This window comes from Pseudomonas sp. NY15372, from assembly GCF_048068215.1.
GTDB classification, from domain to species: domain Bacteria; phylum Pseudomonadota; class Gammaproteobacteria; order Pseudomonadales; family Pseudomonadaceae; genus Aquipseudomonas; species Aquipseudomonas guariconensis_A.
In genome coordinates, this window is sequence record NZ_JBLUPY010000006.1 from 170,846 (window position 1) to 214,657 (window position 43,812).

The following is a 43,812-nucleotide window of genomic DNA, read 5'->3' on the forward strand; positions in this document are numbered from 1 at the left end:
AATGTTGTAGGTGACCTTCTGGGCCGACGGCAGCACCTGGCCGAAGAATTTCACCTCGCCCGAGCCCAGGGCGCGGCCACGGCCCGGCAGGCCCTGCCAGCCAAGGAAGAAGCCAACCAGCTGCCACATGGCATCCAGACCCAGGCAGCCCGGCATGACCGGATCGCCTTCGAAGTGGCAAGCGAAGAACCACAGGTCCGGATTGATATCCAGCTCGGCGACCAACTCACCCTTGCCATACTTGCCGCCTTCGGCGCTGATATGGGTGATGCGATCGACCATCAGCATGTTCGGGGCGGGCAGTTGCGCATTACCTGGGCCGAACAGCTCACCGCGACTGCAGCGCAGCAAATCTTCCCGAGTAAAGGCGTTTTGTTTGGTCATGCGAGCTCCTCAATAATCCCCGTGCGGCTGGGGCTGAATCTTCCCGGCCGGCCCGGCATGCGTTGAGTCCGGGGCGGCAGCCTACAAGTAGACTATTGCGTTGTGGTGAAAGTCACAGCGCACCTGGCAAAAGAAGTACAGGTGTGCACTGAAACGCTTATTTTCAGGGCCTGGGCAGGTCCTGTCTAGTGGCCAGGGCGCGAATTCCGATGCTTGCGTCGCTGGGGCGACCCCCTCCATGACACCGAATGAGTCTCGCCCAAGCCAACATTTCCCCTAGACTGACGCATTTGCGCGCTAATCGCCAGTGGCGGCTGTCCGGCCAGACAACCAGTGTTGCAGCACCTGCTGCAATTCCGTGCGTTTGAACGGCTTGCTCAGGTAGTCGTTCATGCCCGCTGCCAGGCACCGTTCGCGGTCGCCCTGCAGCGCGTTGGCGGTGAGGGCGATGATCGGCAGCTGTGCGGTATTCGGCAGCCGACGAATGCGCCGGGTGGCCTCGTAGCCGTCCATCATGGGCAGGCGGCAGTCCATCAGGACGGCGGCGAAAGGCTGCTGTGCCACCTGTTCGACGGCCTGGGCGCCATCGCTGGCGATGCTGACGTCGAAGCCCAGGCTGCGCAGCATGGCATCGATGACGCTCTGGTTGACCGGGTTGTCCTCCACCAGCAGGATGCGCCCGCCCTGCAGCGGTGCCTGGCGGTCCGCGCTGGTGCTGGGCGGCGCTGCCGCGGGCGAGGCCAGGGGCAGGGGGATTTCCAGGGTGAAGGTCGAGCCCAGGCCCTCGCGGCTCTCGCCGCGCAGTTGCCCGCCCATGCGTTCGGCCAGGGTGCGGGCGATCGCCAGGCCCAGACCAGTACCGCCATAGCGCCGGGAAATCGAGCTGTCGGCCTGCTGGAACGCTACGAACATCATTTCCAGGCGGTCGCTGTCGATACCGATGCCGGTGTCGCGCACCGCACAGGTGAACCATACCAGCTGCGGGTCGAGCATGTGCCAGCGGGCGTCCACTTCGACCTGGCCCTGTTCGGTGAACTTCAAGGCGTTGCCGATCAGGTTCAGCAGGATCTGGCGGATCCGGGTCGGGTCACCGCTGACCTGCAACTGGTCGATTCCCGGCAGCAACTGCAGGCGCAGGTCCAGCCCGCGTTGCTGAGCGCTGTGCTGGAACGACTGGACGCAATTGGCGACCAGCTCGCCGATGTTGAAGCCTATCTGCTCCAGCTCCACGGCGGTGCGCTCGATGCGCGAGAAGTCGAGGATGTCGTTGATCACCTTGAGCAGGTGGCCGGTGGACTCGCTGGCCACTGCGGTGTAGTCGGCTTGCTCGCTGGTCAGCTGGGTGGTCTCGAGCAGTTGCAGCATGCCCAGCACGCCATTCATGGGCGTGCGCAGTTCGTGGCTCATCATCGCCAGGAAATCCGACTTGGCCCGGTTGGCCTGCTCGGCCTCCTCGCGGGCCTGGGTCAGCTGGGCGATCGCTTGCTTCTGTTCGGCGCTGGCCTGGTCCAGGGCACTGGCCAGGTTATTGATATGGCGGGCCAGGTGGCCCAGCTCGCTGTCGTCGACCACCGGCAGGGGCACGTTGAACTCACCTTTCTGGATGGCCTTGACCGCATGCCCCATGTCGCTGATCGGCTTGGCCAGGCTCATGGCCAGGCGCCGCGCGAGGAGGAAGGTGAACAGCAGGGCGAACAAGGCCAGGATGCCGGCCTTGGTGACGATTTCCTGTTGGCGCTGGCTGAAGGCGTCGTCGGACATGCCGACGATGACGCGGCCCAGATAGTCGTCGCCGACGCTCGGCACGGGCGTGTTGCCTTCTTGCAGGAAGTCGTTGTCCAGGCGGATCTGCTGCAGGCGGATCGGCGCCTGGAACACTTCCACGCGCTGGGCTCGGTTGATGTTCTCGCTGTTCTGCTCGACGTACACCAGGATATGGTTGCGGCTGTCCTGCACCTCCAGGAAGCGTACGTGGGGAATGCTCAACGTAGCCCGCATGAGGCTCTCCAGCACCTCGTTGTTGCCGGAGATCACGCCGTATTCAGAGGCCGGCGCCAGCTGGTTGGCGATCAGTTGCCCGGTATGGTTGAGCTCCTGGCGTAAGTCCTGGATACGCACGAAGGTGAAGAAGCTGATCAACAGCAAGGTGAGCAGCAGGGCGGGGCCCAGGCTGATCATCTGTGTACGGGTATGGATGTCCCAGCTCCGGCGATTGCTCATGGCATGGGCTCTCCTTCGGCCAGTACCACGGCCGCGGCCTCGGCGTCGATCGGCTCCAGGCCCAGGGCGCGGGCTACCTGCTGATTGCCGGTCACCCCATAGTGCGCAGGGTAGTGGCTGCGCGGCCAGCTGGCCGGTGGGCGGTCGAGCAACTGGTCGAGCACGGCCAGCCAGTCGTCCTGGTCGCTGAAAGTGCTGGCCAGGGCGCCAGCGCGGACAAAGCCGGCGTTGGGGCCTACCAGCGCCATCTGCCGACCGTAGGTGCTGAGCAGGACATTCTTGGCGGTCTTGGAGTTGTACAGGTCTGGGTCGTCGATCCCCAGCAGTACGTCGCTGTTGCCGAGCAGGCGTTGCAAGGGCCTGCTGTCACGCGGGTCCGGCCAGTCCTGGGCGACGATCTCCAGGCCCAGCGGGCGGGCGGCCAGGCGCAGCTCATCGAGCAGGAAGCGGCTGTGTTCGCCATACAGCACGCCAACCCGCCGGGCTTGCGGCAGCAGGTAGCGAACCAGGCGCAGCTGGCGGGCAGGCGGCGGGTCGCTCCAGAGCAGGCACAGGTATGCCGGTCGTGACTTTCCCAGGCGTTGTTCGGCCTGTACACGACTGACCCGTAGGGCCAGGGCAGGCGGCCCTGCCGCCTCGCCCAGGCGCCATTCCAGAGCGGCGACATCGAGCAGCACCAGGCGCACGTCGGCCTTCAACTGCCCGGGCCGGGGCAGGTCAGCCACGGCCTTGAAGCGTACCTGGTCCTGGGGGCGATGGGCTTGCAGGGCGCTGACGAAGCTGCGGACGCCCGGTTGGTCACTGGCACCGACCAGCAGCACTTCGCTGGCCGATACCGTTCCCAGCGGCCAGAGGCATAACAGCAGCAGGCGCAGCAACAGGCGCATCAGAACTCGAGCTCCGCGCTGACACTCAGGCGGTGGCGGCTGTCATAGCGGTTCTGTTCGAGGGTGACCGGCTCGTCGTCAAGGCGTTGTTGCCACAGGGCTGCCAGTTCCAGGCTGGTGCCCTGGAAGCGAAAGCGCTTGGCCAGGCGCAGGTCCATGCGCTCGTAGCGATAGCCGTTGAGAGCATCGTCGCCGTAGTAGAAGAGGGCGCTGGACCAGCCTTCGCCCCAGTCACGCATCCAGCCGGCCGAGCCACTGTTGCGCGCGCTGAGGCGACGATCGTTGGGGTTGCTGGCCCAGGCATCGACGTAGGCGTAGGTCAGGCGCAAGCGGTCGTGCAGGGTGGGGCGCCAGTCCAGCTGGGCCTCGCTACCACTGAAGCGGGCCTTGTTGGCATTGCTGGCGATGTACTGGTTGTTGCGCAACGGCTCGCTGATCATTCCGGTGATCTCGTCGTAGAACAGCTTCACGTCCATGCTCAAGTCGATGTCGCTGAAGTTGCCGTTGTAGCCCAGCTCGCGCGAGCGCATGCGCTCCTGGTCGAGGTTGCCCGGGCCGCGGGTCTTGACGAAGTATTCGCCGCTCTTGAAGCCGTAGACATTGGAGCTAAGGTTGTCGACGGTGTAGCTCCAGTTGACGTTGTTCTCGAACATGTCCGGCGAGCGCACGGCCTCGGAGTACACCGCGCGCAACCCGTGGCGCGGCGTGATCAGATAGTTGACGGCCATGCGCGGCGTCAGCGAACTGCCGGAAAGTCGGGAATCCTCGAACATTAAACCGCCCTGGACGATCCAGTGTTCGTTCGCGCGCCACTCCAGCTGGCCGAACAGACGCCAGGTCTGGTCGTCCAGGCTACCGTTGAAATAAGTCTGCGAGTCGGCCCGGTCGTAACGGTAGTTCATGCCGCTGAGCAGACGAAGGTTGTCGCTCAGGCTCAGGGTGTCCTGGATCTCCAGGTCGAAGCGGCTCTCGCGGGTGCTTTGGTCGACGTCACCGCAGACGGTTTTATTGGCACCGTCATTGGCACCGTCAGCCCATTGTCGTTTAACTTCTGTAAGCAGGCCCTGAAGCACAGGATCGTTGGTCGACGGGAGGTGTTCTGGACTCCTTATGTTGCGTGCAACACCTTCGGCAAAATTCGGATCCAGCTGCCACAGACGGGTCATTTCCGGACTGAAAGCAAGCGCTGCATCACAGGCGCGCCAGACCTGCTTGCGTTCGAAGTGCTGCGCCGACGTCTGGACGTAGAAGCTGTGCTCGGGATTGAAGTCGATGTTCCAGCGTACGGATCCAGCGTAATCCTTGGCGCTTACGTCCGCGTCGTTACCTGGCGGTGCATCTATAAACACCGGCTGGTAGGTGTACGGCCGCTGGTTGCTGCCTTCCTTGGCCGCCAGCTGCCATTCCAAGGTCTGGTTCAGGGCCAGGTTGTGGCTGGCACTGAGGTTGAAGCGGTTCAGGCGGCGGCTGTCACGGTAGTCGTTGCCGAACTGGTCCGAATCGAAGCCGTCATCCTGCATGCCGGACAGCGACAGGCGCATGTCGCCGCCTTCCCAGCCAAAGCCCTGGCTTGCATAGAAATCGTTGATGCCATCCTGGCCACGGGTCACCTTCAGCCGGGTGCCATGGCTGTCGGCTGGGTTGCGGGTGAGGATGTTGACCACCGCCATCAAGGCGTTGGCGCCATAGCTGACCGTGTTGGGGCCGCGGAACACCTCGATACGCTCGATGTCCTCGATGGCCAGCGGAATGTCGCTCCAATCTACCGTGGCCAGGCCCGCGCGGTACACCGAGCGGCCATCGATCAGCACCTGCATGCGCCGGGCGTCGCTGACATTGCTGCCATGGTAGTTGACCGTCGGCTGGTTGCCGGCACCATAGCCGACCATCATGCCGGGCACCAGGCGCATCAGTTCCGGGATATCGCGCGCGCCGCTGGCGCGGATCAGCTCGGCGTCGAGCACCGTCATGCTGCCCGGTACGGCCGCCGGGGATTGTTTGAGACGGGTTGCGGTCAGAACCTGAGGCAAATCCTGGTTGTCGAGGAACATGTCGTCGGCCACGGCCGGGCCGCCCACGAGGGCAGTCAGCAACAACAGGCGCGGGAAGGGTGGCGTGCCAGGGAACACGGTACGGCCTTGTTTCGGGAATGAAACAGGCATGTTAACCGACCGTTTGGGTTTTGCCAGTGGTCTGTGTCCTCCATGTCTTGTTTGCGACAGCTCTGACACTGGCCCTGTCGCATACGCACCGTATAATGCCCCGGTCGCCACTTAACTTATTGGCTTTAACGGATTGGATATGACTGAACAGCAACCTGTTGCAGTTCTGGGAGGCGGCAGCTTCGGCACCGCCGTGGCGAACCTGCTGGCGGAGAACGGCGTGCCGGTGCGCCAATGGATGCGCGACCCGGAACAGGCCGAGGCCATGCGCGTCAATCGCGAGAATCCGCGCTATCTCAAGGGCATCCGCGTGCATGATGGGGTCGAGCCGGTCAATGACCTGCTGGCCACGCTGCAGGCCTGTGACCTGATCTTCGTCGCCCTGCCGTCCAGCGCCCTGCGCAGCGTGCTGGCGCCCCATGCCGAGCTGCTGCGCGGCAAGGGCCTGGTGAGCCTGACCAAGGGCATCGAGGCGCAAAGCTTCAAGCTGATGAGCCAGATCCTCGAGGAAATCGCCCCCCAGGCCCGTATCGGTGTGCTCTCGGGGCCGAACCTGGCACGTGAGATTGCCGAGCACGCCCTGACCGCCACTGTGGTAGCGAGCGAGGACGAAGCCCTCTGCCAGCAGGTGCAGGCCGTGCTGCACGGGCGCACCTTCCGTGTCTATGCCAGCGCCGACCGCTTCGGTGTAGAGCTGGGCGGGGCACTGAAGAACGTCTATGCGATCATCGCGGGCATGGCCGTGGCCCTGGGCATGGGCGAGAACACCAAGAGCATGTTGATCACCCGAGCGTTGGCCGAGATGACCCGTTTCGCCGTGAGCCTGGGGGCCAACCCCATGACCTTCCTGGGCCTGGCCGGGGTGGGTGATCTGATCGTCACCTGTTCCTCGCCCAAGAGCCGCAACTACCAAGTCGGCCATGCCCTGGGCCAGGGCCTGAGCCTGGAGCAGGCGGTCAGCCGCCTGGGCGAGGTGGCCGAAGGCGTCAACACCCTCAAGGTGCTCAAGGCCAAGGCCCAGGAGGTACAGGTGTACATGCCGCTGGTGGCGGGGCTGCATGCGATCCTGTTCGAAGGGCGCACGCTGAACCAGGTGATCGAGCACTTGATGCGCGCCGAACCCAAGACCGATGTCGATTTCATTTCCATCAGCGGTTTCAACTGACCCCGGAGCCAATCCATGAACGACCCTGTAAACCGCGCCGAGCGCGAATCGATCATCCTGCGGGTACTGTGGATGCTGGTGTTCCTGCTGGTCTGGCACGTGGCGCAGCTCCTGCTGGGCGGCCTGGTGCTGGTGCAGCTGATCTACCGCCTGGTCTATGGCGCGCCCAGCGGCAGCCTGATGAACTTCGGCGACAGCCTCAGCCAGTACCTGGCGCAGATCGGCCGCTTCGGCACCTTCCACAGCGACCAGAAGCCTTGGCCGTTCGCCGACTGGCCGACGCCTCGCGCCCCGGAAGGCGAGCAGCCCCATGAAGTAGCCGCGGCCGCCCACCCGGCGCGTGACGAGGAGCCCAAGCTGTGAAGCTCTGGGTGCTGCGTCATGGCGAGGCCGAGCCGCGGGCCAACACCGATGCCGAGCGGCGTCTGACTGCCCACGGGCGCGAGCAGGTCATGCGCAGTGCCGCACGGCTGCTGGGCCAACCACTGGATGCGATCATCGCCAGCCCCTACGTGCGGGCCCAACAGACGGCGGCGCTGGTATACGAGGCGCTCGGGTTCGCCGGGTCGGTGCGTACCGTGCCCTGGCTGACCCCCGACAGCGATGCCGGCGAGGTGATCGGCGAGCTGGACAAGCTGGGCCTGGAGCACGTGCTGCTGGTGAGCCATCAACCGTTGGTGGGTAACCTGGTGAGTATGCTGGAGCATGGCCATGGCCAGCACCCGGCGCCCATGAGTACGGCCAGCCTGGCGGAGCTCGAAGGGGATTGGCCGCTGGCGGGGGTGATGACCTTGCGGGGGCTGCATCACGCGGGATGAGCTGGGCAATCGCACTCTTGTGGGAAATCACCCAGCCCTTCCGGGCTGCGCTGTCGCGCAGAGAACAAGCCCCCCTGTGGGAGCCAACTGTCTTGAGTTGCTTGCCCCGGTCCTATCGCTGGCAAGCCAGCTCTCATAGAACAACGCATAACTATTTGATTTTGCGGGCTTTGTGGGAGCGGGCTTGTCCCGCGATTGGGCCGGGCCGGATATCACCGTCGCCTGGCAAGGGCTTCGCCCTTGATCGCGGGACAAGTCGGACCGCCGCACCGCCGCTCCCACAGGGGGCGGCGCTAGCCGCTTGTTCTCTGCGCGACAGCGCAGCCCAAAGGGCTGGGTAATCTCCCACAGATACGGCGGCGTCTCTGAAAACAGCGCAGGCCTGGTGGGCTTGTCCCGCGATCGAGGGCCAAGCCCTTGCCAGGCGACGGTGATACCGGGCCCGGCCTAATCGCGGAACGAGCCCGCTCCAGATTCCCAACCCGTCTACCCTGAAGGAACGGACTCGTCCTTCGGAGGTAGTACCGCGCCATGTACAAGGACCTGAAATTCCCCATACTCATCGTCCACCGCGCCATCAAGGCCGACAGCGTCGCCGGCGAGCGGGTGCGCGGTATCGCCGATGAGCTGGCCCAGGACGGTTTCGCCATCCTCGCGGCAGCCGACCAGGCCGAGGCCCGCTTGGTGGCCGCCACCCACCATGGCCTGGCGTGCATGCTGATCGCCGCCGAAGGCGTCGGTGAAGACACCCGCTTGCTGCAGAACATGGCAGAGCTGATCCGCCTGGCCCGCCAGCGCGCACCGAACCTGCCCATCTTCGCCCTCGGTGAACAGGTGACGCTGGAGAATGCCCCCGCCGAGACCATGAGCGAGCTCAACCAGCTGCGCGGCATCCTCTACCTGTTCGAAGACACCGTACCTTTTCTCGCCCGCCAGGTGGCCCGCGCTGCGCACAACTACCTGGACGGCCTGCTGCCACCGTTCTTCAAGGCGCTGGTGCAGCACACCGCGCAATCCAACTATTCCTGGCATACCCCCGGCCACGGCGGCGGCGTGGCCTACCGCAAGAGCCCGGTAGGCCAGGCATTCCACCAGTTCTTCGGGGAAAACACCCTACGCTCGGACCTGTCGGTATCGGTGCCTGAACTTGGCTCGCTGCTCGACCACACCGGCCCTCTGGCCGAGGCCGAAGCCAGGGCCGCGCGCAACTTCGGCGCCGACCATACCTTCTTCGTGATCAACGGCACCTCCACCGCCAACAAGATCGTCTGGCATGCGATGGTCGGTCGTGACGACCTGGTGCTGGTGGATCGCAACTGCCACAAGTCGGTGGTGCACGCGATCATCATGACCGGCGCCATCCCGCTCTACCTGTGCCCGGAGCGCAACGAACTGGGCATTATCGGGCCGATCCCGCTGAGCGAGTTCAGCCCGGCATCGATCCAGGCGAAGATCGACGCCAACCCACTGGCCCGGGGGCGCACGTCGCGCATCCGCCTGGCCGTGGTGACCAACTCGACCTATGACGGGCTGTGCTACCACGCCGGGTTGATCAAGCAGGTACTGGGTACTCGGGTCGAAGTCCTGCATTTCGACGAGGCCTGGTTCGCTTATGCCGCGTTTCACGAATTCTTCGCCAACCGCTACGCCATGGGCACCCCGCGTGGTGAAGACAGCCCGCTGCTGTTCAGCACCCATTCCACGCACAAGCTGTTGGCGGCGTTCAGCCAGGCCTCGATGATCCACGTGCAGGACGGCAGTCTGCGGCAGTTGGACCGTGACCGCTTCAACGAAGCCTTCATGATGCATATCTCTACGTCGCCGCAGTACAGCATCCTGGCCTCGCTGGACGTCGCCTCGACCATGATGGAGGGGTCGGCCGGCACCTCGCTGCTGCAGGAAATGTTCGACGAGGCACTGAGCTTTCGGCGGGCCTTGGCCAATCTGCGCGAACACATCGCCGCCGATGACTGGTGGTTCAGCATTTGGCAGCCGCCAGCGACCGACGGTGCCCAGGGCCTGGCAGCCCAGGATTGGTTGCTGCAGCCAGGCGCCGAGTGGCACGGTTTCGGCGAGGTGGAGCAGGACTACATGCTGCTCGACCCATTGAAAGTCACCCTGGTGATGCCGGGGCTGACGGTGGGCGGTGCCTTGGACGCGCACGGTATCCCGGCGGCAGTGGTGGGCAAGTTCCTCTGGGAACGGGGGCTGGTGGTGGAGAAGACCGGCCTGTACAGCTTCCTGGTACTGTTCTCGATGGGCATCACCAAGGGCAAGTGGAGCACCTTGCTCACCGAACTGCTCGAATTCAAGCGCCACTACGATGGCAACACCGCCCTGGGCCAATGCCTGCCGAGCGTGATGGTGGTCGCCCCGTCACGTTACCAGGGGCTGGGGCTGCGCGACCTGTGCGACCAACTGCACGGCTGCTACCGGGCCAACGCCACGGCCAAGCAGCTCAAGCGCCTGTTCACCTGCTTGCCGGAAATGGCCATGACCCCGGCCCAGGCCTATGACCGGATGGTGCGCGGGGAGGTGGAGGCGGTGCCGATCGAGGCCTTACTGGGGCGGGTGGCCGCTGTGATGCTGGTGCCATACCCACCTGGCATACCGTTGATCATGCCCGGCGAGCGCTTCACCGAGGCCACGCGTTCGATCATCGACTACCTGGCCTTCGCCCGGGCCTTCGACAGCGGCTTCCCTGGCTTCGTCGCCGATGTCCATGGCCTGCAGAGCGAAGATCATGGCCAGGGGCGTGTCTATACGGTCGATTGCGTCAAGGAATGCGGATGAGCTCGACGCCGCTATGGGCGAGCTCGAAGCGGTCCTCGCCCAGGTGGCGGACGCGGTCGCCGACAGGCAAGCGGTAGGTCACGATCGGCGCACCGAGGCTGCTGCCGTCGGCCTGGAGGGTGGATTCCTGGTACTCATGCACGGGATAGATACGGCCTTCGGCGTCACGTGCGTGGAATTGGCCGACCAGTATTGCTGCCATTTGCGAGAAAACCTCTGAAATTTTTGGGAAATATCTGCAGGCATAGACCCGTGCAGACGGCTGGAAGTTTTCTGCTGATGGCAAAAAAACTCTGGTGGCAGGGTGCGGTCATCTATAACTACAACTTTCCCTAGCCAGCAGAGGTTGCAAACACCATGAGCCAGGTCTATTCGGTAGCGGTCGTCGTCGGCAGCTTGCGCAAGCAGTCCTACAATCGCAAGGTGGCCCGGGCCCTCGGAGAGCTGGCACCGTCCAGCCTTGCCCTGAAGATCGTCGAGATCGGCGACCTGCCGCTGTACAACGAAGATGTCGAGGCCGATGGCGCACCAGAGACCTGGACGCGTTTTCGCGACGAGATCCGCCGCAGCGACGCGGTGCTGTTCGTAACGCCTGAGTACAACCGTTCGGTGCCGGGCTGCCTTAAGAACGCCATCGATGTGGGCTCTCGGCCGTATGGCCAGAGCGCCTGGAGCGGCAAGCCGGCGGCGGTGGTGAGCGTCTCACCCGGTGCCATCGGCGGCTTTGGTGCCAACCACAGCGTGCGCCAGTCGCTGGTATTCCTGGACATGCCCTGCATGCAGATGCCCGAGGCATACATCGGCGGGGCGGCGAGCCTGTTCGAGGAATCGGGCAAGCTCAATGACAAGACCCGGCCGTTCCTGCAGGCGTTCATCGACAAGTTCGCGGCATGGGTGAAGCTCAACCGGGCCGTTTGACCTGATCGGGGCCGCCGAGCGGCCCTGATAGGCTAGCCTTACGACGCTTGCGGCATCTCGCCCTTGGCCAGGCGACGGTTGATGTCGGCGATGACCTCGGGCAGCTCGTTGATGGTGTCGATCAGGTAGTGCGGGCGCGAGCTTTCGAACATCGCGTGGATGCGCTTGCGCTCGCTTTCCAGCTTCTCCGCGCTCAGGGCGCGGTAGCCTTCCCAGGTCAGGCCCAGGGCGTTGCCCGAGCACACCAGGGCGACGGTCCACATGCCGGCGCGACGGCCTTCGAGGATGCCTGGCACGGTGTCGTCGACCTTCACGCAAGCCGCCACATCGTCGATGCCCAGGGCGATCACGTTGGCCAGGGCCTGGGCCGGCCATGGGCGGCCATTGGGGGTTTCGTCGGTGGCCACCACATGGTCGGCGACATAGCCGTTCTGCTTGGCCAGCTCCACCACCTTGTCCATCACCACTTTCGGGTAGCCGGAGCAGGAGCCGATCTTCAGGCCGTCCTTGCGCAGGCCCGTGAGGGTGTCCAGAGCGCCGGGGATCAGCGCCGAATGCACGGCGATCTTCTCGATCTGCAGCGGCATGAAGCGTTCGTAGATGGCAGTGACATCATCGTCGGTCGGGGTACGGCCGAACACCTTGCGGTAGCGCTCGGCGATTTCAGGCACATCGCACAGGGTGCGGATGTGGTCCCACTTGCCCATGCCCATCGGGCCACGGGCTTCTTCGATGGACACCTGGACGTCGAACTCGGCGAAGGCTTCGACGAAGATCTGGGTCGGGGCGAAGGAACCGAAGTCGACCACGGTGCCGGCCCAGTCGAGGATGGCGGCTTGCAGCTGGGTGGGGTTGCTGTAGTTCATTGCACGATTTCCTGGAAATTGGGGCGGTTTGTCGAATCAGATGTCCAGCACTTCCATTTCCCGCAGCACCTGGGCCACGGCATCGACGGCAGCTTGCATACCGTCGGCTCCCACCACGCCGATGCAGCCGACGCGGAAGGTTTCCACCTGGGTCAGCTTGCCTGGGTAGAGGATGAAGCCTTTGGCCTTCACGCGCTCGTAGAAGTCCTTGAACTGGTAACGGGCGTCACGCGGGGCGTGGAAGGTGACGATGATCGGTGCTTGGATCTCGGCGGGCAGGAAGCTGCGCAGGCCGAGCTTGGCCATGCCGTCGAGCAGGGTCTTGCAGTTGTCTGCGTAGCGCTGATGGCGAGCCGGCAGGCCGCCTTCTTCGTTGTACTGCACCAGGGCTTCGTGCAGGGCGGCGACCACGTGGGTCGGCGGGGTGAAGCGCCACTGGCCGGTCTTGGCCATGTATGCCTGCTGGTCGTGCAGGTCCATCGCCAGGGAATGGCTGTTGCCTTCGGCGGCCGCCAGGGCGTTTTTCTCGGCGAAGACGAAGCCCATGCCCGGCACACCTTCCAGGCATTTGCCGGAGGCAGCGATCAAGGCTTCGAACGGCACTTCGCTGGCATCGATCGGCAGGGCACCGAAGGAGCTCATGGCATCGATGACCAGGCGCTTGCCGTGGCGTTTGACCACCTGGGCGATCTCAGGCAGCGGGTTGAGGATGCCGGTGCTGGTTTCGCAGTGGATCAGCGCCACGTGGGTGACGGCGGGGTCGGCAGCCAGCAGGCGGTCGACATCGGCAGCGGTGGTCGGCTGGTCTTCGGCCGTTTCGAAGGTGCTGTAGGCGCGGCCCAGGACCTTGCAGATCTTCGCCAGGCGCTGGCCGTAGGCGCCGTTGATCAGCACCAACACCTTGCCATCGCGGGGGACCAGGGTGCCGATGGCCGCTTCCACGGCGAAGGTGCCGCTGCCTTGCAGGGGCACGCAGTGGTGGGTGGCGTTGCCGTTGACGATGGCCAGCAGTTGTTCGCACAGGCTGGCGGTCAGTTGATTGAAGTCGCGGTCCCAGGAGCCCCAGTCCACCAGCATGGCTTGGCGGGTGCGGGAAGAGGTGGTCAGTGGGCCAGGGGTCAGCAGGATCGGGGCGTTGCTCATTCCGTTATTCCTCACAAGCGGTGGGCTGAAACTACGGGGCCTAAGTTGCAATTTGCTGCTCCATCAATCAAATTGTTTGTTGTTATGCCAGCCATAAGTCAGGCCGATAGATATGAACTTGTTCCAGCTACGCGCCTTCGATGCGGTGGCCCGTGAAGGCAGCTTCACCCGTGCCGCAGAGCGCTTGTTCATCAGCCAGCCGGCGGTGACCGGGCATGTGAAGGCCCTTGAAGAGCACTACCAGATCACGTTGTTGCGACGTACCGCGCGGCGGGTGGAACTGACCGAGGAGGGCACACGCCTGGCGGCCATCACCCGGGCGATGTTCAGCCTGGCCGAGGAAGCCCAGGCCATGCTCGAGGCCAACCGGCAGCTGCTGACCGGGCGCCTGGAAGTGGCGGCGGATGGGCCCCATCGGGTCATGCCGATGTTGGGCGTGCTGAGGGCGCGCTACCCGGGCATCACCGTCAACCTGCGCCTGGGCAACGCCCAGGAAACCTTGGCGGCGCTGGTCTCCGAGCATGCCGACGTGGCGGTGCTGACCGAGGTCGAGCCGCGTAAGGGGCTGTATCTGCAGAGCCTGGGCGAGTCGCGCTTGTGCGCATTGCTGCCGGTCGGCCACCCCTGGGCGGCGGGCGAGGGCGACCTGCCCCTGGCGGAGCTGGACCGGCAGATCATGGTGCTGCGCGAACCCAGCTCCATTACCCGGCGTACCTTCGACCAGGCCTGCGCCGAGGCCAAGGTGCAGCCGCGAGTATTGCTGGAGCTGGACAGCCGCGAGGCGGTCACCGAGGCGGTGGCAGCAGAGCTTGGCATCGGCATTGTGTCGTCGATGGAGGTGGCGCATGACCCGCGGGTGGTGGCGCGACCGTTGAGTGGCGAGGGGCTGGTGAACCGGCACATGATCGGTTGCCTGGAGCGACGCCGTGAGCTGCGGTTGATCCAGGCGTTCCTGGGGTTGGCGGTGAGTCTCTGTTGAGGAGGCGGCCCTCATCGCGGGGCAAGCCCGCTCCCACAGGCACATCACTGTTCTTGAGGACGATGCAATACGTGTCGGCTTGCCCCGCGATGAGGGCCGCACTGGTAAGATCGGTGGCTGAGAAGACACGGGCGCTAGACGGCCAATGAGCGACAAAGACACCATTTCCATGCAGCTGGTGCGCGAAGCGCTGCTGCAGACGTGCCCGGCCGGCCAGCCCGATGCGCCCCTGCTGGCCCGCGCTGGTATCGATGCCTGCGAGCTCGAACAACCCGACGCCCGGGTCACTGCCGAAGCCTACGCCCGGCTCTGGCGTCTGCTGGCCCGGCGCTGCAACGACGAATTCTTCGCCATGGACCCGCGTGGCCTGCGCACCGGGAGCCTGGCCTTCCTGTGTCGGGCGAGCATGGCGCAGCCGACCTTGGGCGTGGCCCTGGACACGGCCTTGGCGTTCCTCTCGCTGATGCTCGAAGACCTGCAACCGAGCCTGGTGCGCCAGCAGAGCCTGGCCGAGATCGTCATCTACGAGCCCCGTGACGAACCCCGGCGCGCCTTTACCTATTTCACCTTCTGGATGATCGTGCACGGCGTGGCCTGCTGGCTGGCCGGGCGGCGCATCCCGATCCTGGCCATCGACCTGCGGTGCGCCGAGCCGCCGTTCTGTGACGATTACCGGGTAATGTTCTCGGAGAACCTGCAGTTCGACCGTCCGCGCACCCGCATGATCTTCGCCGCCGATTGCCTGGACGTGCCCCTGCGCCGTACGCCTGAGGAACTGCAACGGTTCCTGGCCGAAGCGCCGGGCAATATCCTGGTCAAGTACCGCGACCCGGCCAGCCTGGCCCGGCGCATCCGCCACGACCTGCTGGCCCTGGACCCGGCCGGCTGGCCCGACGCCGAAGCGCTGGCACGCCAGCTGTGCCTGTCCGCCTCGACCCTGCGCCGCCGCCTGGCCGACGAGGGGCAGACCTACCAGGGGCTCAAGGACAGTGTGCGGCGCCAGCTGGCGATCGCATGGCTGGCCGACTGCGAGGTGGGCCTGGCGACCATCGCCGAGCGCCTGGGTTTCGCCGACAGCAGTTCGTTCTACAAGGCGTTTCGCAAGTGGTTCGGTTGCAACCCAGGGCATTATCGCGAACTGATCGGCGCCTGCGACGCCAAGCCATTGCCGTAGCGTCCCGTCGCTGGCAAGCCGGCTCCCACAGAGAATAAGCGGCTAGCGCCGCCCTCCTGTGGGAGCGGGCTTGTCCCGCGATTAAGGGCGAAGCCCTTGCCAGGCGACGGTGATTCCGGCCCGGCCCAATCGCGGGGCAAGCCCGCTCCCACAAGGCCGCAAAATCAAATAGTTATGCGTTGTTCTATGGGGGCTGGCTTGCCAGCGATAGGGCCTGGGCAGCAACTCAAGATAGTTGCTTCCACAGATACAACGGCCCTGCGGCCAAACCGGTCATCGTGATTGACAGTTTTGGCCATTGCCGGCCTGGGTGGCGGGCGCGAACATCTCAGACAAATGGTGCACTCCAACAAAAACAACCAGGAGTCTGACGATGCGTGACTACGCCGAAGCCGCCCGTTCGTTCGATTACGGCCGGGCCGTCGAGGAGGCGCTGCAAGGCAATCTCGATGCGATGAATGCTTGTGTCGAATGTTGCGACCGCCATGTCGGTGGCAATCGGACCGCCCTGGTCTGGGAAGATCGCGACGGTAACGGTGCACACTACAGCTTCGAGCAGTTGCAGGCGCTGGCTGCGCGCTTGGCCAATGTCCTCGAAGGTCTGGGTGTCGGTGCCGGTGATCGGGTCGCCGGTCTGATGCCGCGTACGCCTGAGCTGTTGGTCACGGTCCTGGCCACCTGGCGCCTGGGCTCTGTCTACCAGCCACTGTTCACCGCCTTCGGCCCCAAGGCCATCGAACACCGCCTCGCACAATCCCATGCCCGTGTCGTGGTCACCGACCGTGGCAATCGGGCCAAGCTGGACGAGGTGCCGGGTTGCCCCACCATCATCACCGTGGGGGCGACGCCCGGCGAACTGGATTTCCATACCGCCTTGAATGCCGCGCCCGGTGAGCGCGAGCCCGTGCTGCGCACCGGCGACGATCCCTTCCTGCTGATGTTCACCTCGGGTACCACAGGGCCTGCCAAGCCGCTGGAGGTACCGCTGCGAGCGATCGTCGCCTTCAAAGGCTACATGCGCGATGCCATCGGCCTGCAACCGGAGGACAACTTCTGGAACCTGGCCGATCCGGGTTGGGCCTACGGCCTGTATTACGCCGTCACCGGCCCGCTGGCCCTGGGGCATGCCACCACCTTCTACGATGGACCGTTCAGCGTCGAAAGCTGTGCGCGGATCATCGACAAGCACCGCATCAGCAACCTGGCCGGCTCGCCCACGGCCTATCGCCTGCTGATCGCTGCCGGCAGCGACTTCTCGGCACCGATCAAGGGCCGCTTGCGCGTCGTGAGCAGCGCCGGTGAGCCGCTCAACCCGGAAGTGATCCGCTGGTTCGCCGACGAGCTGGACGTGACCATTCACGACCACTACGGCCAAACCGAGCTGGGCATGGTGCTGTGCAATCACCACGCCCTGACGCATCCGGTGCACCCCGGCTCGGCGGGCTTCGCTATCCCCGGCCACCGCATCGTGGTACTGGACGAACAGGGCAACGAACTGCCGGCCGGGCAGCCGGGAATCCTGGCAGTCGATCGTGAGCAGTCGCCATTGTGCTGGTTCGGTGGCTACCACGGCCTGCCGACCAAGGCCTTCATCGGCAAGTACTACCTGAGCGGAGACACGGTCGAGCTCAACACCGATGGCAGCATCAGCTTCGTCGGGCGCAGCGACGACGTGATCACCACGTCCGGCTACCGGGTAGGGCCGTTCGATGTGGAAAGCGCGCTGATCGAGCACCCGGCCGTGATCGAGGCCGCCGTAATCGGCAAGCCCGACCCCGAGCGTACCGAACTGATCAAGGCCTTCGTGGTGCTGGCCAAGGGCTTCGAAGGCAATGCCGCACTTGAAGACGCCCTGCGCCAGCATGTACGCCAGCGCCTCTATGCCCACGCCTACCCGCGGGAAATCGAATTCGTCAGCGAACTGCCCAAGACCCCAAGCGGCAAGCTGCAACGCTTCATCCTGCGCAACCAGGAAATCGCCCTACAACACGCTGCGCTGGCCACTCGCGCCAGCGCCTGAAGGAACAACACCATGCAGATAGCCAACAAACACTTCATCGTCAGCGGCGCCGCTTCCGGGCTTGGTGCTGCCACCGCGCAGATGCTGGTCGAGGCTGGCGCCAAGGTCATGCTGGTCGACCTCAATGCCGAGGCGGTCGCGGCCAAGGCCCGTGAGCTGGGCGAGCAGGCCCGCTTCGCCGTGGCCGACATCAGCGATGAACAGGCCGCCCAGGCAGCGGTGGAAGCCGCTGTCAGCGCCTTCGGCAGCTTGCACGGGCTGGTCAACTGCGCCGGCATCGTCGGTGCTGAAAAGGTCCTGGGCAAACAAGGCCCCCATGGGCTGGCCAGTTTCGCCAAGGTCATCAACGTCAACCTGGTCGGCAGCTTCAACCTGCTGCGCCTGGCCGCCGCGGCCATGGCCGAGGGGCAGGCGGACGAAGGCGGCGAGCGTGGCGTGATCATCAACACCGCCTCGATTGCCGCCTACGACGGCCAGATCGGCCAGGCCGCCTATGCGGCGTCCAAGGGCGCCATCGCCAGCCTGACCTTGCCGGCGGCCCGTGAACTGGCACGCTTCGGCATTCGCGTGATGACCATCGCCCCCGGCATCTTCGAAACGCCCATGATGGCCGGCATGACCCAAGAGGTCCGCGATTCGCTGGCCGCCGGCGTGCCGTTCCCGCCGCGTCTGGGTCGCCCGCAGGAGTACGCCGCATTGGCCCGCCACATTATCGAGAACAGCATGCTCAACGGCGAGGTGATTCGCCTCGACGGTGCCCTGCGCATGGCTGCCAAGTAAGGAGAACCGCACATGACTCTCGCCAACGATCCGATCGTCATCGTCAGTGCCGTGCGCACGCCCATGGGCGGCCTGCAGGGCGACCTCAAGAGCCTGACCGCGCCCCAGTTGGGCGCCACCGCCATCCGAGCGGCGGTCGAGCGCGCTGGCATCGCCAGCGACAGCGTCGAGCAGGTGCTGTTCGGCTGCGTACTGCCGGCGGGCCTCGGCCAGGCCCCGGCCCGCCAGGCCGCCCTGGGTGCAGGCCTGGACAAGCACACCACCTGCACCACCTTGAACAAGATGTGCGGCTCGGGCATGCAGGCTGCGATCATGGCCCATGATCTGCTGCTGGCCGGCAGCGCCGAGGTGGTGGTGGCCGGCGGCATGGAAAGCATGACCAACGCCCCGTACCTGCTGGACAAGGCTCGCGGTGGCTACCGGATGGGTCACGGCAAGATCATCGACCATATGTTCATGGACGGCCTGGAGGACGCCTACGACAAAGGGCGCCTGATGGGCACCTTCGCCGAGGACTGCGCCCAGGCCAATGGTTTCAGCCGCGAGGCCCAGGACCAATTCGCCATCGCCTCGCTGACCCGCGCCCAAGAGGCCATCAAGAGCGGCCGTTTCGCCGCAGAGATCGTGCCGGTGGAAGTCACCGAGGGCAGGGAGACACGGGTCATTCGTGACGATGAACAGCCGCCCAAGGCGCGCCTGGACAAGATCTCGCAGCTGCGACCGGCGTTCCGCGAAGGCGGCACGGTAACCGCTGCCAACGCCAGCTCCATCTCCGACGGCGCCGCCGCGTTGGTGCTGATGCGTCGCAGCGAAGCCGAAAAGCGTGGCCTCAAGCCCCTGGCGGTGATCCACGGCCATGCGGCCTTCGCCGATACGCCGTCGCTGTTCCCCACCGCGCCGATCGGGGCCATCGACAAGCTGCTCAAGCGCACCGGCTGGAGCCTGCCCGAGGTGGACCTGTTCGAGATCAATGAAGCCTTCGCCGTGGTCACCCTGGCAGCCATGAAGCACCTGGACCTGCCCCACGAGAAGGTCAACATCCATGGCGGGGCGTGTGCCCTGGGCCACCCTATCGGCGCATCTGGCGCACGGATCCTGGTAACCCTGCTGTCTGCCCTGCGCCAGAACAACCTGCGCCGTGGCATCGCGGCCATCTGCATCGGCGGTGGCGAGGCCACGGCCATGGCCGTCGAATGCCTGTACTGAGGTGAGCCATGCTGGTAACTGACGAACAACAACAGATCGCCGACGCGGTCCGCGGCTTCGCCCAAGAGCGCCTCAAGCCCTTCGCCGAGCAATGGGACAAGGCGCATCGCTTCCCCCGTGAGGCCATCGAGGAGATGGCCGGCCTTGGCCTGTTCGGCATGCTGGTGCCGGAGCAGTGGGGTGGCAGCGACACGGGCTATGTGGCATACGCCATGGCTCTGGAGGAAATCGCCGCCGGGGACGGTGCGTGCTCGACCATCATGAGCGTGCACAACTCGGTGGGTTGCGTGCCGATCCTGCGCTTTGGCAACGAACAGCAGAAGGCGCAATTCCTTGCGCCGCTGGCCAGCGGCCAGATGCTTGGGGCGTTCGCCCTGACCGAGCCCCAGGCCGGTTCCGACGCCAGCAGCCTGAAGACCCGGGCGCGCCTCGAGGGCGACCACTACGTGCTCAACGGCAGCAAACAGTTCATCACCTCCGGGCAGAATGCCGGGGTGGTGATCGTCTTCGCCGTCACCGACCCGCAGGCTGGCAAGCGCGGCATCACGGCCTTGATCGTGCCGACCGATTCGCCCGGCTACCAGGTGGCACGGGTCGAGGACAAACTCGGTCAGCACGCTTCCGACACCTGCCAGATCGTGTTCGACAATGTGCGGGTGCCGGTGGCCAACCGCCTGGGCGAGGAGGGCGAGGGCTACAAGATCGCCCTGGCCAACCTGGAAGGCGGGCGTATCGGCATCGCCGCCCAGTCGGTGGGCATGGCTCGTGCGGCGTTCGAGGTGGCACGGGACTACGCCAATGAGCGCCAGAGCTTCGGCAAGCCCCTGATCGAGCACCAGGCGGTGGCCTTCCGCCTGGCCGACATGGCCACGCGCATTGCCGTGGCCCGGCAGATGGTGCTGCATGCTGCGGCCCTGCGCGATGCCGGGCGCCCGGCATTGGTGGAGGCCTCCATGGCGAAGCTTTTCGCCTCGGAAATGGCCGAAAAGGTCTGTTCGGATGCCTTGCAGACGCTCGGCGGATATGGCTATCTGAGCGACTTCCCGCTGGAGCGGATCTACCGCGACGTTCGGGTCTGCCAGATCTACGAAGGCACCAGCGACATTCAGCGCATGGTCATTGCGCGCAATCTTTGAAGGAGCAGTCTGCATGGCATTCGAAACCATCCTGTTGGACATCCACGGCAAGGTCGGCTTGATCACCCTCAACCGCCCGCAGGCGCTCAACGCCCTGAACGCACAGATCGTCGGCGAGATCAACCAGGCCCTGGACCAGCTCGAGCGTGACCCGAACATCGGCTGCGTGGTGCTCACCGGCTCCGCCAAGGCCTTCGCCGCGGGTGCCGACATCAAGGAAATGGCCGAGCTCAAGTACCCGCAGATCTACGTCGAGGACCTGTTCAGCGATGCCGACCGCATCGCCAACCGTCGCAAGCCGATCATTGCCGCGGTGTCGGGCTTTGCCCTGGGTGGGGGCTGCGAGCTGGCGATGATGTGCGACTTCATCCTGGCCGCCGACAACGCCAAGTTTGGCCAGCCGGAAATCAACCTCGGCGTGCTGCCGGGCATGGGCGGCACCCAGCGCCTGACCCGTGCAGTGGGCAAGGCCAAGGCCATGGAGCTGTGCCTGACCGGCCGCCTGATGGGCGCCGAGGAAGCCGAGCGCGCCGGCCTGGTGGCCCGCGTGGTGCCACAGGCCGAGTTGCTGGAGGAAGCGCTCAAGGTGGCCGCGACCATCGCCGGCAAGTCGATCCCGGTGAGCATGATGGTCAAGGAAAGCGTCAACCGCGCCTTCGAGGTGACCTTGAGCGAAGGCGTGCGCTTCGAGCGCCGGGTGTTCCACGCGGCCTTCGCCACCGAGGACCAGAAAGAGGGCATGGCCGCTTTCATCGCCAAGCGCGAGGCGCAGTTCAAGGACCGTTGAGTGAAGTCGGGGCGCCTTGGGCGCCCCGGTTGTTTCAGAGGCTGAAGAAGTACTGCTGGGCATCGGCCACCGAGATCGGGTTGCGCAGCACATCTTCCGTTTGACCGGTATCCGGGTGGGTGAATTTCGCACCCTGGGCGTACCGTTGGCTGGCCGTCTTGAGGTGCCCTGCGACAAACGCACGTTTGTCGGCATCGGCCGATCGGTAGTGAAAATGCGCTACCCACAGCAGGTCGTCGCCATGGTAGATCCCGTAGTCGTCCAGGTAGTCCGCCGGCTTGCCCTTGACCCGGGCGAGCTCGGTGCGTGGGTGCTCGACGCGGATCGTCACCGTGCCCTGGGCGATAAGAAACCGCAGCTCGGCCATACGTGGCTTTTGCTCCAGGGCTGCCCGGGTACGCAGTTCGGTCGCCTTGGCAGTCAGCAGCGCGTCCAGGTCCTCCAGGTCCTTGATGGTCCGCGCCGCATCGCGGTCGCCACTGAGTTCGTCGGTCTGGTTGTCGCGGGTCAGCTGCTGCTCGATTGCAGCGCGCAACGTGCGCAGGTGGCCGCGCTGGCCGTGCAGCAGTTCTTCGAGCTCGACCGGAAGGTACTGGCTGAACGTCTTTTCCTCCAGGCGCTGCAGTTCCTGGCGCGCGGCGCGTAGGCGCGCTTGGCTGTCCTTGAGCAGATGCTTGAGTTTGTGCGGGAGAGCGGGACGTGCGGGCGCTGCTGGCTTGATCTCGACCCAGCGATCGTCCTGCAGCCTGTAGCTGCGGGTGCTGGTGCTGCGAGGGGTCACCGGCACATCGACGACCGTGTCGTCATCCGGATGTACAGTGCCCAGCAGTACGTCGCCTTCCTGGGTCTCGATCAGGCCGGGGACTTGCTTGCGTAATTGGCCGACAGTGTTCTGCGCAGGAATCTGAGCATAGGTGTCGAGCTGCGCCTGCACCTCTTGCGAGCTGGTATCCAGGTCCTGTTGCAGGCGCTCGAGGGTAGCCTGTGCACTGCTGCCTGGGCCCAAGCGTGATTGCAGGTTGTCCATTTGCCGGCGGGCCGCCCCGAGGTGGCGGTCGATGCTGGCGACCAGGCGACTGGCCACTTCGTCCTTGCCTTCGCCAAGCTCGGCCAGTTGCTGGCGTTGGACAAACGCCAGGTCGATGCTGTGACCACCACGCTCGATCCAATATTGGCTTTCCTCGTCGAGCCGCTCGAGCAGCGTGAGGCGGTTGAAACCGGCCTCGATGCGCGCCCAGCGCCATGTCAGCGGGCTTTTGAGTAACTCCCAGCCGACCAGGGCATCTCTGAGGTACGCCAGTATCTGCGGCTGCGAGAGGCTGGCCAGACGCTCCAGTTGCTCCCTGCCATCGAGCAGGGTCTGGCTGTTGAGCAGCAGCTTGTCCAGCACAGGCAGCAACGTATCGATGCGCTGGCCCAGGCTCTGCACATCCGTCTCGGTCAGGTCGTAACCTTGCTGTTGCTGGGCGACCATCGCATCGACCTGTTCCCTGATAGGGGCATGGAGCCAGGACAGTGTCTGGTGGATCTGCATTTCGTAACGAAGGCGCTGGGACAGGGCGTAGGCGCGCTTGACCTTGTACTGGGGGAGGGGTTTGAGCGTATTGAACCGGTTCAGGCGCTCCAGGTGTTGTTGCCAGAACGTAGAAAAGTCCTCGAGCTTGGCGAGGTAGTTGCGCAGGATGCTTTCAGGCGCCTGCCTGTGAGCCAGTCGCGCGGCTTTGTCGAGGTATTCACGTTGGCTTTTCTGATAGGTCACGTCATCCCTGATCTGGTTTTCCAATGCTGTCAGTGCCTGCTTGTTGTCGGCCCGCAATGTTTCGATCCGCTTGTGCAACGGCATGCCACCACGCAGGTGCAAGCCAAGGTCCAGGCGCCAGCGGCCTGCCTCATCCTGTCGCAGCCAGGGGCCTTTGCTCAGTTCGTCCTTGCTGTCGACGATGCGCGGGCGTTGTCGCCCGGCGTCGTATTCGACCTGGTAGACCGTGCCGTTCAACGCAGCCCAGGTCCTGTCCTGGTACAAGTACAACCCTTGCAAGGGGCCGCTAGGGATAGGCTCGCCCAGCGAACCGAGCGGGATCTGCGCGCGAAGCGCACCGAGGGCCTGCTGCTGGGATGTATCGAGCGTGCGTGTCGCGTTGGCCCAGGAGAAGTCGAGGATCTGTCGAGGCGATGCGTTCGTCAGCGTGGGCAGCAGCGATTCGCTTGGCAGGTCGGGGGGCGGGCCGACGTGATTCGGGGTTTCCTGGCGCTGCAGTTCGATGCCCCGGTAGGCATGGTTCAACAGCAGCAGCGCCAGGTTGAGCAAGAACTCCACCAAGGCCGCTATGCGTTCACCCGGACTACGAGACTGTTGGCCACCCACCAGCTCGAGAAAAGCGCTTTCCAGCTGGATCGCCCAGACCGGTACGGCGAGCGGTTCGGGCACGAACGGCAAGGCGGTATTGAGCAACAGCCAACCCAAGGACTTCCAGCGATCCCAGCGGGCCTGGGCGCTGGTGCGGGCATGGGCCTGGAAATGGCTGATGGTCTCGTCGATACAACCTTGGTAAATGGCGTGGGCAGGGTCGGACAGGGCAGGCGTCGTCGCCAGTGTCGCCGGCGAAGGCTTGCCGAATGGCACCGCCCAATCGTCTTCCAGCGGGTAGAACAGGTGAGGCTCGAGGAAGCCACCGTAGGCATAGACCTTGCGATCTTCCTCGGGCAAGCGCTCGAGCAGATCATCTTGCAAAGCGCCTGGACTGCTGATCGCATCGAGTAGTGCCTGCCTGTCGCTGAAGGCCAGCAAAGGCTCGGAATGCAGCGGGCGATACAGCAGGCAAGGCTTGCTACGGGCACGCGGCGCTTCGATGAGCCAGGTGTTCAATGGAAGGTCGGGCCTGGCGTCCAAGGTCCTGAGCAGCCCGAAGGCGCGCAGCTGCCATAGGGTGTCGCGATCCGGCGCATCGTCGAACAGCTCGCCAATGCCTGCACTGATGTCCAGGTCGATGGGTTTGCCCTCCAGGTGCAACGCCATGGCGAGGGCGGGGAGTTGCCGATGCAGTTGCTGGCGTAGCAAGAATTCACGGTGCTGTCGCTGCGCAGGGGCGTCGAGCAAGGTGGTACGCAGCATGGCCGGGTAGTGCTGGGCGACGTCTGCTTCGGTGATCAGGCGGCGCAGGTAGTGCTCATCGAACCATGGGGGTATCTGGGTCCCGTTGAGCATCTGAAGTGTCACCTTGCCTGGGCGCAGCAACCCCAGGTTGCTGATCGCCAGTTGCGGCAGGGTGAAGGTCTCGGTGTGCAGCGTGTTGTCCGTGACGATGGTTTCCTGGTCAGGCAGGACGGCGACGGTCGCTTGCGCGTTGACGACCCTGATCGAGGCCAGGTCCAGGTTGGCGTCGGGGTGGTCCGCCGAGATCCGCGCTGCGAGCCGCTGGGTGGCGAATGTCTGGGCATCGGGCACGCCATCGAGCCAGGAGGTGTACTTGGCATCATGGTAGGCCTGGGCGACTTCAGTGATCAGGGTGCTGTACTGTATGAGCTCGGCAGGCGAAGCCATCTTCAGCCAGCTGGGCAGGCGGGCTGTCAGATGTTGGTAAAGCGAGGACTTGCCAAGGCTGCACAAGCCGAACATCGACGTCAGGCGATCCAGCGCGATCATCAGGTCCTTCGCCTGCTGTGGGCTGCCCTCTTTCCATACGGCGGCTTGCGAAGCGTGCAACTGCTGGTCGAGAAGACCCAAGGCCTGGCTCTGGAAGTACGGCAAGGTTGGCGCTGCCAGGTGCACAATCGGACCGGCTGCGCCTGGCAATGACGGCCATGGCCTTGCAGCATGGGCCAGTAGCGCGGTGCGCGAGGCGAAGGGCTTCAACAGGCCGGTGGGCGTGTAGAGCAGTGTCACGTTCTGACCCGGGGCAATACCTGTCTGCTCGATCAGCAGGGCGCTGGACAGCTCCGGGTCCAGTTGCCAGTCGATGATCATGTCCATTCGCAGGTTGTTGACCTCAACGCGGGAAGGATCGTGGCTGGCGCGTATGCCAGGAACGGGATGCGCTTGCAGCCATTGGGCTGCATCCCGGGCCTTGGGTGGTAGTGCCGTGTCGCTCAGCGCCGTGGTGAACTGTTCCTGCAAATAGTCGCTGTACCATTGCCAGGGTGTCTGGCCTTTTTGATCGACAGAACCCCAGAAATCGACGATTGCCTGCTGGTAGGCCTCCAACATGAACGGGCCGCATTCGTTGATCATGACCTCCAAGGGGTGCAGGTCTAGCGTCAACGCCTTGCTGGGGTCATGCGCCTGGACGGGCGTGAGGTAGTCTTCATCGGGTGTCAGGTTCAGGGTGCGGCGCAGGCAGAAGCGTTCTACCAGCACCTGGCTCAGAGGGCGGATGCAGGGCGGCGCGGCGCCTGGGCCCAGGCTGACCAGAAACAGAGTGCCAGGGTCCACATGGTCTGCCAGGCCTCGGGTCATCCACTGCTCGGTGAGGACCTGGGCGGCGACGTCGAACAGGCCGGGGCGTGAGTCGAAGCGGATGGCCACTTCACATTCGAGGTATGGCCTCTGGGGGCGTTGGGAAAGCTTGCTCATGGACGGCTCCACAAATGAACGGCCCCCTAGCAAGCCTGTCTTACTGGGCAAAGGAGCGGTAGCCGACTATTGCCAGGCCAGATGATACGCAGGCCTTGCAGATGCGCAGCGGCGAGCCGGTTCGACGCGTTGGCGGCCGGCCCGCAGGCATAGCCCGGTGTATTTCGCTCAAATTCGCGGATCAATGGTGTTGCCCCGCACGGCTTGCCGCCTTAGACTGCCGCCCCCTGTAAAAAAGTGCCGGTTGGCGCTTGAAGAATTCTGCTGCCCACGCGTAGGCGTCGGTGGCTCCCGAATCGCCCAAATGCACATATTTTCATAGAGAAATCGATGACCAAGGAACAGTTGCTGGCCATGTCGGCCGATGACTACATGAACGCCGAACAGCTGGCATTCTTCACCGAGCTGCTGCAGGCGATGAAAGTCGAAACCCACGAGCGCATCGAGCTGAGCCGCAACACCATCGAAAGCCTGGATACCCCGTCGGATCCGGCTGACGTCGCGTCGGTGGAGGAGGAGCGCCACTGGCTGGTCAACGCCATCGAGCGTGACCAGCGTCTGCTGCCCCAGCTGGAAATGGCCCTGGGCCGTATCGCTGACGAAAGCTTCGGCTGGTGCGATGACAGCGGCGAACCGATCGGCCTGCAGCGTCTGTTGATCAGCCCGACCACCAAGTACTGCATCGAAGCCCAGGAGCGTCACGAGCAGCTCGACCGCCACCAGCGCCAGATCTGATCGCCACGCGTTCGAGAAGCCCCATGGAGCGATCCCTGGGGCTTTTTGCGTTACTTGGTTTGCGGCTGAAACACTACACTAGCGTCGCGAAAGGGCCGAAGAAATGCGCCGGCCCTCTCGACGGATTTCAGTGTTTTCGTGCATATTCTTCCCCTGTAATGTGCTGATGGATATCGGGGCCCGTTCTGCCGAGGGCCGGCGCTATCTGTTGCATCTTTTCCTGCAATTTTGTTGTCAGACATTACGTTCCCTGTAGGGAGTACTGCCGAAAAGCCGTCTTGAGGTCTTGGCTGGCAAGCTAGAGTAATAATTCCTGCCTGCCGCATCGCCTGCCTGTACAGACGTTTCGCGCATCGCTTTATTAGTCTTTCAGACATCGACTTGAAATGATCGCACCCCTGTGTATTGGGCTGGGGGTGCCTGTAACCGGTTCGAGGAATTCTTCATTGGCAGTCAGTACTCTGGATACCCACGCGTTGTTCGCCCTGGGCGATTTGCGGGCCAAGTTGGCCAAGCTGTTTCAAGGGCGTTTCGTCTATGTCACCGAGCAGAACCCCGATGGCCTGTACATGGCCGAGATCGACACCGACGATGCCTTGGTCGTCGATAACAAACAGCACCTGGAATTGAAAGTCGGCGACCATTTTCGCGCGGCTGTATTGCCTAGCCGTGAGGGTGGCAAGCTGGAGCTGCGCTTTCGCGACATCAAGCTGAACGTCTATGGCGTTGGCGACTACGCCTTCGTCTCGGTGCCCGAGGGTGAAGGCATCGTGTTTCGCGAGGGGCATGGCGTGATGCTGGTGTTCGCTGCCCAGCAACAGGTACAGGAAGGCCTGGGCAAGCTGCTCAAGGCGGTGACCGGCAAGGTCGCCAAATGGCGCAAGGGCGAGCTGACCACCTTCAAGGCCAGCGAATGAGCGACGACGCGCCCACCGGTAGAGCGCATTTCCACCACCAGCACCAGGCTCAGGCCGTGGCGCAGGCCGAGCGTTTGCTGGCCATGCGCGAGGCGTTGGGAGCCGGCTGGTTGGCTTGGGTGGCAGGTGAGTTGTACCAGCTCAGCCCGCCCGAGTTCGCCGCCATGGTGCGGCGGGAACTGCAGCGCCTGACCCAGGGGTGAGGCAAATCGTTGTCCCTGCCGCTTTGGTGGCCTGGCTCAATTGCCGTGGTCACGCCCGCTGCTCACCTCTTCAGGCACCGGTTCTCCGGACATGCGTTTACGGAACAATGCAGCCCGGGCCAGCAGCAGCGTAGTCACCGGCACGGTAATGGACAGCAGGACCGGAATCAGCCAGGCGTGCAGCACCGGGCCTTGCTTGACCCAGGAGAAGTACAGGATCGAAGCCAGGCAGACGCACCAGGCGCCAAGGGTCGAGGCCAAGGCAGGCGGGTGCATGCGCTGGAAGTAGTCGTTCAGGCGCAGCAGGCCCAGGGCGCCGATCAGGGCGAACAGGCTGCCGCCAAGCAACAGCAGTGCGGTGATCAGTTCCAGCCAGAATGGCAACTCCAGGGTTTCGTTCATTCGATCACCTCGCCGCGCAGCAGGAACTTGGCCAGGGCGAACGAGCCGACGAAGCCGAACAGGGCGATCAGCAGGGCACCTTCGAAGTAGGTGTCGCTGGCGTAGCGGATGCCCAGCACCAGCATCATCAGCATGCCCAGGATGTACAGGTAGTCCAGCGCCAGGACCCGGTCCTGGGCGCTGGGGCCGCGAAACAGCCTGACCAGCGCCAGGGCCATGGCGGTGGCGAAGATGAACAGGCTGGCGAGGATGGCATTGGCGAGCAGGCCGGTCATTCGAAAATCTCCATCAGCGGGCGTTCATAGGTGTGCTTGAAGTGCTCGATGAAAGCCGCTTCGTCCTCCAGGTCGAACACGTGCAGCAGCAGGACGCTGCGGTCCAGCGCCAGCTCCGACCAGACCGTGCCGGGTACCACTGTGGTGATCATCGACAGCGCCGCCAGGCCATGGGCGTCGCGCAGGGCCAAAGGAATATGCACGAAGGCCGAGCGCGGAGGGCGCCTGCTGGCCAGAAGAACACTGCGCGCCACCAACAGGTTGGAATGAATGACATCGAGGCCCACTCGACCGATCAGCCGGGCGATCACCCAGGGTCGGCGCACATGGGCGTGCTGGGGCCGCAGCGGGGCCATCAGCAAGGGGGCCAGGATGGCCAGGATCGCCGCGAGCAGCAGGTTGCCTGGGCTGACCGACAGGTTCAGCAATAACCACAGGACGAACAGCGACACGGACAGCAGCGGGGCGGGGAACAGTCGTTTCATGGCTGCACCTGCACATCGAGCGTGGTTGGGCCAGGCAGCGGCCGGGTCGTCATCACGGCCTCGATATAAGTATCGGGGGCCTGCAGGCTGGCCGCGGTGTCCTGGGTATAGCGCAGCAACGGCTCGGCCTGGATGCTGAGCAGAATGCACAGGCCCAGCAGCAGGACGATGGGCAGGCATTCATAGCGGCGCAGCAAAGGCGAGGGGCGCTCCTCGGGTTTCCAGAAACGCTGGATGCCAACTCGGCCGAAGGCGATCAGTGAGGCCATGCCGGAGAGGATCAACAGGGCCACCAGGCCCCAGGCGGTGGCGGACAGGGGCTGGTCGGTCGGCGTGCCCAGGCCCTGAGGGTTGAACAGCGCACTGATCAGGCTCAGCTTGCCGATGAAGCCCGACAAAGGCGGCATGCCGATGATCAACAGGGCGCAGGCGATGAAGCTCAGGCCCAGGAAGGCCATGGTCCAGGGAATGATCTGGCCGATCACGGCCTTTTGCTCGTCGTCCAGGTTGATGCCCTTGGGCGGATGCAGTGACTCCAGCGGCGGTGGAATAGCGTCTTCCTCGTCGTCCAGCGGCGCTTCGTTGGCCGAACGCGAGCGCTCGACCAGCTCGGCGAGCAGGAACAGCGCGCACAGGGCCAGGGTCGAGCTCACCAGGTAGAACAATGCACTACCGGTCAGGATCGGCTGGCCAAAACCGACAGCCCCCAGCAGTGTGCCGGCCGATACCAGAATGCTCAGCGCGGCCAGGCGCTCCAGGCGCTGCGCGGCCAGGATCGACACTGCGGCGACCGCCAGGGTCGCCAGCCCGCCATAGACCAGCCACTGCCCGCCGAAATGCGCCGAGGCGCCGGCCTGGCCGGAAAACAGCAAGGTCCACAGGCGCAACACGGCATACAGGCCGACCTTGGTCATGATGGCGAACAACGCCGCCACCGGGGCGCTGGCCGAGGCATAGGCCGGCACCAGCCAGAAGTTCAGCGGCCAGATGCCGGCCTTGACCAGGAATGCCATGGCCAGGATCGCAGCGCCTGCGTGCAGCAGGCCACGGTCGGCCTCGGGTACCAGGGGGATCTTCAAGGCCAGGTCGGCCATGTTCAGGGTACCGGTCACCCCATAGAGCATGGCGGCGCCGATCAAGAACAGCGACGAGGCGAACAGATTGATGGCGATGTAGTGCAGGCCTGCCTTGACTCGCGCTCGCCCCGAGCCATGCAGCAGCAGGCCGTAGGAAGCGGCCAGCAGCACTTCGAAGAACACGAACAGGTTGAACAGGTCGGCGGTGAGGAAGGCGCCGTACAGGCCCATGAGCTGGATCTGGAACAGCGCATGGAAGCTGGCCCCGGCGCCATCCCAGCGTGCCCTGGCGAACAGCAGGGCACTGACCGCGACGATGCCGGTCAGGGTCAGCATCAACGCGGACAGGTGGTCCACGACCAGGACGATGCCGAACGGCGCCGGCCAGTTGCCCGGCAGGTAGACACCGATGGATTCGGCCTGCCCCTGGCTGCGCACCCAGCTGAGCAAGGCGAGGGCGATGCCCAGGCCTGCCAGGGTCGACAACAGGTTCAGACGGCCCTTTAGCGGGCGCCGCTTCTCGCCGAGCAGCAGCATCAATGCCGCAGTCACCAGCGGCAGGAGGATCGGGGCGATGATCAGTTGGTTTATCCCACTCATTCTTCACGCTCCCGGCCGTCGACGTGGTCGGTGCCAGTCAGGCCACGCGAGGCCAGCAAGACCACCAGGAACAACGCAGTCATGGCGAAGCTGATGACGATGGCGGTGAGCACCAGGGCTTGGGGCAATGGGTCGGTGTAGTTGAGCAGGTCTTGGGGCACGCCGTCCTTGATGATCGGTTCCTTGCCGATGAACAGGCTGCCCATGCTGAAGATGAACAGGTTGACGCCGTAGGACAACAGGCACAGGCCCATGATCACCTGGTAGGTTCGCGGACGCAGGATCAGCCAGACCCCGGAGGCGGCCAGGACGCCGATGGCCACGGCAATGACTTCTTCCATCAGGCGGCTCCTGCTTGGCTGGATTTGGACGGGGTGCCCGGGCGATAGGCGCGTACCGACTGGTGCGCCAGGGCAGTGAGGATCAACAGCGTGGAGCCGACCACGACGGTGTAGACGCCGATGTCGAAGAACAGCGCGCTGGCCACGTGCAGGTCACCGAGTACCGGCAGGTGCAGGTGGGCAGTGTGGGTGGTCAGGAACGGATAGCCCAGGGCCATCGCCCCGGCACCGGTCAGGGTGGCGCAGAGCAGGCCGGTGCCCATCCAGCGCAACGGGCGCAGGCTCATCTGCGCCTCGACCCACTGGGTACCGGCGACCATGTACTGGAGGATGAACGCCACCGACATCACCAACCCGGCGACGAAGCCGCCGCCAGGCTGGTTGTGGCCGCGCATGAACAGGTACATCGACACCAGCAGGGCGATCGGCAGCAACAAGCGCACCAGGGCCGCAGGCACCATCATGAAGCCCAGGGCGGTGTCGGTGGCGTGGCGCGGGTTGATCAGGTCGGTGACCACGTCCGGCGCCAGCTGGCGCTGCTGGGCAGGCAGCTGCATGCTTTCCTTCGGTGGGCGGAAGCGCCGCAGCAGGGCGAACACGGTCAGGGATACGGCCACCAGCACGGTGATCTCGCCCAGGGTATCGAAGCCGCGGAAATCCACCAGCATGACGTTGACCACATTGGTGCCGCCGCCCTGGGGCAGTGCCCGGCTCAGGTAGAAGGACGATATGTCGTTGGGTGTCGGCCGGGTCAGCATGGCGTAGGAGAGCAGGGCCATGCCGCCGCCGACCAGCACGGCCAGCAACAGGTCGCGCAGACGCCGCAGGCGTGCGCGTTCCTGGGTGCCTGCCAAGGGCGAGACGCCTTCGATCCGCCGCGGCAGCCAGCGCAGGCCGAGCAGGATCAGCACCGTGGTCACCACCTCGACCGCGAGCTGGGTCAGGGCCAGGTCCGGTGCCGAGAACCAGACGAACGTGATGCAGGTCATCAAGCCGCACACACTGACCATGATCAAGGCCGCCAGACGGTGATACTTGGCCTGCCAGGCCGCACCGATGGCGCAGGCGATGGCGATCAGCCAGAGCGCGACGAACACTCCCGAACCTGGGATTTTCGGCCGGTCACCCCAGCTCAAGCCGCTGTAGAGCATGGGCATCAGGCCGGCGACGAACGCGGCCAGGGTGAGCATGAACAACTGCTTCTGCAGGCGCCGGGTGGTCAACAGCCGCTCGATGCGCCGGGCCAGCAGCATCAAGTGTACGAGGCCGCGTTCGAACAGGCGCTTGCCGTTGAATCGCTCGATCAGCGGTGGGTGCGGGAAGCGGCCGCGGCGCAGTTGCTCACGCAGCAGCAGGTAGAGCACGATACCGCCGCTCATGGCGATCAGGCTCATGATCAGCGGGGCGTTCCAGCCGTGCCAGATGGCCAGGCTGTATTCAGGCAGGGTGCCGCCCACCACGGGCAGTGCGGCGGCGGCCAGCAGCGGGCCGACCGACTGTGCCGGGAAGATACCCACCACCAGGCAGGTCAGCACCAGCAGCTCCACGGGAGCGCGCATCCAACGGGGTGGTTCGTGGGGTGTGTGCGGCAGGTCCTGGGCAGTGGGGCCGAAGAAGACATCGACGGTGAAGCGCAGCGCATAGGCCACGCTGAAGGTGCCGGCCAGGGTGGCGATCACCGGCAACACGGTCTCGACCCAGGCAGTGGACGAGATGAACACCGTTTCGGCGAAGAACATTTCCTTGGAGAGGAAGCCGTTCATCAAGGGCACGCCAGCCATCGAGGCGCTGGCCACCATGGCCAACGTGGCAGTGAAGGGGATCAGCCGGAACAAACCGCTCAGGCGGCGAATGTCGCGGGTGCCGCTTTCATGGTCGATGATGCCCGCAGCCATGAACAGCGAGGCCTTGAAGGTGGCATGGTTGAGGATATGGAACACGGCCGCTACGGCCGCGAGCGGGCTGTTCAGGCCCAGCAGAAGGGTGATCAGGCCGAGGTGGCTGATGGTCGAATAGGCCAGCAGGCCCTTGAGGTCGTTCTGGAACATCGCCGCGAAGGCGCCCAGCAGCAAGGTCAGGGCGCCGGCGCCGCCGACGATCCAGAACCATTCTTCGCTGCCCGAGAGCACTGGCCACAGCCGTGCCAGCAGGAACACGCCGGCTTTCACCATGGTGGCCGAGTGCAGGTACGCCGAAACCGGGGTGGGGGCCGCCATGGCGTGGGGCAGCCAGAACTGGAAGGGGAACTGCGCGCTCTTGCTCAGTGCACCGATCAGGATCAAGGGCAGCAGCACCGGGTACAGCGCATGCTCGCGAATCAGTTGGCCGGCAGCCAGGACCTTGTCCAGGTCGTAGCTGCCGACCACATGGCCGAGCAGCAGCATGCCCACCAGCATGCACAGACCGCCTGCGCCGGTAACCATCAGTGCCATGTAGGCACCGCGTCGTGCATCGCTGCGATGGTGCCAATAGCCGATCAGCAGGAAGGAGAACAGGCTGGTCAGTTCCCAGAAGAACACCAGCTGGATCAGGTTGCCTGAGATCACCACCCCGAGCATGGCACCCATGAAGGCCAGGAAGAATGCGAAGAAGCGCGGCACTGGGTCCTGGGGCGACATGTAGTAGCGTGCGTACAGCGACACCAGGGTGCCGATGCCCAGCACCAGCAGGGAGAACAGCCAGGCGAAGCCGTCCATGCGCAGCACCAGGTTCAGCCCCAGGCTCGGCAGCCACAGGAATTCCTCGCGAATCACGCCGCCATGGGCGACTTGCGGGTACATCAATGCGACCTGGATGGTGCCAGCCAGGGCCACGAGCCCGGCAAGAATGGACTCTGTGTTACGTGCGTTGTGTGGCAGCACAGCTGCCAGGCAACTGCCCACGAACGGCAGAAGCAATAGCACTATCAAGGACATAGCGTTCTAATCTGGAGGAGTTTGGCAAAGATCATACGTGCCGCACGGTTGATCACCAACACGCAAGCGGCTGCACAATCCTATAAATGCGGCGTGACAAGCTGTTTTTTTATAACAGTTTTTTTCAAAGCATAGCTGCTGTCCGGCACTTCACAGGCCCGGTTCGCGTTCCTGCTGGCCTTCGCTTTGCGGCACTGTCGGGGCCTGGCTGGCGCGGCGGATCTTCAGTTCGCTGACCACCACGGCGATCACGATCAGCAGGCCTCCGAGCAGCGCCACGCCTGGCAGGCGTTCGCCGGCGATGCGGCCTACGACGCCCGCCCAGACCGGCTCGCCGGCATAGATGAGGGTCGCTCGGGTGGGCGAAACGGATTTCTGCGCCCAGTTCATCGCTACCTGGATCACCGCGCTCATCGCCCCCAAGCCGAGGGCGCTGCAAAGCAGCAGCCAGGAGAAATCCGGCAGGGCCTCCTGGGTCGGCACGATCATCAGGAAGGCCAGGGCCGAGGCGGTTGCCAGTTGAACCACGGTGACCCGGCGCACATCGACCTGGCCGGCATAGCGACTGATCAGGATGATTTCCCCAGCGATGGCCACGGCGCTGACCAGGGTGATCAGTTCGCCTTCGCTGAAATGCAAGGTGCCGCCGTTCGGGCCGGCCAGCAGCACCAGCCCGACGAACGCCAGACAGATGCCGAGGCTCGGCATCAGGCCGGGGCGACGCCCGAGCACCAGCCATTGCAACAGCGGCACGAAGGGCACATAGAGGGCCGTGATGAAGGCTGATTGGCTGCTGCTGATGGTCTGCAGGCCCATGGTCTGCAAGCCGTAGCCGAGCATGATCGACACGCCGATGAGCATGCCGGCCTTTAATTCCGTGAAGGTCAGCCCCGGCAGCGAGCGGGCTGAGACCAGGCCAACGAACAAGGCGGCCGCGGCAAAGCGCAGGCCGACGAAGAACATCGGGCCGCTGACGGTCATGACATTGTGCACCAGCAGGAAGGTGCCGCCCCAGAGCATGGTGATGAACACCAGCACCAGTTCCGCCTTGCTCAGGCGCAAGGCGGCGGGTTGGGTGTGCTGGCTGGGCTGGCTCATGGGCTTGCTTACTCGGCAGGGGCGGCGCACAATCGCCGCAAAGTGGGCAGTATACTGCGCAACTCCTACCTGTGAGCAATATAGTGCACAAAAATTCTTCGCACCGGGCGTCGGTGCTGCAACATGTCAGCCAGAACGTTCGCCAGCTGCGCAACGGCGCCGGGCTGAGCCAGACGGCCCTGGCCGAGCGCTCCGGGGTCAGTCGGCGAATGTTGGTGGCCATCGAGGCGGGCGAAAAGAATGTCAGCCTTACCACCCTCGACCTGATCGCCGAAGCCTTGGGTGTGGCGTTCAGCACGCTCATCCAGGCCCCCGACCGACGTGACCCCAGCCGCATAAACGAACTGGCCTGGGCCGGCGAGCATATCGAGAGCAAGGCCGTCCTGCTGGGCAGCAGCCCAGCCCGGCGTGAGGTCGAGCTCTGGGAGTGGACCTTGGCACCGGGCGAGGCGTACGCCAGCGAAGCCGACGCCGAGGGTTGGAGCGAGCAGATCTATGTGGCTGCCGGCTGCCTGACACTGGTCATCGAGGGGCGTGAGCTGCACTTGCAGACGGGCGACTTCCACGTATTTCCCAGCAACTGCCAGTACGTGTACCGCAACGATGCCAGCGAGCCCACGCGGTTCGTGCGCAACGTGGTGATCTAGGCGCGTTAGCGGCGGTATTCGGCGAGCAGTTGCTCGGTGCTCTCGACCCGGGCATAGGCGAAGGCCAGTGCCGCCATGGAGGCCGCCTGGACCTGCGCTGCGGGTACCTGCATGCCGGCGAAGTCCAGGGGCAGGGTCGCGCAGGCATCGTGAGCCACTGCCACTTGATAGCCATGGTCGGCCGCCGCGCGGGTGGCCGCGTCGATGCACATGTGGCTCATGCTGCCGACGATGGTCAGGACCTGAACGCCATGCTGGTCGAGCAAGGCCTTGAGGTTGGTGTCGCGAAAAGCATTGACCTGGTGCTTGGTCACCACGGCTTCGTCGTTGGCCGGTGCCACCTTGGAATGGATCTGCGCACCGTCAGAGCCTGGCGTGAAGAATGGCGCGTCGGCACTGTCGAATTCATGGCGCACGTGCACCACCAAGTCCCCTCGGCTGCGGGCCGCGTCCAGCAGGCGGGCCGCGTTGTCGGCGGCGCTGTCGGCACCGTCGAGGGTCCACTTGCCGCCGGGGAAGTAGTCGTTCTGGATGTCGATGATGATCAGGGCCTGCTTGCTCATGCTGCCTCCTGTGGCAGTAGTGGTTGGTTGAGGATAGTTATAGGCTTGGGCGAAGTTCCTTGGGATTGGCGCGATCGACACAATGACGGCAAAAACTGACAGCCCCGGTACCCTGGAAATCGGCGTATTGGTCTACCCGGGGGCGCAAGGCGCCGCCGTGCATGGCCTGACGGACTTGTTCGCGGTGGCCAACCGGGTCGCCGCCGAGCTCGGCGAAGGCAACTTGCCATGCTTGCGTGTCAGCCATTGGCAGGTCGACGACGATGGGCAGCTGATGGTCATCCATGACAGCCTGGCGCAACCTCGCCATGCGCTGCGTGCCCTGGTGATCCCGCCGAGCCTGGAATCGGCACCGGCTCCCGCGCTGCTCGAGCGCCACCGTACTGCACTTTGCCAATGGCATGGGCAGGGCACTGTGCTCGCTTCGGTGTGCATCGGGGTGTTCTTCATCGCCGCCAGCGGTCTGCTCGATGGGCGAGCGGCGAGTACCCATTGGAACTATGCGCAGGCACTGGGCGAGCGCTTCCCAAAGGTGCGGGTGGAGGCCAACCAGCCGCTGCTCGATGATGGCGACATCCTGACATCTGCCGGGCTGATGGCCTGGACCGAACTTGGCTTGCGCTTGCTGGAGCGTTTCCTTGGTGCGACCCTGGCTCGGGAAACCGCCCGTTACCTGGCTGTGGAGCCGCTGGCCAGCCCTCTGCCGGGGGCGCGTTTCAGCCCGCGGCTGGACCATGGCGACGAAGCAGTGCTCAAGGTCCAGCACTGGCTACAGGGCAGTGGTGCACAAGAGGCAGACCTAGCGAGCATGGCGCTGTGTGCGGGCCTGGAGCCGCGCACTTTCCTGCGCCGCTTCCGCGCGGCCACGGGCCTGCGGCCGACCGAGTATTGCCAGCAGGTGCGCGTGGTGCGGGCGTGCCGGTTGCTGGAGTTCACCCGGCGCAGCGTCGATCAGATCGCGTGGGGCGTGGGCTATCAGGATCCGGGCGCGTTTCGCAAGGTGTTCCAGCGCATCGTCGGCTCGACCCCCAGCGATTATCGGCGGCGCTTCATCGCTCAATCCTGACATTGCGTTTGGCCTTTGATCGCGGGGCAGGCCACGGACGCCTGATGGGCGGGTGGGTGCGGCCCGGGGCCTTCCTCGGCCAGGCGGTCGTGATGATTGCGCAGTGGGCATTCTTTCAACGACAGGCAACCGCAGCCGATGCAGCCGTCCAATTGGTCGCGCAGCATGGTCAGTTCGTCGATCCGCCGGCTCAGATCGTCACGCCAGCGCGCCGATAGCCGGCCCCAATCTTCGGCATTGGGCGTGTGATCCTTGGGCAGGGTGTCCAGGGCCTGGGCGATGTCGGCCAAGGCGATGCCCAGGCGCTGGGCCATCTTGATCACTGCCACGCGGCGCAGCGTGGCCCTGGAGTAGCGGCGTTGGTTGCCGGCATTGCGCAGGCTATGGATCAGCCCCTTGGTTTCATAAAAATGCAGCGCCGTGACGGCCACGCCGCTGCGTGCGGCCAGCTGGCCGACGCTCAGCAGCTTTTCTTCGCAAGAGGGCGTTTTACTTGGCATGGGAAGAAATTCCTTGACCTTGACTTAACTCGAGGTTTTACCCTCCTAGCCATCGCGCTGCAAGCGCCCGGAGCAAGGAGACAGTCCATGGCGGCCCAGGCCAACACCCTATGGTTCACCCAAATGATCGAATACGAAGTGCCAGCGACCCGGCAGCAGGCGCTGGCCGAGGCCTTGGTGATGCGCAGCGAAGCGTTGGCGATGCGTTGCGAGGGGCTGCTGGCGGTCAGTATCCAGGCCAGCGACGATGGCAGTCGGGTGTTGCAGTATCTGCAATGGCAATCGCGTCAGGCATGGGCAGCGGCGGCAGACTGTTTCGTGGAGGAGCCGTTTCTCGACCTGCTGTGCCAGCATCAGGCGCGGGGCGTCAACTTCGCCGCCTACCAGGCCTTGCGCAGCCTTGTACGCGGCGCCGACGGCGGGTTGCAGTGCCAGATGGGCGAGCCTCAGGCATACCAGGGCGCGTAATGCGGATAGCGGTCCAGGCGTGCGCCGATGACCATCTCTTCGATCCAGGACGCGAGCATGGCGCTGTAGGCTTTCTGGCATTCCTCGCTGGAAAGGGCATGGTCGGCGCCGTCAACGATACGGTGGGTCAGCGAGTGGGCCGCGACGAACGCTGAGCGATAGCTCATCAATGTGTTGTGCGGCACGTAGTCGTCCTTTTCGGACTCGACCAGCAGCACGTCACCGCCAAACTCGGCACAGGCGGCCAGGGCGCGATTGTCGGCAGGGCCCAGGATGCGCTGGCGATAGCTGTTCAGGCGTTGCCGATCCAAGGCCTGCTTGGGCGTTTCCCAGTCATCGTCCCAATACAATGCCGGCACCCGCAAGGCCAGCCACTTGACGGGGCGCTGGGTCGTCAGCAGGGTCGCCAGGTAGCCGCCATAGCTGCTGCCGATCACGGCAATGGCCCCCGCGTCCACGGCAGGGTGGTTGGCCAGTTGGTCGTAGGCGGCCAATACGTCGTCCAAGTTCTGCCTGCGGGTGACGGTCAGGCGCTGGCTTTCGGTCTTCTCGTGGCCGCGCAGGTCGAAGGTCATGCACACACAGCCAAGCCCGGTAATGTTGCGCGCCCGGGCCAGGTCGCGTTGCTGGCTGCCGCCCCAACCGTGGACGAAGAGGATGCCTGGCATCTTGCTGCCAGGGCTGACCACGGTGCCGGCGATGCGGTCGTCCTCGACCTGCAGCTCGACTGATTCACTCTGAATGGTCATGGTGGCGAATCCGTGCATACTTGCTGAATTGTCCGAGTTCACTGTCGTTTCCCTGGTAGAAAAGTGTGGCGTCGGCAGGCAGTTCGGGAAGGCCGAAGACTTCATGGCTCGAGGCATGCACTCGGTGCAGGGCCGGGTCGTCGGCGAAGGCCTGCAGGGCCAGGATCTCGGCGCTGCTGGCTCCGCCCAGGCGCCAGGATTGCTCAAGCACACCGCTGCGCAGGCGCTGCCGGTGGTCCCGGCCACGGGCGATGTCATAGTTGCGGCGGGAGGCGATGAAGCCAGGGAAGTGCCGTTGCGCGGCGCGTTCATAGGTCATGGCCTGGTTGATCGCCAGGCGCAGGTGGTCTTCAAGCGGCAGCTGCAGCAGCGACGGGTAGCCGCCACGTACCACCACCAGGTCGGAGCCGCCATAGACCTCGGTACCCTGGTGGTCATGGGTCAGGCGCTGGGTACCGTAATAGCTGCACACCAGGTCGCCGACGCAGGCCTGGCCGACGCTGTAGGTCTCGACCTCGTCCAGGTTCTCTTCCAGCACGAGCCCGACGAGCCCCAGCGTCGCATCATCCATCTGTGCCAGCAGCGGCTCCAAGTCCCCGGCGTGCTCGACCACCTGCTGCCCACGACCCGCGCAAGCCAGCACTGGCTTGACCCGGATCGGGCCCTCGCGCAGGAGCAGGGCCGCCGCCTGCCGGGCATCGGCCTTGCTGAACACCGTGTAGCCGCGCAGCAGGGCCTCGCGGGCGTCGCAGGCGAACGCATCGGTCCAGCCAGGGGGAAAGCTCGCACCGGTTGGCAGAGGATGGGAGATCGCCTTGGTGGCCATGAAGGGGTGCGTGACCAGGCCGCCGAACAGGTCGTGCTCGTCCACGATCCCTAGAGGCCGGTAGCGCTGCGGGTCGACCAGGGTTTCGGTCGGCAGGTAGTAGTAGCGATCGTCGCTGACAGGCGGCTGGTCGGGCGCGGCCCTGCCGATGCCGAGCAGGCGCGCCAGGTAGTCAGCGAGCTTGAGGTGGACGGCGTGCTCGTGGTCGGGCGTGTGCTCGCGAGTATCGAGCAGTACGACGGCGGTTTTCGGGTCACGGGGTCGGGGCATGGGCGATGGCTGTCTGCTGGGTATGTATGGTGTCTGAAGCCGCTTGCCTGGCTAAAGTTCAGCGCAGTTGATCGGTGGCATGGGCTCAGCCCGTTGCGCATCCTCGTTCGTTATTCTGGAAACATTGCGTACCTTGTCGCGATTGCGGCCCTTGGCTGGCTGATCCATTATCAGCGCCCTGGAATAGTCGAAGGTGTATCCGCAGGAGTGCGCATGAACAGTCAGTCCCCGATTCAGCAAAGCGTGCCGGCACGCCTGGCGCGTGTGCGCGAGGTGATGGTCAGCGAGGGGCTGGATGCCCTTCTGGTGCCCTCGGCCGATCCTCACTTGTCCGAATACCTGCCGGGCCACTGGCAGGGGCGTCAATGGTTGTCCGGCTTCCATGGATCGGTGGGCACCCTGGTGGTAACGGCGGGCTTTGCCGGGCTCTGGGCCGACAGCCGTTATTGGGAGCAAGCTCAGCAGGAACTCGCCGGCAGTGGTATCGAACTGATGAAGCTGCTCCCTGGGCAGCCTGGAGTGCTGGAGTGGTTGGGCGAGCACATCAAGCCCCAGGGTACGGTTGCCGTCGATGGCGCGGTCATGGCGCTGGCGTCCGCCCGGCAATTGGAGGAGCGCCTCAGGGCAAAGGACGCGTGCCTGCGCACCGACCTGGACGTGCTGGGCAAGGTGTGGGATGGCCGGCCGGCTCTGCCGGGCAAGGCCATCTACCAGCACCTGCCTCCCTATGCCAGCGTCAACCGTGCGCAGAAGCTGGCCGAGTTGCGTCGCACGCTGGGTGAGCGAGGCGCTGACTGTCACTTCCTCGCCACCCTCGATGACATCGCTTGGCTATTCAACCTGCGAGGCAGCGACGTCTCCTACAACCCGGTGTTCGTTTCCTTCGCACTGATCGGGCAGGAACAGGCGACCCTGTTCGTTGGGTTGGATAAAGTCGATGAGCATCTACGGCAAGTGTTGGCGGCAGATGGCATCGAGGTTCGCGATTATGCCGAGGTAGGCCAGGCCTTGGGCGCGATCGCACCGGGCAGCCGCCTGCTGGTGGACCCGACCCGCGTTACCTGCGGCTTGCTCGGGCAGTTGGATGAGCGCGTGCAATTGGTCGAAGGCGTCAACCCCACCACGTTGAGCAAATCGCGTAAGAGTGAGCACGACCTGGTACATATCCGCCAGGTCATGGAGCAGGACGGCGCCGCGTTGTGCGAATTCTTCGCCTGGTTCGAGGCGAACCTGGGCAAGGAAACCATCACCGAACTGACCATCGACGAGCGGTTGACCGCGGCGCGGGCGCGTCGGCCGGATTTCGTGTCGCTGAGCTTTTCTACCATCGCGGCGTTCAATGCCAATGGTGCCATGCCGCACTATCGGGCGACCGAACAATCCCATGCAGTGATCGAAGGCGATGGCTTGCTACTGATCGACTCGGGTGGCCAATACCTGGGCGGCACCACCGATATCACGCGGATGGTACCGATCGGCACGCCGAGCCTCGAGCAACGTCAGGACTGCACGCGGGTGCTCAAAGGCATGATCGCGTTGTCGCGCGCCAAATTCCCGCGAGGCATTCTTTCGCCCTTGCTCGACGCCATCGCCCGTGCGCCGATCTGGGCGGATCAGGTCGACTATGGCCATGGCACGGGTCATGGCGTGGGCTACTTCATGAATGTCCACGAAGGCCCCCAAGTCATTGCCTACCAGGCTGCAACGCTGCCGCAGACCGCGATGCAGGCGGGCATGATCAGCTCGATCGAGCCGGGTACCTACAGGCCGGGAGCCTGGGGCGTGCGCATCGAGAACCTGGTAGTCAACCGGGAAGTAGGCAAGAGCGCTTTTGGCGATTTCCTGGCGTTCGAAACCCTGACCCTTTGTCCGATCGATACGCGCTGCCTGTTGCTCGAGCTATTGGGGCAGGAGGAGGTGCAATGGCTCAATGCCTATCACGCAACCGTGCGTAAGCGGCTGGCGCCTTTGCTCCAAGGTGAGGCGCTGGCCTGGCTGCAGGCCCGAGCGGCGCCGGTCTGACCTGGCAGGTATGCGCCAACGAAAAAAGGGCAGCCGTTTGGCTGCCCTTTTTCATGTCACTTGCACAGGACGATCATGCTGCGGCTGGTGTAGCCAGCCGGGTTGATGCCAAACAGGTAGTCACCCGGCTCTTCGTCCGCATCCCCGGAACGGGCGATGACCTTGTAACCGCGGTTGCCGCAGGACGTGGCTGCCTTGCTGTAACACTTCTCCCAAGAAGAGGAGAGGCCAGAGCAATTGATATGCAGCCCCTTCTTCCCCCGCTTCACCTCGGTCTTGGCGGTGGCGGCGCATCCAGCAATGGCCAAGATGGCCAGGATGAGCAAAATACGTTTCATTCCTGTCCTTAAATGCAGGGCCGACCAGCATGCCTGGCCCCGTCGTTATCGCTCTTTTCTTCCTGGAATTACCCCAACGTCCCTGTCTTGTACAGTAGATAGCGTAAAGATCAAATTTTTATGACAGCTTAATCAGCCTAGCTTGGAGGGACAATGGGAAATGTCTGAACGAATGAAAATATTTCTCATGTCAGTCCGCCACTACAGCTGTCGGTGTTTCCTTACGCATGGACAAGGTCGCACCGACGGAAGCCGTGATGATCGCCAGAATGGCGAGCCACTGGGAAAGGGACAGGATTTCCCCCAGGAACAGCAATCCTGAAAGCGCGGCGAATACCGGCTCGATGCTCATCAGGGTGCCGAAGGTACGGGCAGGCATGCGGGTCAGGGCGATCATCTCCAGGCTGTAGGGGAGGGCGGTGGAGAGCACCGCAACGCCCAGGGCCACCGGAATCAGGGCCGGTGCGAGCAATGCGCTGCCGGCATGTGCGATGCCGATAGGTGCGACGAACAGCGCCGCCACCAGCACGCCGAGAGCAGCTGTCTGGATGCCATGTTCGGCACCGGCGCGTTGGCCATAAAGGATATACAGTGCCCAGCACACCCCGGCCCCCAGTGCATAGGCTGCTCCAACCAGGTCGATGGCCTGCCCGGAATGGCCGACGGGAATCAGCAGCAGTAACCCGATCATGGCCAGGCCGATCCAGAGGAAATCCACTACCCGGCGCGAGGCCAGGATCGCGACGGCCAGTGGCCCGGTGAATTCCAGTGCCACGGCGATACCCAGCGGGACGGTACGTACGGACATATAGAAGAGCAGGTTCATACCGCCCAGTGCCAGACCATAGATGACGACGCTGCGAAGCGTGGCGGCACTCATCCGCGCACGCCACGGGCGCAGCAATAGCAACATGATGATGCTGGCGAATACCAGGCGAAGGGCCGTGGTGCCTTGAGCACCGACAGCGGGAAACAGGCTCTTGGCCAGGGAGGCCCCTGACTGGATCGAGGCCATGGCGATCAGCAGCAGGCCGATCGGGAACAGCGTAGCGGCCAGGCTGCGAGGCTGGTTGTTCATTGCAGGAGGGTGATCCTTATTAAGAGGTAATGTAATACGGCTGAGCACTATAGTGCGCAATGGGCCTGGTCGCCGGCAAGAGCGGTTTGGTAATGTTTTTTGAAAATAACGGTTGACGTGCCGTTTCAGGGGCCTATAATGCGCCCCACTTCCGACGCAGTCGAAACGCAAAACTCCTTGAGATTCAATGAGTTGAACGGTTCAGGTAGTATCGGAAGGCTTCGGTCTCA

Annotated in this window: 40 protein-coding genes (1 of these 40 running past the window's edge); 19 read left to right on the forward strand and 21 right to left on the reverse strand. The window is 64.4% G+C overall.

The window, feature by feature from the left end; all coding sequences use genetic code 11:
- From fabA to ACNFG0_RS07400, 4 genes are all read right to left on the reverse strand, one after another.
- Window positions 1-384 carry the 5' portion of a 3-hydroxyacyl-[acyl-carrier-protein] dehydratase FabA gene (gene fabA, locus ACNFG0_RS07385; protein WP_043211383.1) on the reverse strand. It extends 132 nt beyond the left edge of the window, so the window shows 384 of its 516 coding nt (coding positions 1-384); it begins with the start codon at window positions 382-384; its stop codon lies beyond the left edge, outside the window.
- Window positions 385-681: 297 nt separating this feature from the next.
- Entirely contained in the window at window positions 682-2,604 is a 1,923-nt protein-coding gene (locus ACNFG0_RS07390) for a response regulator (protein ID WP_416764369.1), read from the reverse strand.
- Complete coding sequence (locus tag ACNFG0_RS07395; protein ID WP_196155550.1) at window positions 2,601-3,491, reverse strand: ABC transporter substrate-binding protein; 891 nt, start codon at window positions 3,489-3,491, stop codon at window positions 2,601-2,603. Before ACNFG0_RS07395 ends, ACNFG0_RS07390 begins: the two co-directional genes overlap by 4 nt.
- Window positions 3,491-5,653 carry a TonB-dependent receptor plug domain-containing protein gene (locus ACNFG0_RS07400; RefSeq protein ID WP_416764370.1) on the reverse strand — a complete coding sequence of 721 codons (2,163 nt, stop codon included), beginning with the start codon at window positions 5,651-5,653 and terminating at the stop codon, window positions 3,491-3,493. Before ACNFG0_RS07400 ends, ACNFG0_RS07395 begins: the two co-directional genes overlap by 1 nt.
- A 139-nt stretch (window positions 5,654-5,792) precedes the next feature.
- On the opposite strand from ACNFG0_RS07400, the gene ACNFG0_RS07405 reads away from it, so the two are divergent.
- The 4 genes from ACNFG0_RS07405 (at window position 5,793) to ACNFG0_RS07420 (ending at window position 10,429) form a co-directional block, all read left to right on the forward strand.
- On the forward strand, window positions 5,793-6,818 hold the full coding sequence (locus tag ACNFG0_RS07405; protein WP_196144729.1) for an NAD(P)H-dependent glycerol-3-phosphate dehydrogenase: 1,026 nt from the start codon (window positions 5,793-5,795) through the stop codon (window positions 6,816-6,818).
- A gap of 15 nt (window positions 6,819-6,833) precedes the next feature.
- Complete coding sequence (locus ACNFG0_RS07410; protein ID WP_196155551.1) at window positions 6,834-7,181, forward strand: DUF4389 domain-containing protein; 348 nt, start codon at window positions 6,834-6,836, stop codon at window positions 7,179-7,181.
- Window positions 7,178-7,636 carry a phosphohistidine phosphatase SixA gene (gene sixA / locus ACNFG0_RS07415; RefSeq protein ID WP_416764371.1) on the forward strand — a complete coding sequence of 153 codons (459 nt, stop codon included), beginning with the start codon at window positions 7,178-7,180 and terminating at the stop codon, window positions 7,634-7,636. The genes ACNFG0_RS07410 and sixA overlap by 4 nt, the downstream gene beginning before the upstream one ends.
- A gap of 531 nt (window positions 7,637-8,167) precedes the next feature.
- Window positions 8,168-10,429, forward strand: coding sequence for an Orn/Lys/Arg decarboxylase N-terminal domain-containing protein (locus ACNFG0_RS07420; RefSeq protein WP_416764372.1), 2,262 nt, complete (start codon window positions 8,168-8,170; stop codon window positions 10,427-10,429).
- Here ACNFG0_RS07420 and ACNFG0_RS07425 read toward each other — a convergent pair.
- Window positions 10,413-10,631: a hypothetical protein gene (locus ACNFG0_RS07425; protein WP_084854710.1), complete on the reverse strand. Its 219-nt coding sequence runs from the start codon at window positions 10,629-10,631 to the stop codon at window positions 10,413-10,415. The two genes, ACNFG0_RS07420 and ACNFG0_RS07425, sit on opposite strands and share 17 nt — an antisense overlap.
- A 155-nt stretch (window positions 10,632-10,786) precedes the next feature.
- On the opposite strand from ACNFG0_RS07425, the gene ACNFG0_RS07430 reads away from it, so the two are divergent.
- The gene (locus ACNFG0_RS07430) at window positions 10,787-11,347 is read left to right on the forward strand and encodes an NADPH-dependent FMN reductase (RefSeq protein ID WP_196146751.1); all 561 of its coding nucleotides are present in this window, start codon (window positions 10,787-10,789) and stop codon (window positions 11,345-11,347) included.
- Between the two features lie 38 nt (window positions 11,348-11,385).
- Here the strand turns inward: ACNFG0_RS07430 and phnX are convergent, their stop codons facing one another.
- Together phnX and ACNFG0_RS07440 are read right to left on the reverse strand one after the other, a co-directional pair.
- Window positions 11,386-12,213: a phosphonoacetaldehyde hydrolase gene (gene phnX / locus ACNFG0_RS07435; RefSeq protein WP_043214125.1), complete on the reverse strand. Its 828-nt coding sequence runs from the start codon at window positions 12,211-12,213 to the stop codon at window positions 11,386-11,388.
- Window positions 12,214-12,249: 36 nt separating this feature from the next.
- A complete protein-coding gene (locus tag ACNFG0_RS07440) occupies window positions 12,250-13,356 on the reverse strand; it encodes a 2-aminoethylphosphonate--pyruvate transaminase (RefSeq protein WP_196146750.1) in 1,107 nt (368 codons plus the stop codon).
- A gap of 112 nt (window positions 13,357-13,468) precedes the next feature.
- Here ACNFG0_RS07440 and ACNFG0_RS07445 point away from each other — a divergent pair, with 112 nt between their 5' ends.
- The 7 genes from ACNFG0_RS07445 (at window position 13,469) to ACNFG0_RS07475 (ending at window position 21,438) form a co-directional block, all read left to right on the forward strand.
- Window positions 13,469-14,335 (forward strand): LysR substrate-binding domain-containing protein, encoded by an 867-nt coding sequence (locus ACNFG0_RS07445; RefSeq protein WP_416764373.1) that lies wholly within the window; start codon window positions 13,469-13,471, stop codon window positions 14,333-14,335.
- A 145-nt stretch (window positions 14,336-14,480) separates the two neighbouring features.
- On the forward strand, window positions 14,481-15,509 hold the full coding sequence (locus ACNFG0_RS07450) for an AraC family transcriptional regulator (protein ID WP_416764374.1): 1,029 nt from the start codon (window positions 14,481-14,483) through the stop codon (window positions 15,507-15,509).
- A gap of 373 nt (window positions 15,510-15,882) precedes the next feature.
- Window positions 15,883-17,529 (forward strand): AMP-binding protein, encoded by a 1,647-nt coding sequence (locus ACNFG0_RS07455; protein WP_416764375.1) that lies wholly within the window; start codon window positions 15,883-15,885, stop codon window positions 17,527-17,529.
- Window positions 17,530-17,541: 12 nt separating this feature from the next.
- Window positions 17,542-18,309 carry an SDR family NAD(P)-dependent oxidoreductase gene (locus ACNFG0_RS07460; RefSeq protein ID WP_416764376.1) on the forward strand — a complete coding sequence of 256 codons (768 nt, stop codon included), beginning with the start codon at window positions 17,542-17,544 and terminating at the stop codon, window positions 18,307-18,309.
- Between the two features lie 12 nt (window positions 18,310-18,321).
- The gene (locus ACNFG0_RS07465; RefSeq protein ID WP_196146745.1) at window positions 18,322-19,515 is read left to right on the forward strand and encodes an acetyl-CoA C-acyltransferase; all 1,194 of its coding nucleotides are present in this window, start codon (window positions 18,322-18,324) and stop codon (window positions 19,513-19,515) included.
- 8 nt (window positions 19,516-19,523) lie between these two features.
- Entirely contained in the window at window positions 19,524-20,651 is a 1,128-nt protein-coding gene (locus ACNFG0_RS07470; RefSeq protein WP_196146744.1) for an acyl-CoA dehydrogenase, read from the forward strand.
- 13 nt (window positions 20,652-20,664) lie between these two features.
- On the forward strand, window positions 20,665-21,438 hold the full coding sequence (locus ACNFG0_RS07475) for an enoyl-CoA hydratase (protein WP_196155558.1): 774 nt from the start codon (window positions 20,665-20,667) through the stop codon (window positions 21,436-21,438).
- 34 nt (window positions 21,439-21,472) lie between these two features.
- Here ACNFG0_RS07475 and ACNFG0_RS07480 read toward each other — a convergent pair whose 3' ends face one another.
- The gene (locus ACNFG0_RS07480) at window positions 21,473-26,008 is read right to left on the reverse strand and encodes a hypothetical protein (RefSeq protein WP_416764377.1); all 4,536 of its coding nucleotides are present in this window, start codon (window positions 26,006-26,008) and stop codon (window positions 21,473-21,475) included.
- Window positions 26,009-26,338: 330 nt separating this feature from the next.
- Between ACNFG0_RS07480 and ACNFG0_RS07485 the strand changes: the two genes are divergently transcribed.
- From ACNFG0_RS07485 to ACNFG0_RS07495, 3 genes are all read left to right on the forward strand, one after another.
- Window positions 26,339-26,743: a TraR/DksA family transcriptional regulator gene (locus ACNFG0_RS07485; protein WP_196146741.1), complete on the forward strand. Its 405-nt coding sequence runs from the start codon at window positions 26,339-26,341 to the stop codon at window positions 26,741-26,743.
- 446 nt (window positions 26,744-27,189) lie between these two features.
- Window positions 27,190-27,660, forward strand: coding sequence for a hypothetical protein (locus ACNFG0_RS07490; protein WP_196146740.1), 471 nt, complete (start codon window positions 27,190-27,192; stop codon window positions 27,658-27,660).
- Window positions 27,657-27,863, forward strand: a complete 207-nt coding sequence (locus tag ACNFG0_RS07495; protein WP_196155561.1) for a hypothetical protein — start codon at window positions 27,657-27,659, stop codon at window positions 27,861-27,863. The genes ACNFG0_RS07490 and ACNFG0_RS07495 overlap by 4 nt, the downstream gene beginning before the upstream one ends.
- Before the next feature lie 36 nt (window positions 27,864-27,899).
- On the opposite strand, the gene ACNFG0_RS07500 is transcribed toward ACNFG0_RS07495, so the two are convergent.
- From ACNFG0_RS07500 to ACNFG0_RS07530, 7 genes are all read right to left on the reverse strand, one after another.
- Window positions 27,900-28,265 (reverse strand): Na+/H+ antiporter subunit G, encoded by a 366-nt coding sequence (locus tag ACNFG0_RS07500; RefSeq protein ID WP_196146738.1) that lies wholly within the window; start codon window positions 28,263-28,265, stop codon window positions 27,900-27,902.
- The gene (locus tag ACNFG0_RS07505; RefSeq protein ID WP_084854726.1) at window positions 28,262-28,540 is read right to left on the reverse strand and encodes a K+/H+ antiporter subunit F; all 279 of its coding nucleotides are present in this window, start codon (window positions 28,538-28,540) and stop codon (window positions 28,262-28,264) included. Before ACNFG0_RS07505 ends, ACNFG0_RS07500 begins: the two co-directional genes overlap by 4 nt.
- Window positions 28,537-29,025, reverse strand: a complete 489-nt coding sequence (locus ACNFG0_RS07510; protein WP_196146737.1) for a Na+/H+ antiporter subunit E — start codon at window positions 29,023-29,025, stop codon at window positions 28,537-28,539. Before ACNFG0_RS07510 ends, ACNFG0_RS07505 begins: the two co-directional genes overlap by 4 nt.
- On the reverse strand, window positions 29,022-30,701 hold the full coding sequence (locus ACNFG0_RS07515; RefSeq protein ID WP_416764378.1) for a monovalent cation/H+ antiporter subunit D: 1,680 nt from the start codon (window positions 30,699-30,701) through the stop codon (window positions 29,022-29,024). The genes ACNFG0_RS07510 and ACNFG0_RS07515 overlap by 4 nt, the downstream gene beginning before the upstream one ends.
- Complete coding sequence (locus ACNFG0_RS07520) at window positions 30,698-31,042, reverse strand: Na+/H+ antiporter subunit C (RefSeq protein WP_084854729.1); 345 nt, start codon at window positions 31,040-31,042, stop codon at window positions 30,698-30,700. Before ACNFG0_RS07520 ends, ACNFG0_RS07515 begins: the two co-directional genes overlap by 4 nt.
- A complete protein-coding gene (locus tag ACNFG0_RS07525) occupies window positions 31,042-33,957 on the reverse strand; it encodes a monovalent cation/H+ antiporter subunit A (protein WP_416764379.1) in 2,916 nt (971 codons plus the stop codon). Before ACNFG0_RS07525 ends, ACNFG0_RS07520 begins: the two co-directional genes overlap by 1 nt.
- A gap of 150 nt (window positions 33,958-34,107) precedes the next feature.
- Entirely contained in the window at window positions 34,108-35,055 is a 948-nt protein-coding gene (locus ACNFG0_RS07530) for a DMT family transporter (RefSeq protein ID WP_196146734.1), read from the reverse strand.
- Between the two features lie 83 nt (window positions 35,056-35,138).
- Between ACNFG0_RS07530 and ACNFG0_RS07535 the strand changes: the two genes are divergently transcribed.
- Window positions 35,139-35,702: a helix-turn-helix domain-containing protein gene (locus ACNFG0_RS07535; protein ID WP_416764380.1), complete on the forward strand. Its 564-nt coding sequence runs from the start codon at window positions 35,139-35,141 to the stop codon at window positions 35,700-35,702.
- 5 nt (window positions 35,703-35,707) lie between these two features.
- On the opposite strand, the gene ACNFG0_RS07540 is transcribed toward ACNFG0_RS07535, so the two are convergent.
- On the reverse strand, window positions 35,708-36,265 hold the full coding sequence (locus ACNFG0_RS07540) for a cysteine hydrolase family protein (RefSeq protein ID WP_196155564.1): 558 nt from the start codon (window positions 36,263-36,265) through the stop codon (window positions 35,708-35,710).
- An 82-nt stretch (window positions 36,266-36,347) separates the two neighbouring features.
- Between ACNFG0_RS07540 and ACNFG0_RS07545 the strand changes: the two genes are divergently transcribed.
- Complete coding sequence (locus tag ACNFG0_RS07545; RefSeq protein ID WP_196146731.1) at window positions 36,348-37,331, forward strand: GlxA family transcriptional regulator; 984 nt, start codon at window positions 36,348-36,350, stop codon at window positions 37,329-37,331.
- On the opposite strand, the gene soxR is transcribed toward ACNFG0_RS07545, so the two are convergent.
- The gene (soxR, locus tag ACNFG0_RS07550; RefSeq protein WP_196146730.1) at window positions 37,322-37,831 is read right to left on the reverse strand and encodes a redox-sensitive transcriptional activator SoxR; all 510 of its coding nucleotides are present in this window, start codon (window positions 37,829-37,831) and stop codon (window positions 37,322-37,324) included. The genes ACNFG0_RS07545 and soxR overlap by 10 nt on opposite strands.
- An 87-nt stretch (window positions 37,832-37,918) precedes the next feature.
- Between soxR and ACNFG0_RS07555 the strand changes: the two genes are divergently transcribed.
- On the forward strand, window positions 37,919-38,299 hold the full coding sequence (locus ACNFG0_RS07555; protein ID WP_196146729.1) for an antibiotic biosynthesis monooxygenase: 381 nt from the start codon (window positions 37,919-37,921) through the stop codon (window positions 38,297-38,299).
- Here ACNFG0_RS07555 and ACNFG0_RS07560 read toward each other — a convergent pair.
- Window positions 38,278-39,048, reverse strand: a complete 771-nt coding sequence (locus tag ACNFG0_RS07560; protein WP_196166708.1) for an alpha/beta fold hydrolase — start codon at window positions 39,046-39,048, stop codon at window positions 38,278-38,280. The two genes, ACNFG0_RS07555 and ACNFG0_RS07560, sit on opposite strands and share 22 nt — an antisense overlap.
- Window positions 39,032-40,144 carry a DUF3182 family protein gene (locus ACNFG0_RS07565; RefSeq protein WP_196146727.1) on the reverse strand — a complete coding sequence of 371 codons (1,113 nt, stop codon included), beginning with the start codon at window positions 40,142-40,144 and terminating at the stop codon, window positions 39,032-39,034. Before ACNFG0_RS07565 ends, ACNFG0_RS07560 begins: the two co-directional genes overlap by 17 nt.
- 213 nt (window positions 40,145-40,357) lie before the next feature.
- Between ACNFG0_RS07565 and ACNFG0_RS07570 the strand changes: the two genes are divergently transcribed.
- On the forward strand, window positions 40,358-42,166 hold the full coding sequence (locus tag ACNFG0_RS07570) for an aminopeptidase P family protein (RefSeq protein ID WP_416764381.1): 1,809 nt from the start codon (window positions 40,358-40,360) through the stop codon (window positions 42,164-42,166).
- A gap of 56 nt (window positions 42,167-42,222) precedes the next feature.
- On the opposite strand, the gene ACNFG0_RS07575 is transcribed toward ACNFG0_RS07570, so the two are convergent.
- Together ACNFG0_RS07575 and rhtA are read right to left on the reverse strand one after the other, a co-directional pair.
- The gene (locus tag ACNFG0_RS07575; RefSeq protein ID WP_196146725.1) at window positions 42,223-42,504 is read right to left on the reverse strand and encodes a hypothetical protein; all 282 of its coding nucleotides are present in this window, start codon (window positions 42,502-42,504) and stop codon (window positions 42,223-42,225) included.
- Window positions 42,505-42,694: 190 nt separating this feature from the next.
- The gene (rhtA, locus tag ACNFG0_RS07580) at window positions 42,695-43,582 is read right to left on the reverse strand and encodes a threonine/homoserine exporter RhtA (protein ID WP_416764382.1); all 888 of its coding nucleotides are present in this window, start codon (window positions 43,580-43,582) and stop codon (window positions 42,695-42,697) included.
- Window positions 43,583-43,812 lie beyond the last annotated feature (230 nt).

Coding starts and splice junctions, on each gene's coding strand:
- ACNFG0_RS07465 (WP_196146745.1), top strand. CDS start 18,322: ATGACTCTCGCCAACGATCCGATCGTCATCGTCAGTGCCGTGCGCACG.
- ACNFG0_RS07480 (WP_416764377.1), bottom strand. CDS start 26,008: ATGAGCAAGCTTTCCCAACGCCCCCAGAGGCCATACCTCGAATGTGAA.
- ACNFG0_RS07555 (WP_196146729.1), top strand. CDS start 37,919: ATGGCGGCCCAGGCCAACACCCTATGGTTCACCCAAATGATCGAATAC.
- ACNFG0_RS07460 (WP_416764376.1), top strand. CDS start 17,542: ATGCAGATAGCCAACAAACACTTCATCGTCAGCGGCGCCGCTTCCGGG.
- ACNFG0_RS07565 (WP_196146727.1), bottom strand. CDS start 40,144: ATGCCCCGACCCCGTGACCCGAAAACCGCCGTCGTACTGCTCGATACT.
- soxR (WP_196146730.1), bottom strand. CDS start 37,831: ATGCCAAGTAAAACGCCCTCTTGCGAAGAAAAGCTGCTGAGCGTCGGC.
- ACNFG0_RS07425 (WP_084854710.1), bottom strand. CDS start 10,631: ATGGCAGCAATACTGGTCGGCCAATTCCACGCACGTGACGCCGAAGGC.
- ACNFG0_RS07390 (WP_416764369.1), bottom strand. CDS start 2,604: ATGAGCAATCGCCGGAGCTGGGACATCCATACCCGTACACAGATGATC.
- ACNFG0_RS07475 (WP_196155558.1), top strand. CDS start 20,665: ATGGCATTCGAAACCATCCTGTTGGACATCCACGGCAAGGTCGGCTTG.
- ACNFG0_RS07485 (WP_196146741.1), top strand. CDS start 26,339: ATGACCAAGGAACAGTTGCTGGCCATGTCGGCCGATGACTACATGAAC.
- phnX (WP_043214125.1), bottom strand. CDS start 12,213: ATGAACTACAGCAACCCCACCCAGCTGCAAGCCGCCATCCTCGACTGG.
- ACNFG0_RS07395 (WP_196155550.1), bottom strand. CDS start 3,491: ATGCGCCTGTTGCTGCGCCTGCTGCTGTTATGCCTCTGGCCGCTGGGA.
- ACNFG0_RS07510 (WP_196146737.1), bottom strand. CDS start 29,025: ATGAAACGACTGTTCCCCGCCCCGCTGCTGTCCGTGTCGCTGTTCGTC.
- ACNFG0_RS07575 (WP_196146725.1), bottom strand. CDS start 42,504: ATGAAACGTATTTTGCTCATCCTGGCCATCTTGGCCATTGCTGGATGC.
- ACNFG0_RS07455 (WP_416764375.1), top strand. CDS start 15,883: ATGCGTGACTACGCCGAAGCCGCCCGTTCGTTCGATTACGGCCGGGCC.
- ACNFG0_RS07445 (WP_416764373.1), top strand. CDS start 13,469: ATGAACTTGTTCCAGCTACGCGCCTTCGATGCGGTGGCCCGTGAAGGC.
- ACNFG0_RS07450 (WP_416764374.1), top strand. CDS start 14,481: ATGAGCGACAAAGACACCATTTCCATGCAGCTGGTGCGCGAAGCGCTG.
- ACNFG0_RS07505 (WP_084854726.1), bottom strand. CDS start 28,540: ATGACCGGCCTGCTCGCCAATGCCATCCTCGCCAGCCTGTTCATCTTC.
- ACNFG0_RS07570 (WP_416764381.1), top strand. CDS start 40,358: ATGAACAGTCAGTCCCCGATTCAGCAAAGCGTGCCGGCACGCCTGGCG.
- ACNFG0_RS07560 (WP_196166708.1), bottom strand. CDS start 39,048: ATGACCATTCAGAGTGAATCAGTCGAGCTGCAGGTCGAGGACGACCGC.
- ACNFG0_RS07525 (WP_416764379.1), bottom strand. CDS start 33,957: ATGTCCTTGATAGTGCTATTGCTTCTGCCGTTCGTGGGCAGTTGCCTG.
- ACNFG0_RS07515 (WP_416764378.1), bottom strand. CDS start 30,701: ATGAGTGGGATAAACCAACTGATCATCGCCCCGATCCTCCTGCCGCTG.
- ACNFG0_RS07470 (WP_196146744.1), top strand. CDS start 19,524: ATGCTGGTAACTGACGAACAACAACAGATCGCCGACGCGGTCCGCGGC.
- ACNFG0_RS07405 (WP_196144729.1), top strand. CDS start 5,793: ATGACTGAACAGCAACCTGTTGCAGTTCTGGGAGGCGGCAGCTTCGGC.
- ACNFG0_RS07495 (WP_196155561.1), top strand. CDS start 27,657: ATGAGCGACGACGCGCCCACCGGTAGAGCGCATTTCCACCACCAGCAC.
- ACNFG0_RS07430 (WP_196146751.1), top strand. CDS start 10,787: ATGAGCCAGGTCTATTCGGTAGCGGTCGTCGTCGGCAGCTTGCGCAAG.
- ACNFG0_RS07520 (WP_084854729.1), bottom strand. CDS start 31,042: ATGGAAGAAGTCATTGCCGTGGCCATCGGCGTCCTGGCCGCCTCCGGG.
- ACNFG0_RS07540 (WP_196155564.1), bottom strand. CDS start 36,265: ATGAGCAAGCAGGCCCTGATCATCATCGACATCCAGAACGACTACTTC.
- ACNFG0_RS07500 (WP_196146738.1), bottom strand. CDS start 28,265: ATGAACGAAACCCTGGAGTTGCCATTCTGGCTGGAACTGATCACCGCA.
- ACNFG0_RS07410 (WP_196155551.1), top strand. CDS start 6,834: ATGAACGACCCTGTAAACCGCGCCGAGCGCGAATCGATCATCCTGCGG.
- rhtA (WP_416764382.1), bottom strand. CDS start 43,582: ATGAACAACCAGCCTCGCAGCCTGGCCGCTACGCTGTTCCCGATCGGC.
- ACNFG0_RS07545 (WP_196146731.1), top strand. CDS start 36,348: ATGACGGCAAAAACTGACAGCCCCGGTACCCTGGAAATCGGCGTATTG.
- ACNFG0_RS07420 (WP_416764372.1), top strand. CDS start 8,168: ATGTACAAGGACCTGAAATTCCCCATACTCATCGTCCACCGCGCCATC.
- ACNFG0_RS07530 (WP_196146734.1), bottom strand. CDS start 35,055: ATGAGCCAGCCCAGCCAGCACACCCAACCCGCCGCCTTGCGCCTGAGC.
- ACNFG0_RS07400 (WP_416764370.1), bottom strand. CDS start 5,653: ATGCCTGTTTCATTCCCGAAACAAGGCCGTACCGTGTTCCCTGGCACG.
- ACNFG0_RS07440 (WP_196146750.1), bottom strand. CDS start 13,356: ATGAGCAACGCCCCGATCCTGCTGACCCCTGGCCCACTGACCACCTCT.